Annotated in this window: 46 protein-coding genes and 1 tRNA gene; 10 read left to right on the top strand and 37 right to left on the bottom strand. The window is 42.5% G+C overall.

Going from position 1 to position 52,997, the window contains the following annotated elements:
- Positions 1-592: 592 nt before the first annotated feature.
- Both JJQ88_RS18790 and JJQ88_RS18785 read right to left on the bottom strand, forming a co-directional pair.
- Complete coding sequence (locus JJQ88_RS18790; RefSeq protein WP_210367574.1) at positions 593-1,153, bottom strand: GNAT family N-acetyltransferase; 561 nt, start codon at positions 1,151-1,153, stop codon at positions 593-595.
- 9 nt (positions 1,154-1,162) lie between these two features.
- Positions 1,163-2,071, bottom strand: a complete 909-nt coding sequence (locus tag JJQ88_RS18785) for a DMT family transporter (RefSeq protein ID WP_210367573.1) — start codon at positions 2,069-2,071, stop codon at positions 1,163-1,165.
- A gap of 156 nt (positions 2,072-2,227) precedes the next feature.
- Between JJQ88_RS18785 and JJQ88_RS18780 the strand changes: the two genes are divergently transcribed.
- Both JJQ88_RS18780 and JJQ88_RS18775 read left to right on the top strand, forming a co-directional pair.
- Complete coding sequence (locus JJQ88_RS18780) at positions 2,228-2,923, top strand: MgtC/SapB family protein (RefSeq protein WP_210367572.1); 696 nt, start codon at positions 2,228-2,230, stop codon at positions 2,921-2,923.
- 106 nt (positions 2,924-3,029) lie between these two features.
- A tRNA-Ala gene (locus JJQ88_RS18775) sits at positions 3,030-3,102 on the top strand.
- Between the two features lie 130 nt (positions 3,103-3,232).
- Here the strand turns inward: JJQ88_RS18775 and JJQ88_RS21730 are convergent.
- From JJQ88_RS21730 to JJQ88_RS18750, 5 genes are all read right to left on the bottom strand, one after another.
- Positions 3,233-4,255 carry a tyrosine-type recombinase/integrase gene (locus JJQ88_RS21730; RefSeq protein ID WP_210367571.1) on the bottom strand — a complete coding sequence of 341 codons (1,023 nt, stop codon included), beginning with the start codon at positions 4,253-4,255 and terminating at the stop codon, positions 3,233-3,235.
- A gap of 508 nt (positions 4,256-4,763) precedes the next feature.
- Positions 4,764-5,408: an SMI1/KNR4 family protein gene (locus JJQ88_RS18765; protein WP_210367570.1), complete on the bottom strand. Its 645-nt coding sequence runs from the start codon at positions 5,406-5,408 to the stop codon at positions 4,764-4,766.
- Positions 5,408-6,757, bottom strand: a complete 1,350-nt coding sequence (locus tag JJQ88_RS18760; protein ID WP_210367569.1) for an RHS repeat-associated core domain-containing protein — start codon at positions 6,755-6,757, stop codon at positions 5,408-5,410. The genes JJQ88_RS18765 and JJQ88_RS18760 overlap by 1 nt, the downstream gene beginning before the upstream one ends.
- Before the next feature lie 78 nt (positions 6,758-6,835).
- Entirely contained in the window at positions 6,836-7,138 is a 303-nt protein-coding gene (locus JJQ88_RS18755; protein ID WP_210367568.1) for a hypothetical protein, read from the bottom strand.
- A gap of 46 nt (positions 7,139-7,184) precedes the next feature.
- Positions 7,185-7,712 carry a hypothetical protein gene (locus JJQ88_RS18750; protein ID WP_210367567.1) on the bottom strand — a complete coding sequence of 176 codons (528 nt, stop codon included), beginning with the start codon at positions 7,710-7,712 and terminating at the stop codon, positions 7,185-7,187.
- Positions 7,713-8,147: 435 nt separating this feature from the next.
- Here JJQ88_RS18750 and JJQ88_RS18745 point away from each other — a divergent pair, with 435 nt between their 5' ends.
- Both JJQ88_RS18745 and JJQ88_RS18740 read left to right on the top strand, forming a co-directional pair.
- Complete coding sequence (locus JJQ88_RS18745; protein WP_210367566.1) at positions 8,148-9,182, top strand: ABC transporter permease; 1,035 nt, start codon at positions 8,148-8,150, stop codon at positions 9,180-9,182.
- Between the two features lies 1 nt (position 9,183).
- Positions 9,184-9,867 carry an ABC transporter ATP-binding protein gene (locus JJQ88_RS18740; RefSeq protein ID WP_210367565.1) on the top strand — a complete coding sequence of 228 codons (684 nt, stop codon included), beginning with the start codon at positions 9,184-9,186 and terminating at the stop codon, positions 9,865-9,867.
- Between the two features lie 517 nt (positions 9,868-10,384).
- On the opposite strand, the gene JJQ88_RS18735 is transcribed toward JJQ88_RS18740, so the two are convergent.
- The 22 genes from JJQ88_RS18735 to JJQ88_RS18630 all read right to left on the bottom strand — a co-directional run bounded on the left by JJQ88_RS18735 (position 10,385) and on the right by JJQ88_RS18630 (position 37,817).
- Positions 10,385-11,998: a hypothetical protein gene (locus JJQ88_RS18735; protein WP_210367564.1), complete on the bottom strand. Its 1,614-nt coding sequence runs from the start codon at positions 11,996-11,998 to the stop codon at positions 10,385-10,387.
- Positions 11,999-12,640: 642 nt separating this feature from the next.
- Positions 12,641-12,835 carry a hypothetical protein gene (locus tag JJQ88_RS18730; protein ID WP_210367563.1) on the bottom strand — a complete coding sequence of 65 codons (195 nt, stop codon included), beginning with the start codon at positions 12,833-12,835 and terminating at the stop codon, positions 12,641-12,643.
- Between the two features lie 355 nt (positions 12,836-13,190).
- Positions 13,191-14,156, bottom strand: a complete 966-nt coding sequence (locus JJQ88_RS18725) for an acetylxylan esterase (protein ID WP_210367562.1) — start codon at positions 14,154-14,156, stop codon at positions 13,191-13,193.
- A gap of 17 nt (positions 14,157-14,173) precedes the next feature.
- Complete coding sequence (locus JJQ88_RS18720) at positions 14,174-15,742, bottom strand: FAD-dependent oxidoreductase (RefSeq protein WP_210367561.1); 1,569 nt, start codon at positions 15,740-15,742, stop codon at positions 14,174-14,176.
- Between the two features lie 24 nt (positions 15,743-15,766).
- A complete protein-coding gene (locus tag JJQ88_RS18715; RefSeq protein WP_210367560.1) occupies positions 15,767-17,614 on the bottom strand; it encodes a glycoside hydrolase family protein in 1,848 nt (615 codons plus the stop codon).
- Positions 17,611-18,741: an N-acetylglucosamine-6-phosphate deacetylase gene (gene nagA / locus JJQ88_RS18710; RefSeq protein WP_210367559.1), complete on the bottom strand. Its 1,131-nt coding sequence runs from the start codon at positions 18,739-18,741 to the stop codon at positions 17,611-17,613. Before nagA ends, JJQ88_RS18715 begins: the two co-directional genes overlap by 4 nt.
- 48 nt (positions 18,742-18,789) lie before the next feature.
- Positions 18,790-19,689 (bottom strand): ROK family protein, encoded by a 900-nt coding sequence (locus JJQ88_RS18705; protein WP_210367558.1) that lies wholly within the window; start codon positions 19,687-19,689, stop codon positions 18,790-18,792.
- Positions 19,686-20,390 (bottom strand): N-acetylmannosamine-6-phosphate 2-epimerase, encoded by a 705-nt coding sequence (locus tag JJQ88_RS18700; RefSeq protein ID WP_210367557.1) that lies wholly within the window; start codon positions 20,388-20,390, stop codon positions 19,686-19,688. The genes JJQ88_RS18705 and JJQ88_RS18700 overlap by 4 nt, the downstream gene beginning before the upstream one ends.
- A gap of 52 nt (positions 20,391-20,442) precedes the next feature.
- Positions 20,443-21,786, bottom strand: a complete 1,344-nt coding sequence (locus JJQ88_RS18695) for an FAD-dependent oxidoreductase (protein ID WP_210367556.1) — start codon at positions 21,784-21,786, stop codon at positions 20,443-20,445.
- A gap of 38 nt (positions 21,787-21,824) precedes the next feature.
- Entirely contained in the window at positions 21,825-22,811 is a 987-nt protein-coding gene (locus JJQ88_RS18690) for a Gfo/Idh/MocA family protein (RefSeq protein WP_210367577.1), read from the bottom strand.
- On the bottom strand, positions 22,811-23,575 hold the full coding sequence (locus JJQ88_RS18685; protein WP_210367555.1) for a hypothetical protein: 765 nt from the start codon (positions 23,573-23,575) through the stop codon (positions 22,811-22,813). The genes JJQ88_RS18690 and JJQ88_RS18685 overlap by 1 nt, the downstream gene beginning before the upstream one ends.
- A gap of 50 nt (positions 23,576-23,625) precedes the next feature.
- Positions 23,626-24,690: a Gfo/Idh/MocA family protein gene (locus JJQ88_RS18680; protein WP_210367554.1), complete on the bottom strand. Its 1,065-nt coding sequence runs from the start codon at positions 24,688-24,690 to the stop codon at positions 23,626-23,628.
- 43 nt (positions 24,691-24,733) lie between these two features.
- Positions 24,734-25,744, bottom strand: coding sequence for a zinc-dependent alcohol dehydrogenase (locus JJQ88_RS18675; protein ID WP_349237159.1), 1,011 nt, complete (start codon positions 25,742-25,744; stop codon positions 24,734-24,736).
- A gap of 8 nt (positions 25,745-25,752) precedes the next feature.
- Positions 25,753-27,168 (bottom strand): extracellular solute-binding protein, encoded by a 1,416-nt coding sequence (locus JJQ88_RS18670; protein ID WP_210367552.1) that lies wholly within the window; start codon positions 27,166-27,168, stop codon positions 25,753-25,755.
- 27 nt (positions 27,169-27,195) lie between these two features.
- Positions 27,196-28,011, bottom strand: a complete 816-nt coding sequence (locus tag JJQ88_RS18665; protein ID WP_246861280.1) for a carbohydrate ABC transporter permease — start codon at positions 28,009-28,011, stop codon at positions 27,196-27,198.
- A 17-nt stretch (positions 28,012-28,028) separates the two neighbouring features.
- Positions 28,029-28,934: a carbohydrate ABC transporter permease gene (locus JJQ88_RS18660; RefSeq protein ID WP_481748319.1), complete on the bottom strand. Its 906-nt coding sequence runs from the start codon at positions 28,932-28,934 to the stop codon at positions 28,029-28,031.
- Positions 28,935-29,052: 118 nt separating this feature from the next.
- Positions 29,053-30,330: a sugar ABC transporter substrate-binding protein gene (locus JJQ88_RS18655; protein WP_210367550.1), complete on the bottom strand. Its 1,278-nt coding sequence runs from the start codon at positions 30,328-30,330 to the stop codon at positions 29,053-29,055.
- Between the two features lie 417 nt (positions 30,331-30,747).
- The gene (locus JJQ88_RS18650) at positions 30,748-33,480 is read right to left on the bottom strand and encodes an FIMAH domain-containing protein (protein WP_210367549.1); all 2,733 of its coding nucleotides are present in this window, start codon (positions 33,478-33,480) and stop codon (positions 30,748-30,750) included.
- 21 nt (positions 33,481-33,501) lie between these two features.
- A complete protein-coding gene (locus JJQ88_RS18645; RefSeq protein ID WP_210367548.1) occupies positions 33,502-34,566 on the bottom strand; it encodes a Gfo/Idh/MocA family protein in 1,065 nt (354 codons plus the stop codon).
- A gap of 4 nt (positions 34,567-34,570) precedes the next feature.
- Complete coding sequence (locus JJQ88_RS18640) at positions 34,571-35,434, bottom strand: sugar phosphate isomerase/epimerase family protein (RefSeq protein WP_210367547.1); 864 nt, start codon at positions 35,432-35,434, stop codon at positions 34,571-34,573.
- Positions 35,435-35,456: 22 nt separating this feature from the next.
- Positions 35,457-36,404 carry a GNAT family N-acetyltransferase gene (locus tag JJQ88_RS18635; RefSeq protein ID WP_210367546.1) on the bottom strand — a complete coding sequence of 316 codons (948 nt, stop codon included), beginning with the start codon at positions 36,402-36,404 and terminating at the stop codon, positions 35,457-35,459.
- 447 nt (positions 36,405-36,851) lie between these two features.
- A complete protein-coding gene (locus JJQ88_RS18630; protein ID WP_210367545.1) occupies positions 36,852-37,817 on the bottom strand; it encodes a GntR family transcriptional regulator in 966 nt (321 codons plus the stop codon).
- Positions 37,818-38,030: 213 nt separating this feature from the next.
- Between JJQ88_RS18630 and JJQ88_RS18625 the strand changes: the two genes are divergently transcribed.
- The 3 genes from JJQ88_RS18625 to JJQ88_RS18615 all read left to right on the top strand — a co-directional run bounded on the left by JJQ88_RS18625 (position 38,031) and on the right by JJQ88_RS18615 (position 39,905).
- The gene (locus JJQ88_RS18625) at positions 38,031-38,519 is read left to right on the top strand and encodes an HPP family protein (RefSeq protein ID WP_210367575.1); all 489 of its coding nucleotides are present in this window, start codon (positions 38,031-38,033) and stop codon (positions 38,517-38,519) included.
- Between the two features lie 44 nt (positions 38,520-38,563).
- Positions 38,564-39,466: a pyridoxamine 5'-phosphate oxidase family protein gene (locus JJQ88_RS18620; protein ID WP_210367544.1), complete on the top strand. Its 903-nt coding sequence runs from the start codon at positions 38,564-38,566 to the stop codon at positions 39,464-39,466.
- A 73-nt stretch (positions 39,467-39,539) separates the two neighbouring features.
- Positions 39,540-39,905 (top strand): DsrE family protein, encoded by a 366-nt coding sequence (locus tag JJQ88_RS18615; protein ID WP_210367543.1) that lies wholly within the window; start codon positions 39,540-39,542, stop codon positions 39,903-39,905.
- Positions 39,906-40,296: 391 nt separating this feature from the next.
- Here JJQ88_RS18615 and JJQ88_RS18610 read toward each other — a convergent pair whose 3' ends face one another.
- Positions 40,297-40,746, bottom strand: coding sequence for a GreA/GreB family elongation factor (locus tag JJQ88_RS18610; protein WP_210367542.1), 450 nt, complete (start codon positions 40,744-40,746; stop codon positions 40,297-40,299).
- Between the two features lie 264 nt (positions 40,747-41,010).
- Here JJQ88_RS18610 and JJQ88_RS18605 point away from each other — a divergent pair, with 264 nt between their 5' ends.
- A complete protein-coding gene (locus tag JJQ88_RS18605; protein WP_210367541.1) occupies positions 41,011-41,760 on the top strand; it encodes an SDR family NAD(P)-dependent oxidoreductase in 750 nt (249 codons plus the stop codon).
- 182 nt (positions 41,761-41,942) lie between these two features.
- On the top strand, positions 41,943-42,188 hold the full coding sequence (locus JJQ88_RS18600; RefSeq protein WP_210367540.1) for a DUF2164 domain-containing protein: 246 nt from the start codon (positions 41,943-41,945) through the stop codon (positions 42,186-42,188).
- A 202-nt stretch (positions 42,189-42,390) separates the two neighbouring features.
- Here the strand turns inward: JJQ88_RS18600 and JJQ88_RS18595 are convergent, their stop codons facing one another.
- Both JJQ88_RS18595 and JJQ88_RS18590 read right to left on the bottom strand, forming a co-directional pair.
- A complete protein-coding gene (locus JJQ88_RS18595; protein WP_210367539.1) occupies positions 42,391-42,918 on the bottom strand; it encodes a PadR family transcriptional regulator in 528 nt (175 codons plus the stop codon).
- A 186-nt stretch (positions 42,919-43,104) separates the two neighbouring features.
- Positions 43,105-43,839, bottom strand: coding sequence for an SDR family NAD(P)-dependent oxidoreductase (locus tag JJQ88_RS18590; RefSeq protein ID WP_210367538.1), 735 nt, complete (start codon positions 43,837-43,839; stop codon positions 43,105-43,107).
- Between the two features lie 355 nt (positions 43,840-44,194).
- Here JJQ88_RS18590 and JJQ88_RS18585 point away from each other — a divergent pair, with 355 nt between their 5' ends.
- Positions 44,195-44,332, top strand: a complete 138-nt coding sequence (locus JJQ88_RS18585) for a hypothetical protein (protein ID WP_210367578.1) — start codon at positions 44,195-44,197, stop codon at positions 44,330-44,332.
- A 54-nt stretch (positions 44,333-44,386) separates the two neighbouring features.
- On the opposite strand, the gene JJQ88_RS18580 is transcribed toward JJQ88_RS18585, so the two are convergent.
- The 5 genes from JJQ88_RS18580 to JJQ88_RS18560 form a co-directional block, all read right to left on the bottom strand.
- Positions 44,387-45,283 (bottom strand): nuclease-related domain-containing protein, encoded by an 897-nt coding sequence (locus tag JJQ88_RS18580; protein ID WP_210367537.1) that lies wholly within the window; start codon positions 45,281-45,283, stop codon positions 44,387-44,389.
- 81 nt (positions 45,284-45,364) lie between these two features.
- Positions 45,365-46,804, bottom strand: a complete 1,440-nt coding sequence (locus JJQ88_RS21725; RefSeq protein ID WP_210367536.1) for a DUF1510 family protein — start codon at positions 46,802-46,804, stop codon at positions 45,365-45,367.
- 45 nt (positions 46,805-46,849) lie between these two features.
- Positions 46,850-48,244 (bottom strand): glycosyltransferase family 2 protein, encoded by a 1,395-nt coding sequence (locus tag JJQ88_RS18570; RefSeq protein ID WP_210367535.1) that lies wholly within the window; start codon positions 48,242-48,244, stop codon positions 46,850-46,852.
- A gap of 373 nt (positions 48,245-48,617) precedes the next feature.
- Positions 48,618-50,588 (bottom strand): beta-propeller fold lactonase family protein, encoded by a 1,971-nt coding sequence (locus tag JJQ88_RS18565; protein ID WP_210367534.1) that lies wholly within the window; start codon positions 50,586-50,588, stop codon positions 48,618-48,620.
- A 15-nt stretch (positions 50,589-50,603) separates the two neighbouring features.
- A complete protein-coding gene (locus JJQ88_RS18560; RefSeq protein WP_210367533.1) occupies positions 50,604-52,685 on the bottom strand; it encodes a hypothetical protein in 2,082 nt (693 codons plus the stop codon).
- Positions 52,686-52,997 lie beyond the last annotated feature (312 nt).

Here is a 52,997-nt window from a genome sequence, read left to right as displayed (position 1 = left end):
AGGCACGCCGCCAGCGTTCGTCCTGAGCCAGGATCAAACTCTCCAAGAAAGAGTATGAGTTAGCTCATAATAAAAAACGTTGGCTCATGATCTTCATTAAGAAGCCATGATGATTATTGTTTGTTGACGCTTGTTTGTTTAGTTTTCAAAGAACAATTGTTACTCCGTCGCCCGGAAGCGACTTAATTAATATAGCATGTCGCTTTATTGCTGTCAACATCATTTTGGAATTTATCACTTGCATAATGTTGTCAGGAATTCTGTCCCTAGTTAAGGACGAAATCAAATATATCATGACGGAAATGTGTTTGCAATATAATTTTAATATCTTTTCATCGATTCTCGTTACTAATTTGTCAGTGTCTTCATAAGATGGTTTGACAAATCAAGAAATTCGGGATGGAAAATATTACTTCAAACATCCGAATTGTATCTATCTTTTAGCATAGCTGTTTTCCTGTTCGCGTTTTCATTTATTGAAGGTGTAAAAATCACCAATGCTAACGGAAAGGTACATGTCCTTTTCTCATTTTTACTGCAACCTTCGCCTTATCTTTTTCGTGACTAACCTATCTATTCATATAAAAATCCCCTACTCGAGGGGATTTTTATTTTTCAATTGTGAGTTAATATTTTGCAGGAGTGATTTCAAATCATTCCATACATATGCGAGTTCAAGGTGCTCGTGCCCTCCAATGGTATCAAGTTCTTCCCCCGCCTTTTCGGCACCAAGGCGTTCATAGAATTTACGGTTCCCATTTTCTTCGAGAACCCAAACAAGCATGGATAAAAACCCGATTTCCATCATTTCCTTTATGCCTTCATGAAGGAAGCGAAGGCCAAGCTTATTCCTTTGATACTCCTTGAGAATATAGATGGCATATAATTCTCCTTCCGCCTGGAATTTCCCGGTTCTTTCCTGTCCAAATGAAGCGAAACCAATGATTTTCCCTTTATCGTTGACTGCCACAAAAACAGGCTTCTCTTTATTGGCTGAAGACAGAATCTTTTCCCAAAGCATAAGACGTTTTTCAACCTTTAAGGATTCCAGAAACTTTGGGCTTACAATGCCAGTGTAAGTTTCGATCCAGCTCTTGACATGGACTTCGGCAATTCCCAATGCATCCTCTTTTTTCGCTTTTCTTATTTGCATAAGCATCCCCTATCCAGATACGGATTTAATCTCTGCTCTATTTTTAATTTGCCGTTCATCGACAAGGAACAGGGTAATTCCAGCTATCACGACCAAACCTCCTGCAACCTGTGTCCATATGACAGTTTCTCCAAGGAGGTAAAAAGCAAGAAGAGTCGCCCCAACCGGTTCAAATAAAATGGCCATTGAGATGACGGACGTACTCAGCCATTTTACAGACCAATTAAATAGCGTATGACCCAACAATGTTGGAATTAACGCGAGGAGGACAAAGTAAACCCAGTCGCTTGCAGGAAAAGAAAAAAACGGTCCTCCCGTTGCGAGTACATAGAAAAACAGCGTAATCGAACTAATTCCATATACAATAAATGTATATGTTATTAAAGACATTCTTTTTCTGACCGCTTGCCCAAATAGCAGGTAAACAGTTACCAGTCCACATGCGATTAATGCCAAGATGTCTCCGAATAGTGCACTGCCGCTTATTTTAAAATCCCCCCAACTAATGATGACACTGCCGGCGATGGCAATAATTCCACTGAGCACCGCTTTAAAGGACAATTTTTCTTTAAAGAACAAATAAGTCCCGATAAAAGCAAATAAGGGCTGAAGCGTGACAAGAACAGTCGAACTTGCTACGGAGGTGTAGTTTAAGGATTCGAACCAAAGAATAAAGTGAAAGGCCAGAAAAACACCGGACACCCCGGATAATAGCCAGTCTTGTTTCGTAATAAGGCGTAACTCTGAAACATGTTTTAAAAGAAATATCGGCAGCATAAGTAATACGGAAAAGAACAATCTGTAAAAGGCAATTACTCCCGAAGGGGCGGACGAGACTTTTACCAGGATGGCAGAGGTAGAAACAGCTACCACGCCAATGGCAACCGCCAGATAAGGATTGACTTTCGGTGATTCCATTTCTATTCTCCTTTTAATGAAAGCTGTTTGTTCGTATTTGTATTTTACAACGAAATCCTTATTTTTTCTTCTTTTTTTAAATTTTTCAACATAATGGGTTATTGTAATGTTAATGAGGAAATAAAAAAAATATAACTTAATGGGCAGGGGATTATCATGATTTATTCTTTGGATCTAGAGGTTTTGTTCAAATTGGGCATATCCGCATTCCTGGGCCTGGTCATCGGACTTGAGCGTGAGATTAAAAGGAAGCCTGTCGGGTTGAAAACAAGTCTGGTCATTTCGATTGTCAGCTGTCTTCTGACGGTTGTTTCAAGTGAATCGGCCTACATGTTTCCTGGCGATGAAGACGTGAATATCACTATGGATCCCCTGCGGCTTGCAGCGCAAATCGTTTCTGGAATCGGTTTCCTTGGTGCAGGCGTCATTTTAAGAAGAGGCAATGATACAATTTCAGGGCTTACAACAGCAGCCATGATTTGGGGAGCTGCCGGGATTGGGATTACAGTTGGTGCGGGTTTTTACATGGAAGCAATTGCCGGCGTCACGCTGCTGATTTTCAGCGTTGAATTCATGCCGTTCCTGATGACTTATATTGGGCCCAAACAGCTCAGAGAAAAGGAAATCCGGCTGCAATTCAACGTGAACACAAGGGAAAGCATCGCTGATATTATCGCGAAAATCAAGGCGGAAAGAATCGCTCTGAAAAACGTCCGGATTAAAGACCTTGCCGAGGGTACCCAATTAGTTCAACTGATTGTAACCGTAGACTTCCGCAGGAAAACAACAGATGTATACGAGACTGTTTCAAGGATTGAAGGAATCAACAGAGTGGAAATCGAGGGGTTATAGGACTGGGCCGCACGCATCGCGGCTTTTTGATTGAAGTTAAAAATTTCCCTTGCATCTTATAAAAGTTGGAGATATAATCTTTCTTGTACCTTATCTGATAAAATACGGGGAATTAGCTCAGCTGGGAGAGCGCTACGCTGGCAGCGTTGAGGTCAGGGGTTCGAGCCCCCTATTCTCCATCCTCAGAAACCCTTGCGCTGCAAGGGTTTTTTCTATTTGTATGTCTTTACATTTTTGAGGGATTTTCTTAGGTGTGCACAATGTGTACACCTTTAGTATACTAAAGCGGTTAAACAAAACGATAAACCGTTACCCAGATATCTGATCTCCATTATCAAAAAAATCATTCTCTAATCGTATCGCTGCTTCTACTTGAAGATCCTCATTAACGTGAGAATAAAGATCTAATGTTATCGCTACCCTAGAATGTCCCAACCGCTCCTGAACTACCTTCGGATTAACCCCACTAATCATAAGCTGTGTAGCATGAAGATGTCTCAAATCATGAATTGAGATTTTAGGAAGGTTTGCCTTCTTAATCAAATGGTCAAACTCCCGGAGAAGATTCCTGGGATCTTTAAGCTTTCCATCAGATGTACAGAATACTAACCCACTATCTTGATAAGCAGCTCCGAGAACCTTTTTTTCTTTAGCCTGGTTTCTCTTATGTTCCTGAAGCCTTTTAATTAAATAAGGGGAAATCGAAACTTGCCTTTTGAAACTTTTCGTTTTGACATCCTTTAAGAAGAGACCCTTCTCCTTTATTTTTGCTAAGGATCTTCTAACATGAATTTTGCCTTTTAAAAAATCAACATCATCCCATTTCAGACCTAACGCTTCTCCTCTTCTTAGTCCTGAAAAAATAATCAATTCAAAAATTGGGTTCCCCTTTTCTGTTTCTAACACCTTTAAAAAATCTTTTGCTTGTTCTTTTGTCCAAATTTGTATTTCTTTTAACAATAATTTTGGTGGGGTTGCCTCTAAAGCAGGATTGATTTTTAGCAGCGACCATTTCACAGCTTGTTTAAAAGCACTTCTTAAAAGATTATGGAATTCGCGAACAGTTTTTGGAGATAATCCTTCCTTTAATTTTACATAATAAAAATTATCAAGTTTTTTTGTTGTAATTAGGTTCAGCGGTGTTTGCCCAAAAAAAGGCATAATGTGTTTCTCTATATAACTCCACCTAGTTTCTGCGGTGGTCTCTTCTACGCTTGGCCTATAAGACATATTAAACCAACTCTCAATATAAGAAGAAAATGGTTCTTTATTGGGTTCTATGTATGTTCCTTCATCAAGTTCCGCTAAAACTTTGTTAAGGTACTCTTGCACTTAACGAGTTAGCAAATACGTTTCAGTATAATATCACGAATTATACTTAATTCCTATGCTGAATATGTAGGTGACTAACTTTTGTCTTCTCTTCCAAAAATATCGGTTAAGAATCACAACCGTGATAAATAAAATGCAAATTCATAATTAAAAAGGCAGTTAAGTGTTAACTTAACTGACCATTTTTTGACCACACGCTTTTTTAATAGGCACAAAAAAGTGCACAGACTTATTTTATTTAATTGAACTAGATTAACTTAGATTGATTACCACAGTCCACAAACCCTTATAAATTAAGACTCAATTGAATTTAATTTATATTATTTAACTCAGTTTAACTTATGGATCTCATCTCGCAGTGTTGAGGTCAGGGGTTCGAACCCCCTATTCTCGACTATCAAAAAAGCAGTCAAATATTTGGTTTGACTGCTTTTTTCTTTATCATTACTTTTCTGTAGAATTGACTGATTGTTAGTGATGCCAACCAGTATAACATTTCATTTCAAAATCATTTGTGTTCTGTCGGCCTTAAACTTATCACCGTGCCTATTTCACCTAAATTCTCTACCATTTTTTTTGCTTTTCCGTACGGAAATTTCTCTAACAGAATAAAAGGCGGATTTTTTGAACCCTTTAGCAATTCTGCGGTTGAGATATTAATCCCTAATTCACTCTTTATTCTCACTAAATCTTTTATACCACCAGGAGGATTATTGTCTAATACAACATTACAATAATCAAGTTGATACCGTGCTATGTCTTGCTCTGTTAAACAACCGTTACTAATCCAGCAGCTGAAGTCCGAAGTAATTAAGGATGCATTATGTGGGTTCATATCTCCCGAATCGACAACAAGGACTGCTATTGTATCTACATCTTGCAGCATCAAGAAAACATTCCCACCTCCGTCATCTCCGATGGAAATATACCCAGGTGCATATTCAGCTACTTCCCAGGTTTCATTTCTTTCTACAAGATCCTCGGTACCATAAATTATTAAGCCTCCATCAATTGAAAAACCATCTGATTGTTTTAATAGAACCTTAAAAACATTTGGTAGTTTAACATCCAGTAGATTTTCTACTTCTAAAATTTTACTATCACTTGCTGGTTGATTTTTTATTAAACTAGGAATTTTAGAAAAGTCAAACATTAGTTGAAACCTCCTAAGCTATCAAAATATTTATATGCATCCTTCATTGCCTTTCTAGCAGTCTTTGGGTTTACACCTGCCTCTATCATTTCCCTATAACTCACGTTAAATTCAAAACGGATATCAGTATTAAATCCCTCTGCTTTTCTCCGTTGTCTTTGAAGAGAAGAAATTATTGCATGTGATTGTCCTGAGCTTGACGGTAAAAGGACTGCAGGGGCTTTCTTTTCGTTATAGTTAAACCCTCCCTCTTTAGCCCATCTTTTTGCCCATTCATTTTGAATAGGGTGGTGCGATTGTACCCGATTGTCAGAAGCAATGTTTTTATTACCTGGAGCACGATTAGCCCCTGGACTTAACAATCCATGCTCATCAACGTCTTCTTTTTGATATCCACCTGGTCTTTTTGCAGTTCCAGTTGCTTTAGCTGAATCATCAATGAGTTTCTTTTCTATCCGTGTATCTTTACCCCTGGATGGTTTTGGAGTTACTGTTGCTTTAGGTTTCGGCTTTGGTGTACTTACTGTTACTCTGGCCAATGTTTTACTTTGAACTTTAGGAGAACTTCTAAAGCTTACAGCCGGTACTGTCTTTGGCTTTTTATTTACTTTCGCAACTACTTTTTTGGAACTGCTCCTTACTACTTTTGCAGCTTTTGTAACCGCTCTACTAGCCTTGACAGCTTTTACAGCTTTTGATGTCCCTTTTATTGCCGCTTTTGCTGCTTTGGTTATGACCCCGCCGCCTGGAATGAAGTTGGAAGCGATCATGAAAGCTGCGCCGGCTTTTTGGTACCACTTTGTCTTCTTGCTTGTCAGTGTCCGGATATCATCTCCAATGGCAAAATTATAGGCTGCTTTTGCACCTTTCTTAACTCCTTTGAAGACCTTCTTCAACCATTTTGGAGCATATCCGTCAGGATCGATGTTGTTAACCGGGTCTGCTTCAGCGTACAGGTAGCGATTGAAAGAGATTGGGTTGTTGTCTTCACTCTCATATTCATCGGCAACGATGAACCTACCAATCTTTGAGTCGTAATCACGCCAGCCCATGTAATAGATTTTAGTATCATTATCATACTGAACTCCGAACTTTCCGACATAGCGGAATGGGTTTGCGTTAGCCACTTCTGCACCGAGTGGTGTAGGAGCATCGATGTTTTGGAGATTGCCCCATTCGTCATATGTGTACTTTGCGATGACTGCCTGGAGCTCATCAGTGATTGCGACAATGTCTCCTCTTTGATTATACACATAATCGAATATTGGTCCTTTGTACTCGAAGCTCAACAACTGGCCATTGGCATCACGGTAAATATTCAGCAGGTTTTCGATCGGGTCGATTCCCACCTGTTGTGACACACTGACTAGATCGCCATTTCCATCATAATAGTAATACTCAATTCGTTCACCGTCAGAGTTCGTTACCTATTTAGTCGAACGGTTATCTTCACTGTCGTAGGTAAATTCTATCTTCTCTTTAACAGTGCCGCCTTTTTTAGTGGTAATGCTTAAGAGCATGTTTATTGATGCATACTCATATACCTTTTCAATATCGACTGTTGCAGTCTTTGCGGCTTCATAGATATCAACAGGGATACTTATGGTTTCTCTTTGTAAAGAACCATCTGGCTTGAAAGTATAATTAATCTTCTTATACTTTTGAATTGCAGCATCATATTGAATGGAAGAGGTAATCCTATTTCCTTGTCCATATTGGTTATCGACCAATACTTTTCCTGTTTGATTGACAGCCTTTAGGAGGTTTCCATTTACGTCATAAGAGCGTTTCGGTTCCTTTTTTGACGGTCTTCAGGAATCCTTCAGGAGTGTAAGTATATTCCTTTTTTCCATCCCACTGATTGGTAGCTGACAAGATCTGTTCTTCGGAACTGTAGGTATAGCTTTCTGAATAAATTACGGTTGTCGTGTCCTTCTTTTTCGTCTCGATCACTGTCATTTTCTCATTAGTGCCATAATCCATGTTTACAGTCAGGCGTGGGCCCTTTACCATATCCAGTGATTCAGAAGGAGTATACGTAAAGAAATACTGCTGGCTATTTGGAGTGATAATCTTGGATGCTAAATCATTTTCATTGAAATGAACGGTAGTGACTCCCAATGCCGATTGAATGACTTCAGCGTTCTCATAATCCTTGTACTCTTTTCTGGTGACAATACCATTTTCAACTCTTTCTTCGTAAGTGAAACGGTTATTGTCATCATACTTATAAACCGCTTCAGAACGAACGAATGGATAGCTAACCCCATTTACCAGTGTCGTAGATGATTCATCATAATCCACTTTTGAGTCAGGTTTCCGTTTAGACCGAATAGGAATCGGATGTCTGAGTTCTTAGTAGTGGTTTTTCCATCTTCATAATTTTGGGTATTTTCACGTACTAGTCTTTCGAACTCATCATCGGTTAGAGCTGTTTCTTTAAAAGTTTGTGCTTCTGTCTGTCCTGAAGACTTTGGTCGTTGAAATAAAAAAGACTGTGCTCATTCCATATTTCAGGAAAGGCACAGCTTTCTTTATTCAGCCTGCCAGGAAAACAAGAAGATCGGCTGATTTTTAGTGGCCACGTTAAATACAAGGAGAATTCTTCCCCACTTTTAGACTGCTTTTTCATGACTAGACTACATTTTAAACTGCCCAACAATTTGTAATTTGTTGTTCACCTTCCGTTCATATTTGAATTATAGACTAAGGATGTACAAGAGATTGGGAGGAGTTTATATGAACATCGCGTGGAAAGAAATCAAGAAAAATAAAGTAAGGTTTTTGATATTAGGTTCAATCGTTTTCCTAGTTAGTTTATTAACTTTTATTATATCTGGTTTGGCAAATGGATTATCACAAGATAATGCCGCATTAATTAAAGACTTGCCAAATGGACATTTTTATATGAATAAAGATGCAGAGGAAACCTATAATTTATCAAGAATAGACAGTAGTATTCAGGGTGAAATGTTAAGCAAACAAAAGGATGCTGTAGCACTATCAATACAAATGGGCTTTTTGAATGATGAAACTGGCAAGCAGCGAAGCGTTGCCTTTGTTACATCCACCGAATCAAAGTTATTTGAAAATGTTAAAAGCGGAGAAATCGTACTTGATCGCTCATTGGAGGAAGAAGGCATCAAGATTGGAGACACATTAACTAATAATCAACATAGAGGCGAGTTTGTTGTAAAAGGTTTTGTGGACCAAAAGAAATACAGCCATGCCCCTGTTGCTTACATCAATATGGAAAACTACAGAGAAATGTTCCGAGTCGAAGAAATGCAATTGGTTTTCATACCAGGGGAGGATTCACCTCAAGAATTCACTGGATTACAGTCATTCTCAAAGAAAGATTTTCTCAATACAATTCCGAGTTATAGCGCAGAACAGATGTCTTTAAATATGATTGTTTGGTTTTTAGTTGTAATTAGCGGAATGTTGTTTGCTATTTTTTTCTACATGATGAACGTTCAAAAAATTGGTTTATACGGAATTTTAAAGGCGATCGGTGTAAAAACAAGTACGTTGTTCATAATGATGTGGACACAAATGATCTTTATTACAGTAATTGCACTTTCCCTATCTGTTACGCTCGGTCAACTTTCCAATATTATTGCACCTGAGGGATTGCCTTTTAGTTTAACCCCCGGAACAACAGCTCAATTGTCGGCAGTCTTTTTCATTATCGGATTTATTGGAGCTACACTATCTGGTATCCAAATAAAAAAAGTAGAACCATTACAAGCGATCCAACAAGGAGAGGTTTAATATGGAATTATTTATGATTGAAGAAGTTAGAAAAACATTTACGAATGGAGAAGTAAAGGAAGAAATACTAAAAGGAACTAATCTGTCACTAAGAGAAGGGGAAATCACAGCTTTGGTGGGTGCATCGGGATCTGGTAAAAGCACACTCCTTACAATAGCAGCAGGCCTGCAGCCTGCTTCAGATGGACGAGTAATATTCGAAGGTGAAAATATGGCCACCATGGGTCCAGAGCAAGTGCGAAAAATACGAGCAAGTAAATTCGGTTTCGTCTTTCAATTTGCACATCTGGTTCCTTTCCTCTCAGTAGAAGAACAACTGAAGCTAATGCTGAATGTATCTGAATCGAAATTAAAAAAGTATGATCAAAAAAAAGAAATTGACAAAATTCTAAAACTAGTTGGAATGGAACATCGTAAAAATGCTTATCCGTCTTCATTGTCGGGGGGAGAAAAACAACGTGTAGCAATAGCTCGCGCAATAATCCATAAGCCTAAAGTTCTCTTCGCAGATGAACCCACTGCAAGTTTAGATTCGAAAAGGTCTAAAGATGTTATGTCGTTAATTCGAGATTTAACCAAAACGCTGAACATTACTACCCTAATGGTTACCCATGACGAAGAAATGCTTTCATATGCTGATCATATAATAAAGATGAGCGATGGCCTGGTCTTGCAGCGTGATTGAATACTATGGATTCGGACAAAGCAGTAAACGTTAATGCATCAAAAGCAAAGTGAGATCCAGTGTAAAACAATAAACTTAGACATATAGAACCACTGGATCTCCGAGTTGGCATCAGAAATCGAATAATTCATCAGTTGATTCCTACGAAGAACTGGATAATAAATACCTCAAAAAGAGGCCTTATTAAATTTGTATATTTACTGTAACCAATCCAACAATGCTTAAGCCATACGGTGACCACGCAATTTTGTTGATTGGGTGCTTCCTTGTTCTAAAATACCTTGATGAATTTGTAGTCTCAAAAACAAATGCAAAATAAAGAGAGTAATAAAAAAACACCCATCTTTTCAGAAGCACCCTAATCATAATATCAGGGTTATTGATACAGTGATTGTCCCTTTGTTTTTTAAAAATTCAAATTCTGATAGTATGCATTAACCCAATAACGTCAAACCCTAATGTTCCAACAGCAACTTCCCGGTCTTCAACAGCTCCGCTATATGCAGTTAAATCCCGGCTACCTCCATTTCTTCGCATACTCTTTTAGTTTTTCATCCAGGAAGAGTATATAGAGTATAAGGCTTTCAACTGGCTGCCTGTTTGCTGCGTTGTCATACTGCTTAAGCCAGCTATCAATCGACGGAATTTTCGCTTCTTTTATGATGGAATGGATGGCCTCCTGCATTTCTTCCAAATGAGAAATTGCTGCAAATTTGAACTCGCTGCCAGCGGCTTGTTCCGGATCCATTAGCCGGGCAGGGAATAATGGGATGTTCCATTTCGAAGCTTGGGATAAAGTATTCTCCAGGATTTCCATCCATTGTCTTGAATGATCCCCATATATTTCATAAAACTCGTTTTTAACCATTTCAAAGCTGTCTCCCCAGGATAATCTGCTGAAGAAGAAGCTGTTCATCAGCTGGATCTCCCTCCATGGGTAAAAGTTGTCATATTTGCCTGCGAGGCCTCCTTTTTTCGGCTTGTAAGGAACCACCAGGTTTGTCACTCCGTTAACACCAAGCGCTGCATAGCCCTCAAGGTCCTCCCTGATTCTGTTAAATAATGGCGGGAATAAGTCACTTAGCATGAAGTGGTCACTGTAATACTCAAACACCGTGAGATCCCTGTCTACTTTGCTTGTCTCACTTCTCCAGGACTTCAAGGAAGAGTAGGCTCTTGCATGATCATCAATTGGCTGATTATAATTTCGTCCCCAAAAGGCATACAGTGTGTCGATATGGGGAGAAGTTGATTTCATTTGTCCTAATTCGAGCATCTCCCATGATAAGCCAGCATTATAGGCAATATGCTCAACATCGAGGTTCGGCAGGGCATTCTTGATCCGTTCAGTAAACTTTAGGTAATCTATTAATAGATTATTGTTCTCTGTACCCGTATCCTCAGGCCAGAGGGAAATACGTGTCACTGGTGAACCCTCTGGGCAGAACTCTTTTATTCTTTCTATTACTTGGCTTTGCCAGGTCTCATCTCCAAAGTCCAATTGTTTATGTCCCGGTATACTCTTCTCGCCTATGAGAAAAGCGAGACTGTGGCCACCCAGCGTGACCTTCATTCCCCGTTTCTTCAGTTCCTCTTCAAGTACTTCCTGCAGTTCATCCCACAAATAAAAAGTGAAAAAGACTTCATTTATGTATTGCTTAGCGAACCAATCAACCATTTTTATCATGAATTGAGGTTCATTAATGGTTTCAATCACAAAACCGCGCCGCTTATACTTTGGGGAATGGAAAGTAGCCTGGAGCGTATTACATTTTACCCCGGCATTTCTATCCGCAAGTGTAACCCATCGATAGCCAAGCACATCCTTGCAAAATTGATACACACCGAACAGCACAGACCGTTCATTAACCCCGATAATATAAAGAACATCCGCTTTTGGCAGGATAGCGAAGCCGTCATCTGTCCAGGCCCCGAATTCAGACCGATCGTTCTTACTAAAAATTTCATTACTATCAATATCTCCAACCGTAGCCAGTACAATCTCCGAAGTGTTTTCAAAAGAAGCGTTCTCCAGGACTGCTCCATTACTGCCCATGTATTTTCGAAGCTCTTCCTCTGCGAACTCCATTATTAATCCTTTACTTAGTTTCCTGATTTGCCGTACGGCCATTTGCACTCCCCTCTCCATTACGGGGACACGGGAACGGTCCCAATGTCCAAAAATATTCAGATATTGTTTTGATTGTTACTCTAGGAATGACTCTTGCATCACTCTCAGCAAAGGCATTAAATATGCTTTCGCCAGTGTTGGGAGCATCGGATTCCCTTCCTTTTACTCAAGAGTGGAACGAGAGAGCCGTCCCTGTGTCCCGCAACACCACAATTCAATTCTGTCCCACAATCCTTTTCCACGGTCTCTCGCTTTGATGCCTAACGGCCAATGGCGGCAGATTTCCCTGGAACAACTCAGCCCCTGCATTTTTTAGTTCAATTTCCTTTGAATCTTCATCATTGATACGGTTCAAACCAAGTGTTTTGCCTTCCGTCCATTACTGCATACTCTCTCCCAGTACCTTCCCGCATGTAGTATTCATTAGCCTCGTACTTCCAGCCTCCTTTAAAACTGGTTTAGCTGCTTCTTCGTGTCCCGTTTCGTACAAGGATCAACAAAAGGACATGCCATTCAGTATTAAGCCATGGGTTCATCTCGAAAAAACATTCCAGTTTATATGGACAATACAAGCTAAAAACGGAAGACTATCACTCAACACTGGTCTATAACATAGCCTTAATAGAAAAATACTCAAATATCCTAAGCAAAGAATCTGATATAAATTCCAACGGCAATAAAAGAGAGTAGAATGACCACAATATAAATCGCAGAGAGATTGATTGTGTTCCTTTTTGTCGCTGTACTGTACTGGTCATCACCTTTACCTGCCAATAACAAAGTAAATATGGCCGCAGCAATGACAGTCACAATGACTAAAAAAATCCCTAATTTCATTTCGCACCTCTCGCCTTCAGTAATCATTTATTCCATTATAGCCTATACCAACCAGCAACTTAATTGAAATACCCACGATTACCCATCTCGCTCTTTCTGTTTTAGGCGGCTTCCTTCAAGATAAAATGCATTCTCCCTGTATATTTTGCATACGGCCGTTCTTCATTTTCGGCGGAAGCCTTAACATGGATAAAATCAAGCACCTGACCCAAAACCAGCAGCAATACTAAAATTTTGATGAGAGAATCACGCAAAAGCACTATATATCCCCTTCTTCCTTTTGAAAATGGCCAATGAATTGTGTGAAAGCGAAAAGAGAAAGAACATTAGTAGTGTGATCATTTGAAAATTCAGCTTACCTGGCATATTGGCAGATAAATTCGATCCTTTTTTCTTCATGGTAAGGATTAGGCTCATGGGTGAACTGGGGATAGACCTCCAACACCTTTTCCTTGCTGGCAATATGGTTGAAAGCTGCAAAAGCTGTCGAAGGCGGGGTCACCGAGTCTTCAAGTCCGATTCCCATTAAAACAGGTTTGGTTATATCAGGACAGAAATGCAAAGCATCGATATAGGAGAGTGTTCCGATTACTTGGTCATAAGTTTCATAGTGAGGGTCAATATTCTTGAAGTATTGGACGATTTCCATATAAGGGCCATTTGTCGCAACCTCTAAAGCACGTTCAAAATGGGTCGCAAACGGCCAATCAGCAATAATAAAATCAATGAATGGCTCAAGACCTGCTGCAGAAAGGGCCAGGCCACCTCCTTGCGAAGATCCCATGACCCCGAATTTCGAAATATCAAATGCCATTGAGTCTTTGGCCCAATTTAGCTGCGCAAGAATATCTTTAACTATATTTACATAATAATAGTTTTCTTTTTGGAGGATTCCATTCAGCATCCAGCCAGGCGTCCTTGAACCGTTTGGGTACTTGGCGAAGTCCGGGGAGGTACCTTGGCCCCGAATGTCAAATGAGATAACCGCAATACCCATTAGCGCCCATTTCAAAAAATCAGCTGGAAGTCCTCTGTCTCCTGTGTAGCCATGGAAAGAATGCATCACAGGGATATTGGATTGGAAGGCAGGCTTTACCAGGATTCCTTTCAAAGGTGTGCTGTCCCAGCTGGTGAAAAGAAGCTCGAACACTTCCACCTCTTTGACTGGATAGATTCGTTTCTTCCATTCACATGTTGTCTCTGCCCTTTTTACTGATTTTTTTTGTTCCTCCCAGAAATCCATGAAATCCTTCGGCCTGTTCAATTTTGGCTTATATGCTTTTAATTCCTGCAATGTGAAATCCGCAACATTCCTTCCCATTTCTCTCCTCCCTGTTATCAGGTTTCCTTTTTCCGTTCCTGGTAAAATTCTTGCGGCCATTCAAGCTCAAGACCTTCTTTTTGTAAAAGTGCCTGGAATTCATCAAGAAGGCGATCATCCTTCCTGACATCAGCAGGTTTGACACTTTTATCAAGGCAAAAAGCCACCAGTGCCCCGCATGCCTCCCCAATATTCCACTCAACGGGGTGGAGCCTGTAACATCCGTTCGTAATGTGGGTTGTACCGATATTTTTACATCCTGCCAATAGATTCTCCGTGTTTTCTGTAATAAGAGCTCCTAAAGGGATATGGAATGGCAATGCAGGGATATCAATATAATTTTCTCCTGATTGACTTGGATGCAAATCGATGCTATAGGATCCGATCCCTACTGAATCCCTGTATTTTCTGCCTGTCTTCGTTGTATTGAAGGCAGGTGAAACATCTTGTTCTGTAATCGTATAAAGAGCCTTGATTCTTCGCGACTCCCTGATATAAGGAGCCTTGGCGAGTCCATCCTTCGTTCCCATCACATCACCCCTGAGCTTTAACCCAGGATAGCCGATCCCGCCATCAGGCCTTGGCGCCTCAGTTTGAAGCCAATAAAAAAGGGAAAGGCTCAGCTGTTTAGCCTGGTAAAGATGCAGTTCTTTTTCATTCTCCGGAACATCATATACATTCCCTAGGAAATAATCATTTTGCGGCCAGTTTAACAGGGTTATATCACCTGTGCCCTTGAGCCTGAATTGATCTGAGGCATAAATCCTTCTATACTCCCAAAGGGGGAACTTATCATGATGGGGAAACAAAACATATTCGCGTTTTTCCAGGGTGATCGGATGGGGTGCGAAGAAACTCAGCATCCTATCCGGCCAGATTCCAGGCTGGAATTCCCTCCAGAATGAATACATTTCCGGCTCCTCAATCAGATGGTTTTCGCCTTCTCGATATTCCATGGCCAATACATGGGTAAACGCCTGGATATTATCAGGTTCAGGTTTTTCTTTTGCATGAGGTTCTTTTGTTTCCGTCTTTGATTCAGCTCCTGTGACATAGTCAACCCCTGAGATTGGCAGCAAATCCCCTGCTTCTGTTGCGTCAATGAGATAGTCGAATTTGACCGTATCCTCTTCTTCATCTTCAAGGGAATAAATACTTGCTTCATAAATCATTCTTCCTTTGCGCTTCACATCTTTGACTACAGTTTCTGTCAACAGGGTCAATGTGCCGCTTAAAAGATACGGACTCAACATTTCGGTCAAAACAGCAAGAGTGACCCTCGGATCATGGCAAATATTACTGACAAGGCCTTTTCCAGGATTGAATGGAGAATCTGGTTCCCCTTTAACGTGAAAGCTCCTGTAGTAATACTCTCTTACTCGGTTCCGGTAGTCACGATAACGGCTGGTGCATCCGAAGCTTTCAATCCACCTGTGTTCGTCCGGTGGTACTCCTTGTGAAGTAACCTGGCCGCCAATCCAATCCGTTTCTTCAGTCATCAATACTTTAAGTCCTTTTGAACATGCTGCTAAAGCCGCTGCACAGGCTCCAAGACCTCCTCCTGCTATCAAAAGATCGTATTTCAATATTCACGCACTCCTCTCAAAAGGTTACTCCAGGAGGGACGAATCAGTAAGGCGCAACAGGAGTCCAGCAGTAGTGACAGCATTGGTCCACCCGCTTTCCATACAATATGGCCCCCATCCTGTATCGCCGTTGTTTCCAAAATATTCATTGCTATCTAAATGGAAGGATCGCATCCATCCGCCGTCGACCAGTTTTTCAGAAGAATGGATTTGTATTTTGTTTAAAAATTCTGTAATTTTGGTATGGAAGTCAAAGACTTTTTTATCACCGGTTGCCTGCCATGCTTCCCATGCATTCATGGCCAAAAAGTTATTTGTATAGAGTTGGTCGGCAATCCCCTCTCCGTTATCTATAAATACCCCGGTATCCTCAGTGCCGTATCTTGCTGGCGAGGGGTTGTCGGCCTCTTCTACCCCTCCAGAACCATGCATACATTCTTCTAAATAATTCAATACTTCAAACAAACCCTTCTTGATCCTTTTATCTCCCGATAGTGCGTAAACTTGGGATAGACCTAACAAAAACCTGCTATAGCCGGCAGTTTTGCTATACATGAATTCCATTTTTCCAGGGTGGTCCAATAAGTAACGGGTCCCTTTAAGGGCTGTGTCCAAATACTTTCCCTCTTCAGTTACCAGATAGGCTTGGAGGAATGCGGCATGGACGATACTTTGAAAATGTGGATTCATATTTCCTTCCTCTGATCGGGCATAATAGGAGGCTCCCTTTTCCAATACCTCTTTTTCCAACAGCACCTCAACCCTCAAGCCATTGCGGTTTTGGGTATCCAACAGGGCATCAACTGTGGCCAATCCTCTCTTTTTATACTCTTCATTGCCTGTTTGTCTATATAAATATAGGAGGACAAGCGCAACCCAGGCATTATCATCAGAGAACATCTGATCCGGTTTTTTTCCGGGAAACTGGAACCATTTCCATAACCCGAATGTTTGCGAATCTTTTTCAAGGTCCTGGAATCCGGAATGAAATAGGAAGGTTAATATGTTTTCACAGATCTCTCCCCACTTCCTTTCCCCTGTATACCTCCCATATAAATGAAACATCAAGGCTGTCTGTACACTACAATCGGGCCGAATATCTTTGCTGACCTCCCGTCTGAAGGAGTGGATGTTTTCATATACTCCCTTCTTTCCAGCCGGATCGGCCATTATTCCTGACGATTGAAACCACCCAATGCTATTCGCTACGGACTCTTCGATTCTTTGATTCCTGAAATGGATTGGATTTGACATGGGCAGGACAGGTAAGAGACTATCTTCCTGTAAAGCATGTATGACCTTATTCCACAGCCAAGTTGGCCTGAGTGACCAAAACTCGGAATTTGAGAATAATGAAAATGCTGAGTAAACAACTGTTCCCTTTCCGTGTTTTTTCACCACTAGCCCCGGGTACCTGCCAGACTTTTCAGTAAAATGGGTTTCTTGAAAAATATCAATCTCCAGGATGACGGTATCTGCGATTGGAAACCCTGTCTGGAAGGGCCCGTTCCATTCCAGGAGATTGCTTTTTGATTCCATGCAGAGGAAATCCGTATTCCATTTCAGTTTTTCCAATCTCCGGAATGTAACCGGGAAATCTTGGCGGAATCCAAACAAACGAGAAGCAGGGAAATCATGGCAAGCGATTAGTTCGCCATATATTTTGCCTCCAGCTAAAGCAAAGTCCCAAAGTTTCTCAATTAAACCGTAGGGCAGTTCCACCAATTCACGGCCTGCCAAACCATTAATTGCTATTGTAGCGAACTCAGTAAAATCTGCTCCCATAAAAGAATCCATGTCAGTAAAAAGAACCGGATTCCTGAAAAAGTCGCTGAATTTACTCCTTGATCTGTCAAAGACTGCAGTTTTCAATTATTCCCCTCCGCCTTTTTTTCATAAACTGTGTTTCCATTGACAATTGTCTTTGTAACCTCGAAATTCCGGTTTAAAATCACTAAATCCGCTTCATATCCGCTTTCGATCTTCCCTTTCAGCCTGTTGAAGGAAAAAGACTTTGCAGGATTGCACGTCGCCATTTTAACCGCTTCATGAATAGGGATGCCGCATTCCTTTATAACATACCTTACAGCCTCATCAAGGGTAATCGCACTTCCGGCAAGCGTACCATTTGCCAGAGATATTTCCTTTCCCTTTTTATGAATTACCTTATTGCCTATAAAATGGGTTCCATCTTCCAGGCGATTAGCTCCAGTACAATCAGATACCAGGATGATTCTCTCAGCAGTTTTGACTTTATATAAAAATTTCACGACATCTTTCTGCACATGCAGTCCATCCGCGATCAGCTCGCAGGTAAGCCGGTCGTCATGCAGGGCGGAAAACGCTGCACCAGGAGTGCGATGATGGAATGGGCTCATCGCATTGAAACAATGGGTAATATTTTTTATGCCAGCACCTATGGCCCTGTTCATCTCTTCAAGGTTTGCGTTTGTGTGGCCTGCAGAAATTGCAGTTCCTTCAGCTATCAACAGACGGGATACCTCGATGCTCCCAGGCAATTCAGGCGCAAGTGTCACGATTTTTATTAAGCCGGGATACAAGTCGAGCCATTTCTTTGCCATTTCCTGGTCAGGATGGCTGACATATTCAGATTTTTGTGCACCGCTGAATAATGGATTGATCCAAGGACCTTCCAAATGGACTCCCAAAAGCTTGGAGGCGTCTGTGATGGATTTGCATTCATTTGAAAAGGAAAGGAATTGGGAGATTTTTTCATAGGATGCCGTTCTTGAAGTAGCCAAAAAGCTCGTAATTCCATATTGAGGAAGTGACTGCTGGATATTTTTGAAGCTTGATAGGGACCCATCCATAAAGTCATATCCATCAATGGCATGCAAGTGGATATCGATAAACCCCGCACATATGTAATGATTTCTTAAGTCAATATAATCCCGATGGAACTGATCAGCTGGACCGGCATAGGTGATTATGCCATTTGAAACCTTCACTATACCGGGGTCTTCCATATGATTTTCCAATATGACTTTCCCGTAAAGAACATAACTTTTTCTTTCCATGCAAACAGTTCAACTGACTGGAGCATAGCCGAGCGCAAGTGCGGCTGCCCCAATCATCCCCGCATCATTTTGGAAGTGGGCTCTGTTTAGTTTGAATGTGATTTCTGGGATGCTTCCGAGCCTTTCCATAAATGGATCCCACCAGTAGTCACTGGATTCCACAACTCCTCCTCCAAGCACAATCATTTCCGGATCGAGGACTGCGTGCACATTCAAGATTCCCTGTACTAAATCATCGCAAAATCTTCCGGTAATCTTTTTAGCGGCAGGATGTCCGTCCTGGGCCAGCCTAAAAAGCCTTCTTGGGCTAAAACTAGCGGAAGCAGCTGCGATTTCAGTAGTAATAGCCCGCTGGATGGCAGTGCCTGATACATACTGCTCCAAACATCCTTTCTTCCCGCAGTTGCAAAGGTGTCCACCAGGGTATAAGATCATATGGCCGATTTCTCCCCCTCCACCTGCATGCCCCCTTAACAATTGCCCGTTCACCACAGCGCCTGCCCCTACCCCTGTTCCCAGGGTGATACAAACAAAATCGCGTATCCCTCTGGCGGCACCGAAGGCACCTTCCGCTATCGCTGCAGCATTTGCATCATTATCTACAGCTACGGGGACTCCGAATTTTTTTTCCAGTGTATCCTTTACATTTGTGCCTGCCCAAAATGGAAGATTGGAAGTCGCCCCGTTGATTTTACCCGAATGGGCATCAACCCTTCCTGCTGTTCCGACCCCGATAGCGGAAATGGGTTCCTTTGATTTATTCGTCAAAGCTCCAATTACCTGGATTATTTGACCCATCACATCTACTTTTCCCGTAGGTTCTGTGACAGATTCCAAAACCACTCCTTCTGCTGTTATAAATCCTGCCTTTATTTTGGTGCCTCCTACATCGACTCCAATTATCGTCATTCTTCTTTTGCTCCCCTTCCTTTTGACATTTCAATAGAAAATCGTCTGGCGATAACCTGGGGCCGGGTAATGGCTGAGCCTACCACGACTGAGAATGCACCTAGTTCTAAGCAGAGAGCAGCTTGTTGGGGCGTTTCTATCCTTCCCTCTGCTACAATCGGACTATCAACCTTTTCTATAATTTCCGACAGGATTGAGGGTTGAAAGGAATGGATGTGGCTTGTATAGGATGTGTAGCCTACAAGAGTAGTAGAGATGAGATCCGCTCCCCCGATCGACACATTAACGGCCTCCTTTGCAGTAGATATATCGGCCATGATCGGGATTTTGGGGAACTTCCTCTTGATTTCAGCCAAAAGCTGATTGGCTGTTCTTCCATCGGGTCTCTCCCTTTCTGTCAAATCCACGGCGATAATATCCGCTCCGGCCTCTGCAATTGCTTCAACCTCCCTTATTGTTGGCGTGATATATATATCGCTATTTTCATAATCTCGCTTATATAAACCGATCACAGGAACCCGGACAGATTTTTTGATTGCCTGGATGTCCTGTGGTGTATTGGCCCTGATACCTGCTGCTCCGCCTTCAACAGCGGCGACTGCCATTTTCGCCATTATTTCAGCCCCATAAAGTGGTTCATTTTCGAGTGCTTGACAGGATACGATCAGTTTTCCTTGCAATTGGTCAAGAATTTGTGCCATTAATTTGCCTCCCCGGTTTAAGGACAGGAATCCGATCTTCCTGCTGGGAATTTTATGTACCTAAAAAAACGTCATCCTTTAGTAATTGTTCCTGAAGGTCCTTTATGCTGAGCTCTTTTGGCAGAACTCCCTTTAACAATGAAAGTGCAGCTGCCGTCCCGGCCGCCTGGCCAGTCGCCATTGCACTAGGCGTCAGCCTCGTGGTCGCGAATGCTTCATGGGTAGTCGAAATACACCGTCCAGCTGCCAGCAAGTTATCCACCTTCTTGGCAAGAAGACAACGATACGGAATATCAAATACACCGTCTCCCCCGATGAAAGCTACTGAAATACTTTTCGTTGCTGGGTCATGTATATCAATTGGATAGGCACTTTTTGCTATACAATCTAGAAATTTCGAACCGGCTACAACATCTTCTTTCGTAAGAATATATTCTCCTTCAATTCTTCTGGTTTCCCTTACGCCAATTTGTGTAGCGGTTGATGATAGCACTGCATTTTCAAAACCTGGGACGCTTTCTTTGAAAAATTTCACAAGCATGGCAATTTGCCTTCTGCCTTCCTTCTCGGCTTCTGTCAGCTCCCAAGAATCTGTTCCTTTATATCCTTGAACCCTTGAACAATTAATCAATACTTCGTCTGGCCCTGGTCCAGTAAAAAACAAAACATGGTCCCGGTTAATCGGCAACCCAGCTTTCTCCCAAATATCATAAAAACCCTGGACAGCCGTTAAAGGGAGCCCTTCTTCAAGCTCGTTGAACAAAGTTTTATGGTAAAACTGGTCTTTATGTTCCAGGAGATAGTCCCTGACTGTCTCTAAATCTACTCCACTCAGCCTGAACTTCATGGTCATTGGCTGGGTGAGACGGTCGCCTTCCCGTCCATATTGCATCGGGACGCCTGCAGCATAGGCTAAATCGCCGTCCCCGGTGCAGTCTATAAAAACAGAAGCGCTTAACTGCTCACGGCCAGACTTGCCTACTATGGTGAGGGATGTAATTTTGTTATCCTCCACTGTCACTTCCTCTGTCAAAGAGTGAAGAAGCAAATCACAACCTGCCTCTTCAAGCATCTCGAGCACGACCATCTTAAATTCTTCTGTTTTATAAGGAGTCACCGAATATACAAATCCGATTGTATCCCTTACATGTCCTGGAGAAGCACCAATGTTCACCAAACGGGTTACGATTTCTTCTGCGATCCCTCTGATAACCTGTTTTCCTTGGTGATTATGAAATGTCATCCAGGGGTAAACCAAAGCTGCTGTTGACATGCCCCCAAGAAATCCATATCTTTCAATCAGGAGCGTACGATAACCCATCCTGCTTGCTGCTATCGCTGCATTGATACCGGACGGACCCCCGCCAGCGACAATCACATCGTACTCTTTCTTCATTGGTCCACCCTTTCCTTCGTTTCGAAATAGATTATCCTTCATTGATGATTCAAAATCACAGATTTGCCGGTTTCCGCGGATTTATATGCTGCCAGAGCTGCTTCCATCGCCTTAAGGCCATCAAGGCCGCTGATCGAAGGTCTGCCGCCTGTCTTAACAGTAAAAACAAAGTCTTCAATCAATCCGAAATCAATATCATTTCCCGCATATACAAAGGACATTGTCTGGTCGCTTTGCTGTTTGTAGAGCCTTAACTGGTCGCCAAACGCGTCAACACTGACCGTTTTTTTCGTGCCTATCACTTCAATTGTCGCATCGCCCCATGCAGGATACTTAGAAAACCGGGACCAGCTTGTGTCATGGGAAGCAATCGTTCCATCTTCAAATTCCAGCGTCAGCAATCCAGCATCATCTATATCCATATCTGAAAAGTAATGCCCGATCGTCGCATAGACTTCCTTGATTTCCTTACCTAAATACCACCTCATAATATCCACCATATGGACAGTATGGTCCAGGACTGCTCCTCCACCGGAATAGCCCTTATCAACAAACCAGCCTCCCGGGTTTTGGCCGCGATTGGTTGTTCTCATAGCCAGGATCTTTCCCAGTTCTCCGTGATCGATCATCTTCTTTAACTTTCGGATTCCTTTGCTGAACCTGACTGGAAAAGCAGTCTGAAGGATCACGTTATTCTCTTTACAAGCTGCAATCATGGCTTCTGCATCCTCAACTGTTGTCGCAAGAGGCTTTTCACATAAAATATGTTTTTTTGCCGCTGCAGCTTTCAAAACCATTTTTTTATGAAAAATATTTTCACTGCAAATGATCACAGCATCGAGATCATCATTTAAAAAAGCATCCATGTCACTTAAGTGTGGAACACCGAATTGTTCTCCAGCTCGTTTGCCCCTTGCCTCATCATCGTCAAAAACAGCCGATAACTCTGCGCCATCCAGATTCTTAAGGCAATTCGCATAACTATATGCATGCATATGGGCAAAACTCATGATTCCGACTTTTATCATCGTCCATCCTCCTTTGCAATCTGAGGAAGTTGTTCCAGAAGGATTTTCAACTCTTCTTCCAAGGATCGTGAAACTTTTTTAGAATTTGATAAGATGGACTCCGCATCCAGCAATAGCCTTTGCGAATCCCCTGTCAAAACGCTTAGCGCCTGCTGGTCCGATGAATAGGCAAGAACGGTATTCAAACTGGACCATTCCATTTCCAGCTTTTCCTTATTTGAATGGAAGATAGAGTATTCAAGATGAGCCATAACATCTTGTCCAAATCGTATACTTATAATGAAATGGCCAGTTCCTGAATGTTCATCAAAAACCGTTTTCGCAAAAAAACTCTCTCCTTTACCAAACTGTTGGCTTAGTACATAGAGATCAGCCAGGGATTTTTTGATGATCCCCTTGTCTCCTGACATCCTCCTTATACGAAGAACGCCATTTTGATTGGCATTCATCTCATCAAGTTCTTTTAACATTTGTTTGGAAGAAGGATAATGCTCCAAGTCAAAATATAGGTAGATGGATTTTGAGCTAAGGCTGTTCAATTTCTCCAGATGGCCAAGAAAAAAATCCGGGGGCATAAATAGCTCATCACCCTTTTCCAAAAATGATTCAACATTAGGGAACAAGCTGTCCAGGATATATAATTCCTGGTCCTTATCTTCCTGCGTAAGTTTGGTTAAAGTTTCGCCAGTATCAACGAAAGAAAAATTCAGCTTCACACCATCCAAATCCACATTGTTTTGGTCACAAATAATTATTTTCATCTTTAAGCCACCCTCGTTATAAAATGAATACTTGGGTATACCGTCAGTCGTCAGTATTTTTCGCTGAACACAATCTCTGTTTTCTTTTCAGCAGATTCATAAACAGCTTCCAGGATTTTCATGATTTCCACGCCATCACCTACGGGGGCGATTTCCTCTTCCGTTCCGAGACAACAATTAATAAAATGATTTACTTCCCGATCGAATGCCTGCTCGAAATTGAAAGTCTTATTATCTACCTGGGGATCGATATTAAGGATGGTATTGTGTTTTTCGGTTACAAACAGGAGTTCAGGTTCGATTTCTGCTCCGCCTTTATCTCCGTAAACTTTCACTGACACCTCATTCTCTTTGGCATGCAAGGTAAAACTTACATCCACAAACAAGGACGCCCCATTCTCAAACCGGATCAGCGCATTGGTCAGGTCTTCGACATTATTTTTGCCAGGATCATAGTCTGCAGCTTTATAGAAATCCAAGTTTTCAATATTCTTCCTGTTCCCTAGCAGGTAATATGTATTTCCTGTAACAGAGACAGGCGCCGGCTTCCCCATCAGATACCAGCAAAGGTCAATTACATGGACACCTAAATCAATCAGTGGCCCACCTCCTGACCTCTCTTTGTCGGCAAACCACCCTCCCGGATTTCCAAGCCTCCTCAATATGGATGCTTTAGCATAATAGATATCCCCTAAGTCACCAGAATCAATGAATTTTTTTAGGATATTGGTGTTGTCTCCAAACCGTCTGACAAAACCGACCTGGGCAATCCTATTTGCTTCCTCTGCAGCCTTTTGAACCGAAACCGCCTGTTCGACTGTAAGGCTGAGGGGTTTTTCAATCAGTACGTGTTTGCCTGCCTCAAGTGCTGCTACTGCAATTTCTGCATGAGTATCATTCCACGTGCAAATGCTCACTGCATCGATTTCTTCATTTTCCAGTAGTTTCCTATAGTCTGAATAAAGTTGAGAAATCTGATATTGCTCACCCTTTTGCAAAAGTCGTTCCTTGTTGATGTCACATAATGCCACTAATTCAGCATCAGGATTTTTTCGATAGGGATTAATATGGTATTCCGAGATAGACCCAACTCCTATTACTCCTACTTTAAGCATTTTAAGGACTCCCCTCGTAAAAAATGTAGTTTCGGACCAACTATCATGAATAACGAATGACCTTTGTCAAAACTGAAGAACTTTTGTCCGCAAGACTCTGGAATGCCGTTTTGATCTCCTCCATTTTCACTTCCTCGCCAACATACGGGCGAACATTGATTTTCTTTTCACTTAGAAGGCGAATATATTCTCCCAGGTTTCTTCCTTCAGTCCAGCGGACGAATCCATAAGGATAATCCACCGCATCCCTTTCATAACTAAGGTCATATCTTCCTGGTCCCCCTGCGCGGGAAATAAGGATTTCTGCTTCCTTTGCGAACATATCGCTCCTTGGGAAATCGGGTTCAATATCCCCAACAATGACGACTTTTCCTTTATCGCGCACCCACTTCAGGCTTTGTTGTGTCAATATTGAATGTTTCCCGCCGGCACAAAGCAAAACAGCATCCGCACCCCCATAGTCGCCGGCTGCGGTCAAGCTTCTGCTTAAATCCTCCATGTTGGTATATAGTCGAATGGAAGGAATGCTGTTCAAAAGAGAAGTTCTTTCGGGCGATAAATCATAAGCGTAGACATCGTATGCTGCCGCATGAGCAATTTGGGCAACCAGCTGTCCAATGATTCCAAGACCCGCAACGACAATCCTTTCGCCGAATTGCAGCCTAGCGATCCGCAGAGCGTGGATGGCAATTGCCCCAATTCCTCCTAGGGCAGCTTCCTTTGGATCGACATTCCCTGGTACCTTACAACATAAGGTTTTGGGAACAAGCAGATATTCAGAATGTTTTACGTAAGGGGCACCGTAGCATGCTACCAGGTCCCCGACATTGTAGCCGTCCACTTCTTCTCCGCATTCTTCCACTACTCCCACGCCACTGTATCCCAGGTCTATTTGCCGATTTTCACTCACATTGATCAACGTCAGCTCGGTACCGGGACTGATTGCCGTATACAGCGTTTTTATCAGTAGATAAGATGGCTTCACATTCGGTTTTACTTCGGAGATCACTTCGATATCCTGATTTTTAGCAACGATTTTTTTCAAAGCAATCACCTCACCTTCTATATTTTTTCTAATATATTTGTTTGTGAAAGTTTTGATTTCAAGCGCTGATGGAAAATCTTATCGTCCATTAAGTCAGAAAGATAGATTCTCAATTCGTTCCGTACTTCGCCCAATTCCTTTGAGTTAAGGCCTAAATCAGTAAACATCCTGTAGGTCGGGATTATTTCCCTGAACAGATGGAATCTTGAAGGCTTATAGACATTTTCATTTCCTTGTCGCTCGGCTACTCTCTTCATGGCCGGGATGCTTAATGTATTGGTGCGGATCACCTCTTGGGCCGTTTCGCTACCAATGAAACCAACAAACTTCAAGGCAGCGTTTTTCTTTGAAGAGTATTTATTTATCGCGAGTCCAATGATCAGCAATAACGTGCCAGGATCTTTCATATATGGCAGAGGAGCGATGTCATATTGTATCGAATGCTTCCTAATTTCGTTCAATGAGAAATAGGATGCCATGATCATGGACGCTTTTTGTTCAAGGAAGATTTTCTCGGCATCCCTGTCACTATCCGATAAAAATGTATTCATTGTGCCTTGTTCATCAAATGTTCTCCTGATGAAATTCACACTCTGCATTAATTCGTCCACTGGGAAAGATATATCCCCCTGCTCATTTCTGTCGAATTCAACCCGGTTTTGCAGCATGAAAATCGGCCAGCGATTCATTGAAAGAGGATGGAAGTAAAGTCCGCATGCTTTATCATCTTCATGGTCGGCCATCAGCCTGCTGGCAATCTCAAGCGCTTCCGTCCATTTCCAGCCGCTATCCGGATACGGCAGGTTACTCGCATCAAAATGATCCTTATTGTAACAAAGGACGATGGGCGAGAAGACAAATGGCCTGACATATACTTGATTTGATTTTTCATGTTTTTTAAAGGGATGCTGAAGGAATGAATAAGAATCCTCATCCCAATCCATTTCTTCAAAAACTGAATCGTGAAGCTGATCAAAGTCTTTGAAATCCTTGAAGTTGATGGTGACAACATCAATCATGTCATTATGGAAAAAATCAAAAACTGTTTGCTGATAGTGGTCGTATGGAAGTGCGATTGTCTGGACTTTGATGTTTGGGTTCTCGACTTCGAATTTCCTTATCAATTCCTGGAATTGTGCATCCTTGATCAATGTAGGATAATAGCCCACACGTAAAATGATCTGGTCGAAAGGTTGAGTGGAAACCACCATATTCCCAATCCTTGATTTCTTTACGATCAACCCTTCAGCCACCAATTCCTCCAACCCCTTGCGGACTGAGTTCTTGCTTAATCCGAACTGTTCAGCAAGAAGGAGCTCAGAAGGCAAATACTCCCCGATTTTGATATCTCCCTTTAGGATTTGCTGCCTGATTGTTGAAACCATTTTATTTAATTGAACCTTAAAAACCTCACGACTTTTTTTACCGCTCATTTGATGACGAATCCTTTCTGAAAAAAATTATTTCATTCCTGATAAAGCAATCCCTTTAACAAAGTACTTCTGGAAGAAAAGGAAGATTAAAAAAGTAGGGATAAATGAAAGTACAGACCCAGCCATTTCAACCCCGAAGTGCCCCTCTTTAGTCAGCAGGGATGCCAGCCCTACCGTGACCGGGAACATTTCCTCACTGGTAGTAAAAATAAGAGGCGTCAATAGATCGTTCCAATTGCTGATGAATGCAAATGTTCCCACAGTCGCAATGACTGGTTTTGCCAATGGAAGATAGATCCGGAAGAAAACTGTGAAATCATTGGCGCCATCTATATGTGCTGCCTCTTCCAAATCTTTTGGCAGCGTCATCATGAACTGCCTGACGAAGAAAACACCCATAATCCCCCAAATTTCCGGGACGATTAAAGGAAGATAAGTGTTAATCCACCCAAGTTCACTGAACATGATGTAGCGGGGGATAATTAAAAGCTGCCCTGGGATCATGACAACTCCCATCATCATCCAAAAGATGAACTCCCTGAATGGAAATTGTTTTCTTGCAAATATATAACCAAGGACTGCCGAGAAAAACATTGTACTGAAGACAGGTATGATGGTGATGATCAGTGAGTTCATGATCCATTGAGCATACTTTGCGTTTGTAAAGATATACGTGAAATTCCCAAGGGATAACTTTTCTTTCAGCACCCATGCAAACGGATTTCCCATGGGTGTCCTTAATTCCAAAAGTGATCCCACAGCCATTATAAAGAACGGTGTAAAGAATAGCAGGCCTATCCCGAATAACGGAATATAAATCCAGTTTCTCTGTAATGCTTTCAATTTGCTTCCCCTCCCGATTATTTGTAGCTGACTTCCTTACCCATATACTTCTTTTGAATGAGGGAAATGAAGAAAATGATAAAGAACAGTACATATGCCAGAACACTTGCATACCCCAAACGCAATGAGGTGAAGCCTTCCTGATAGAGGTAATAGACAATTGTCGTCGTTGAATGACTTGGCCCGCCGGAGGTTAAGAGGAATGCCGAGTCAAAGATCTGGAATGAACCGATTGTTGTTATGATCGCTACGTAGAAGTGAATCGGCAAAAGCAGGGGAAAAGTGATTTTCCAAAATGTTTTCCATGATGATGCCCCATCTATTCTTGCAGCTTCATATAATTCTTCAGGAACCGATTGCAATCCCGCATAATAGTATATCATCGTGCTACCGCACACTTTGAAAATGGACAGACCCGCCAACACAATTAACGCCTGGCTGGAATCGGATAAAAACAGTTGGGGTCCAATCCCTAGATAATTCAAAAGAGTGTTGATGAATCCATCACTGGTCCCTTTGAACAGCCAGGACCAAATACCCGAGATTACTACGAATGAGGTTACGACAGGCAGGAAAAACAAGCCTTTGAAAAAGCCTGTACCAAGTTTTCCGCTATTGATCAAAAGAGCCAGGATCAAGCCCAAGGCCATCGTAGGGATTATGTAATAGAAGGAAAACATGATTGTATTCCATAGCGCTTTCCAGGCAAGCGGGTCATTGAAAAGACCAAGCCAGTTTTTTAACCCGACAAATTTCGGCTCCCCAATTACCGGCCAGTTAGTAAAAGTGAGCACAAAGCTGAATAGTATAGGGAACAACTGAAAAATCGCAAAATGGATAAGAATCGGAATAAGGAAAATATAGACCAAACCATATTTATCCCAGTTTTTCTTAAGTCTTTCTCTTCGTGAAAGAGTATGTATCCTCTGATGATCAGGAGGGTAACTCAAATCAACTTTGTTCTCCAAAAGGTCCTCCTCCTTCGGTACTGTTTTTTGGCAAAGAGAGAGGAGAAATTTACATTTCTCCTCTCGAAAAGGCTTACTGCTTGTCAATTTCTGCTTGAATCGCCTCAGCCGCCGCATCTGCTGCTTCTTTAGGGGATTTGGCTCCCTCTAGCATCGCCTGCAATTCAGCTTGAACCTTTGGCAATATATCGCGGGCAACCGGATGGATGACTCCCGGCTTTGTATATTTGACCCATTCGGTCATTTGCTTCATTTCTGGGTCATTATCATAAAGCGTAGCCGCAGATTTCCTTGGAGGGATATATTTTGTCAGTTCATTAAACGCCTTTGAGTTCTCACTGTTCGTCATATGCTTGATCAATTGAGCCGCCGCTTCCTTGTTATCGCTATTGGAAGGGACTACAAACATCCCCGTGGTTCCGAAGGTCAGCTGCTCTTCACCTTTTAAAGGAGGACCCAGTATATAATCTTTGAAGTCTCTTTCTTTCAAAGTACTTAATGTTAAACCAGTTGCTCCCGAGGAAAAAGATTTGCCTTCTAGGAATTGGTCAAAATGATCAAGTGTATTGATTGAATCCTTGGGAATCCACCCTTTTGTATACCAGTCATTGATTCTTTCGAATGCTTTTACACCTTCAGGACTGTTGATGACCACTTTGCCCTTTTCATCAATGATGTCTCCGCCAGCCTGCCATAAGATAGGATAAAGCGTTGCATTCAGCGTATTTCCGCCTTCAAAGCCTCGGGCATAATATCCTTTTTCGACTGCCTTTTTGGCCAGGGCATCAAATTCTTCCCAAGTTGTTGGTACCGCATCTTTGCTGCCGCCTATTTCCTCAAGGATTTTCGTATTATACACATTTGCCCTGACTTCATGGAGAATTGGCAGGCCGAATAAATCTTCTTTATATGTAACAGCCTCCAATGAGCTTTCCGGAAAATCTTCTTTGTCCAAATCATCACCAAGCAACTCAGTGATTGGAGTCAAGACTCCCTTTTCCGCAAATTGTCCCATCATATCGGGGATGAGGTAAAATACATCCGGCCCTTGTCCAGCAGCCAAAGCTGTCAGGATTTTTTGTTCTCTATTTGCCCATGGAATCTCTTCAAACTTCACTTTAACATCAGGATATTCCTTGTTGAAAGAATCTGCCATTTGTTTAAACACGGCAGTTTGCTTATCCTTCAGATCCTTGCCTACGTATGGATGCACCCAGACTGTAAGTTCACCTGACTTTTTCCCAGCTTTGCTGTCTTTGCTGCCAGTAGTGGCACTGTCTTTGGAACAGGCCGATACCACCAGCATGACAACCATCGCAATAATTAAAGCAAAAAACTTTTTCCCCCTCATACTCTTCCTCCTTATTGGTTCATATCTGGTTCTTATAATTTATAATACGAAAGCGGTTTCAAGTTGTCAATACACTTTATTAAATATTTAGAAAATTCATTCGTGTTTTTTTATTTCTTTATAATACTGGGCTTTGTATCTAAAAAAATGAGAGAATGAATATATTAACTAGTTATGACCCAGGGTTTCCATCTGGAAAACTTTACGTGTTTTTCCGCTTACCGAAAGACTTTTCCGTTGAGGACAGGGCGGTTTTTGTTCAAGCATTTTCTCATGTTCAAGTTCTATCAGCTGGCTTCTCCTTAAAAATGCTGTGAGCCCCCGCTCCCATGGGTTAACAACAGTTAAAAATTCCGATTGCCATTAAATTGACGATGCCTGGCCGGGGATGCCGGAACTTCCCCGGCCAGGCGATCATTAATAGCTGACTAGTTTCAAGCTGGCCAGCAAAACAGTTTTTGCGTCTTCGGATAACAGCTTTTCTGAACTGTCTTTCCTCACTTCCCCTATCGCCTTTTCAATGAATTGCGCTGCCTTTTCCTTCGATCCAGCGTTTACAAAATAGGCTGCTTGTGTAAAATCATTGGATAATTGTCTGTAGAGGGCTTCCTGAATATCACCTTCCTGGCGATAATGATCAATCAATTCCTGAAGTCTCTCAATATTTATCCTCGACCTGGAGATTGCCAATTTGAACAGGTGGGAGCCAGATGCGTAATATACATATCCGTCATCTCCTATGTCCATTAAATGTACATTATCCATTACTTTTACATGAGCCATCGAATCAGGATCCAAAACGGTTAATTTCCTGCCCAGTGTAGTATATAAAAGACCGTCAGTACCCCACCTTAAGAAAATGGGCCTCCATTTACTGGCTGCATAAGTGCTCGGATAGATCAGTTTGCTTTTAACTACTTGGTAGGTCGCCGGATCCATCGCAAAAATCGTTCCGTCCACAGCTCCCCACAGGAGACCATCAGGTCCGAATGATAACTCGCCGATCATTTTGGGCGGGGTATCTATACCGGGGGTGTCTGGTGTGAATTCGGCTACTTTTTCTCCTTTCACCGCATCCCAAACAAAGACTTTCGCCTCCTGGCTTTCAGGATCACTGCCTCCTCCTCCCCATACAGATGTGCCTCCAAACAGGAGCCCATCTTTAAAAGCAAGTCCAACTATGCTTTGATTTTTTACCAAGTTTCGAGTGACGCTCCATTCTCCTGATCCTTCATCGTAAACTGTCAATGCACCGCCTAACTCCCCATAACCAGGAATGGTGCCGATAAAGAGTTTGTTGTCACCCGATGCAAAAGTAAACGGACGGTCCTGGAATTCCTCAATATCGTAAGCCAATCCTGGATTATGGCTTGGACTTTCTCCAAAGTCCAGGGGCTTTTCAGGATCATATTGATAAATCTTTGCACCACCATAAGTTCCGAAATATACTTTTCCATTCAGGAATCCCATTCCTTCAGGCTGCGGCATCCAGCTCAGGTTGTGGGTGATTTCCTCCTTATCCATATCAAAAATGCTCATGCCACGATGATAGCCGCCCAGGTACAACCTTCCGTCAAACCCCTTTTCAAGTGACTGTACGGGGACCCCTTGCGGCTCAATTTCAGGGAAAATGGCAGTAACTTCATTTTTATCAGGATTGTATTGTAAGTACTCTGAAAAACCAGTTACAATCCCAAGGACATACCCGCTGCCTGCCTTTATCCAGTCCAACTTTCTAGTGGTATAGTCCAGATCGGGTAATCCTTCTATTTTCACACTTCTGTTTTCTGTTAGACTATAGCGATATAGATCTGAACCAAAAATGTAATACATATCATCGCCATTCTTCGGAGATGGCGGGGATATTTCTCCTTTGTATTTAATCGTATTGATGTGCTCAAGGGTCCCTTCATCCAGTACATAGAGGGTAGACCCTCCTGCACGGATAAACAATTTGCCGCCATATGCCTCTATATTGGCAATCGAATTATTTTGACCTGAAATCGGGATCTTCACCTCTTCCTTCTCTCCCGTTTTCAGGTTCATGCGGGTTACATATGCGGTAGTCCCTATCCCGACGTAAAGATAGTCTCCAGAAAGGCCAAGCCCCCGGGCATATTTCTGGCCTTCTTTAAAAGTCCCGAGATCCGCGAATGTCCCTGTATTGATATCAAATTCAAATACCTTTGCGTTAGGATATGTCGCTCCATATACCTTTCCATCTTCGCTCATTTCAAGATCCCAAACCCAATTGTCGGAAGGGTTTTTCCCAAGGTTCTCAATTCTTTTCTCATGAGGCAAATATCGATACAGAATCCCGTCTTCCGTGCCGGCGAAATAGACATTCCCATCGCTTCCGACAGTCGTTGCCCAAATAGTATCTGTACGAGGAATCGCCTGCGAGAAAATCTTTTCTCCAGTTTCTCCATCAATTGCATAGAAGGTGGCAGGAACACCATTAACTGCAAAATAAATTTCACTCCTGCCGTTCTCACTTGATGAAAATGCCGCAGAAGAATTCAGGGAAGCTTTGACTGCTTCTCCCAGATCTACAGATTCCCCAACTTTGAGATCCAGCTGCGGTTCCCAGGAGAAATGCACATTATCAACATTGGCTGTCGTTACAGATGAAACTCCTGAGTAAATCAGCAATTCAGCGCTTACTGCGCCGTGTGGCGCCTTCCCGCTGACACTTCCTTTCATCCACTCCCCTGTCGGCATATTACTAGCTTTCACAGTTTCTGTGAACCTACCGATTTCTTTTCCCTGATGATCAAGATACAGCAAGTAAAGACTGAGTGTCCCTTTTTCCAGACTTAAATCAGCGTCGAATCGGTAATATTGTCCAGGTGTAACAGAAGCTTGGCTGCTGCTTAATCCAGCTGATTGTCCATCCAGGCGGTCCTCCACCTTAAGACTCTGTTTCCCTTCCGAAGATTTGGCTGGATCAACGGCAAACGCCCCCTTACCAAATGTCTCTTTCCATCCAGCTAAAGACTCGCTATCTTCGAATCCAGCATTTTCAATATAGTAACTGGAATAACCTTCCTTTTTTTGGCTGTCTGCAAAGCCATGCTGGCTGGCAGCAGGGAGAGCCAATGAGAAAACAATGGCTGAAACACCTATTTTAAAAAGAACAGATCTGAACAATACTTTTCCCCCTTTCTATCATTAAAGAACTATTTCTTTGCCTGTGCGGCCAGATTCATAAATTGCTGAAAGGACCCTCATTATTTCCACTCCATCTTCGACCGGAGCTTCGGTTGTTTTATCATGCAAGCAATATTCGATAAAATGATTTACCTGATTCTCAAAAGCTTGTTTAATATTTAACCTTAGGTAATCTGTCTGGGGCTGTACATTTAAAATCGTGCCATGTTTTTCGCTGACCATCCAAAATTCCGGTTCGATTTCAGCTCCTCCGTGTTCACCATAAAGTTTCATTGATACAACATTTTCCCTGGCATGGAGGGTATAGCTTGTATCAATGAAAAGTGATGCCCCATTTTCAAAGCGGATCAGGGCATTTGCCATATCCTCCACATCATTTGTTGCTGGGTCATAATCAGCGGCTTTGTAAAAAGAGAGATTTTCTACATTAGCCCGGCTTCCAAGGGAATAATATGTATTGCCACTAACAGAAACAGCCTTTGGCCTCCCCATTAAGTACCAGCACGTATCAATGACATGGATCCCTGTATCAATCAATGGCCCTCCCCCTGAAATTTCTTTCTTCGCGAACCATCCTCCTGGATTGCCAAGTCTTCGTAATGCAGAGGCCTTTGCATAATAAATCTCCCCGAGGTCACCCGCCGCAATGAACTTCCTTAACACCTGGACGTTGGGATCGAACCTTCGCACAAATCCAACCTGAAGTTTTTTCCCGGTACTTTTGACTGCATTCTGAATACGGAGCGCATCTTCAAGATTTGTGCTGAGCGGCTTTTCGACAAACACATGCTTTCCTGCCTCGAGAGCCGAAATAGCAATGTCAGCATGGGTATGGTTCCAGGTGCAAATGACAACCGCATCTATTTCTGGCTGTGCAAGCAGGTGATGATGATCACTGCAAAAAAAGGGAGCCTGATACGATTCTGCTTTGGCCCTGGCCCGCTCCAGGTTTCTGTCACAGATTCCGATTATGGAAGAGTTTGAATGAGCAGAATATGCCTCCAAATGAAGATCCGAAATGGAGCCTCCTCCGACCATTCCTATTTTTAATTTGCTGGATGCCATCTTCCTATACCTCTTGCCATATCCGTCTTAAATTCTCAAATCCAACTCTCGTACCAAACCTGCATTCTTCCAGACCTTCAAACTCCAACGATAAATAGCCATCATACCCTGATTTTTTAATGATTTTTAAGATTTGGCGCAAATCCAGATCGCCTTGCCCGGTTATCGCACCTCTCAGGAAATTTCCAGCTGTGGTCCTGAACCAGCCTTCACCCGGATCCCGATCGTCAGGACGATGGTAAAAATCCTTAACATGAACCATAGAAGCAAGGGAGATATTATTTTTAACTGCTGATACCGGATCTTCATCTGCACATAAGAAATTCCCGACATCAAGGGTGGTACGGAAATTAGGACGCCCAACCTTATGTACCAAAAGTTGGACTCGATCACTTGACTGCACATAGAAACCATGGTTTTCAACACTTGTCACAATGCCGTATGATCGTGCATGGTCTGCGATCTCCCTGCACGCTTCCGCAAGGACTGGCAAATCGTCAATGAAGTTTACAATTGTGGCTTCTGCAGGCGGCCTGGATGCCACATCATGGCGCATGAATTTGACTCCCAGTTCATGTGCGATATCCACATGTTTTTTTACTCTTTCGATCTCCAGTTGGACTTCATCTGGATCATCCTTTAGGAAATCGGCACCAATGGCATAGTTGGATAACTCAATCCCTTCGTCTTCTGCTTTTTTCCGGATTTCTTTGACAAGTGAAGCGTTTTCAAGTAAGTCAAAGCCAAGAGGAACCACCTCAAAGTGTTCTCCTCCAATTCCTTTAACCCAATCAATCGCTTCGAGAAAGGACATTTGCCCCTGTTGCATTGCCTGGTATAAGCTGTATGAACTAACCCCGAATTTCATTTGGTCACCTCTTCTTTCCGTTTTATTCCAACACCTTTTTGAATGGGTTGTAACTCTTCCAAATCTCCGCACCGGTCTTTCTGTAGAAATCGATTTTTTCTGTCCAGTCGATCACCGCTTTACTCGCCCCCCTCTCCTTTAAAATCCGAAGTCCGCCTAACACAAGTTCCAATCCGTAACCATTTCCTCGTTCGCTCTCCGCGATGGCAAGGGGGCCAATACCGCCATTTTTTCCATCAAGCAATGCGCTCCAGGCCACATTCGGTCCAATGATGGAAGAATTGGTATCGTTAATTCGGATGAACCCAATAATATTTCCATGCAGTTTCATAATGGCATACTCCCGCCCAGTCCCTCCTTTATTAAAATATTCAATTGCCTCATATTCCCATCTTCCTGGAAAACGAAGGTGCAAAAAAGCCACGAATTCTTCTTTTTCGTTAGGCGAGAGAACCTTAATGGATGGCTCACCCTCAGGGTTCGTGGACTTTATTTTTGTCAGATCACATAAAAGATCACTTACGGAATCGATTTCCTCGTAGCCTTTGGCTCTGAACCACTCCTTGACACCAATATATGTCTTTGGAATGCCAGGAAAATAGTGCCAAGGATCTCCTCCAAGATGAACTGTTTCCGTCCCGGCATTCTTTAAAGCGCTTTCAGCAGCATCGAGCAAAGCAGTGCCAACCCCTTGATCCCTCCAGCGTGAATCGACCAATAATACCTGTATCCACCCTGAGCCCCCCGGGACTAAGGCGCTTCCTTCCTTGACTTTTTTAGAAACCACGAATCCAAGGATGTTTCCTTGTTGATCAGTCGCAATTTTAGAACCTTCAGCTAAAACATTTTCGTCATTAAAGCTATTTTGCTTCAGAAGCTCCTCCTTCATTGGAAAGTCCCTGCCAATTTCACGATTCCAAAGTTCAGTCAAACTCTTTAGATGAATTAAATCCAGGTCAATTAATTTCATGGGACACCTCACATACTCAAATGGATTTTTTCTTGCCAAAATAAATGTTTTATCAAGGTGAGAACGCCAAACACACACGAGGAAAAAGGAAGTTGAAAACTACGAACTCCTAGTTCATATCTGGTTCATATAAATCTTATCCTTTTTCGGATTCCATTTCAATATTATTCTGAAAAATCAAAAAGCAGCACCCTTGTCAAACAGGATGCTGCTGAATGATGATTTATTTAGGTGATCCTTGTACTGAAAAAGATGGCAGGTTAATTTGACTGCTGCTTGTAAACCGAGCTGTTCTAAAAACAACGCTTTCCGCAGGATGCTCCGGGAAGCGGACCCGGATAGATGCGAGACTGCGCCCGATGCGGTGCAGGACACTTGAGAGTAGCACTCATCCGTTCATCCCAAGAGAAGCCATATAACTGTAGTATCAGGAACAAACGCACTGCTTTACTCTTTGGAACCTAGGTTATCCAAAATCTCTTCACTTGTTCTTTCCAGCTTCAGGGGAAGCAGACTTGTTTTATCAGGTGCAAGGCTGATCAGTTCTTTATAAGCTGCCTCAGAGGCATAAATATAGTCAACTGAATGGATGATTTCTTTCATATTCTCCGATTCTTTCATTCCAGCAGCAATGCTGTCGATATGATCGATACCCGCTTCTTTGACTCTTTTTTGCATCCATTGCCCGCCCCGGTCACCAAGGCAAATAAAGGCAACCTTTGTCCCTTCCTTTAATTTCGCGATATTGATCAAATCTATTGGAGAAAGAGTGGCACCAATCGTATAGATCGGTTTTTTACTTTTCACGAAGAAATCCTTCACTTCATCTGCATGATTTAGGGTTGTTATGATCCCATTTACCTCTTCCAAATCAGGAAGTTCATCAGGTCCATCATTTTTAAGATCCTCGATGAAGAATTCCAATACTTTAGCTCCTGTATGCTTTTTTATCTCTTCTAAGTAAAAATTGTGGTCATGCTCCCTGCATTCGATGAACAGGAATTTGCTTACTGGTTTATCTTCAATAAAGAAATGATGATGCATGAAAATAGCGGCTACGAATTCATCAAACGTGTACCCTTCGGCTATCGCCTTTTCAATTGCCTTTCTTATGATGTTATCCAGCTCTTTTTTCTTCACCAACGATCTGACACTTTCCGAGTCCTTTATTTGTGTCCTCCGTCCCTTTTGCATGAGCAGCAAATCTTCCTCTTTCAGCTGTGTGTAGACCCAGTTGACGGTATTTCGATTTATTGCAAGCTGGTCCGCAAGCTGGGCTACTGTAGGAAGGTAATCTCCAGGCAATAAAAATTCCATTTTTATCAAGAATTTAATTTGCTCTTTCAGTTGGATATTGATGGGGATGTGCAGCTGTGGATCGACCACAAGGCTTAGCGTTTCATAGGTACTCATCACGTATACCTCCTTATTTTAATAATAAACTATGTATTTCTGATTCTCAACAAAGCTTCAAAATGTTTTTATTGACAACAGAATCGTCCAGGTGATATAAATTAACATAATAAACTATGTAAATAGGTTAATTTGGGTGGTGATATTTTGAGCCGTACCTTATCTAAAGTGAAGGTCCCTGAAAAGTCAGTCTTCCTTGATTATTTTTCGAAAATGAAAACAACAGAAAGAACACCGCAAAAGGTATTGCCTGCCAATGCAATCATGGGCTTTGCCGGAGGATTCCTGACCATATTCGTCCTAATGGCCATTACAGAGTTTTCCGGTCAATTATGGATCATGGCTCCATTTGGCGCTAGTTGCGTGCTGGCCTATAGTGCCTGGGATGTTCCTTTTTCTCAACCAAGGAACATTATCGGAGGACACTTCATTTCAACACTCGTTGGATTGACAGTTCTCCATACAATCGGGATATCCTTGTGGTCAGTCTCTTTTGCGGTTGGATTGGCGATCGCCCTGATGGTCGTAACAAAGACCACTCATCCCCCTGCAGGTGCAGACCCCCTGGTTGTCATGCTGTCAAAAAGCGCGTGGACATTCCTTCTTTTTCCCGCTTTATTTGGTGCCTTAGCAACCGTCTTCATCGCATTGCTCATTAACAACCTGCACAGCAACAGGAAATATCCAATGTTTTGGTATTAATGTCGCATTTACCCATTTTTTTATGAAAGGAGGTGAATGAATGGATGGAGATGGGATTCCATATTGGAGAAATAAAAGCCCAGGGACTCGCCGGTGTAAGGCTGCCAGATGATTTTGCCGCAAAAATGTACCGGAATTTCATTCCTGAAGCCGCGCGGGGTTTTTTGCAAAAGCAAGTCTTTGTTTTTTTGGCCACTATTGACAGAACCGGAAGCGTTTGGGCGTCAGTGGTGCATGGCGAACCCGGGTTTATCCGCTTGGAAGAAGCAAGGAAGATTTTGATAACCGGTACTTTTAATCAGGGAGATCCGTTCGTTGGAAATATTCAGGAGAATGGCCAAATCGGAACATTATTCATGGACCTTTTAAATAGACGGCGCCTAAGGGTCAACGGTAAGGCAGCCTTTGATGAAGGTCATTTAGTTATCCACCCCGAACAGGTTTATGGGAACTGCCCAAAGTATATAACCACGCGGCGGGTTAAAACGGATAAAAATAATGAGCAGCTAATGAAATCCGTGATAAAAGGAACCAGATTAGCTGTTAGCCAGACAAAATGGATTGAAGGAGCAGATACCTTTTTTATTGCGAGTACCAATGGAAGCGGGGAAATGGATGCATCTCATCGCGGCGGCAGCCCCGGCTTTATAAAGGTCATGGATGATAAAAATATAATCTTTCCTGATTACTTCGGGAATAACATGTTCAACACATTGGGGAACCTGGAGTCTGACCCGAATGCAGGCCTCCTTTTCATTGACTTCATTGATTGTAACACCTTGCAAGTCACAGGGAAAGCAAGGGTTCTATGGAATGAAGGAGCAGCAAAAGAATTCCCAGGAGCAGAAAGGCTGATTCACTTTGAAATCGATAGGTTGATAGAAACCCGGAGTCCATTTAGATTCTCATCAGAGCTGCTGGAACGGTCACCGTTCCATCCAGTTTAGAAGACGCCTGGCAAGAAAGAATCGTTTAGCTAGTTCTTGATTAATTTTAAACTTATATTGGAGGTTATCGAAAATGGAAAAGAAATTTGTTGTCATTATTCAGGCTGGTGCGCATGACGGAGGCAAAGCATTACACGGCTTATTATACGGACAGGAATTGCATGAGGCCGGTTATGAAGTGGAAATCCTTTTTGATGGCGCGGGAACAACTTGGGTAAGTGAGCTGGAAAAGCCGGATCACATTTTTAATCCGGTATACAAGCAAGTCATGAAGCTTGGCATCATTAAAGGCGGCTGCCAATCATGTTCCGGTTTTTTTGATGTGGCAGAAGATGTGGAAAAAAATGTTGGATTTGCTGCCACAGACGAATCAACTGGGGGCAAACATATAGATTTTGCTGGTTACATCAAGAACGGATACCAGCCGATCATCCTGTAATTGCCTGTAGATGGAAGGATTGATCTATCCATATCCAGGCAGGTTATTTCTTGATTTGCAAAAGATATAAATCAGCAAAGAACGGGGAAACCCCTGTTACTTAAGGGTTTCCTCCATCTATGCAACCACGAAGCCTAGTTATGCACTATTGTCATGGCGTATTCTGGACTTGCCGGCATAACTTAATGGATTTGTGCTTCCTCGGTACTGTGTGGAATCTTGGATTATATTGACCGGGCAGGTGGGATATCTTCCATATGACTGGATTTGAAGCAATACCTGAAGAAGCTTAATAGGAGAAAGCAAATTGAAGAACATCTTCAGAATCGAAGGTTCGATATTTTTCCTTCAAAAAACCAGAAGCGCTCAAAAGGACTTCTGGTTTCATTGCTTATAATGAATACTGATCAGAAAACGTTATTTTTTCTATCGTCACATTTAAATGGCCATTTGGAACAGATAACGAAATTTGGTCCCCTGTGTTTTTCAATAAAAGCTGCCTTCCGACTGGAGATATAAATGAAATAACACCATTATCGGGATTTGAATGATCAGGTAAACAAATGTGATAATCTTCCCTATCTTCATCGCCATCGAATGACACTGTTACCTTTGTTCCGATGAATACCTTCAACGGTGGCTTATCCGAACCCATCCGGCCAAGCAATGCTGTGTATTTCTCCACCTCTCTTACATAGATAGCAAGGAAATCTTTTACCTGTTCATTAAGCGGTGTTGAAGATACATACAGGTTATTTAACTCTTTATAATTTTCTTCGATGAAAGCAAGCTGGTCCTGGAAATACTCCTCTTCTGTCAGCAAATCAGGACTAAGGCTCATAGTAAGTAACCTCCTTACTAGGATCGAACACCCTGTAATACTTCAATTTTCCTGTCATCCTCTCTCCACTTCCTTTAAAAAATTATAAAAAAAGGGTAGACATTTCTTTTTGCAAAAGAGATGCCTACTATTTACAAAAATAGCATATATACACCAAGAATGCTAGTTGTCCTACATTTCAGTATCATCATTACCTATCAAAGCTTATTACTTTGCACAAAGTAATAAATGTGGTTATAATGGTTTCGAACAGGAGGGTTTTAAATGAGATTAGATGGTAAAGTTGCAATTATTACCGGCGGTGCAGGCGGTATCGGGAAAGGAATTGCCACAGCTATGCTGAAGCATGGGGCAAAGGTTGTCATTGTCGATATTAACAAGGAAGCTGGTCTAGGTGCTGAACAGCAGCTTAGTCCCCTGGGATCAGTCCATTTTATTGAAAAAGATATCAGTTCAAGAGAAAACGCCATCGGGATTGTCAAAGAAGCTGTCAACACGTTCGGGAAACTCGACATTCTTGTCAATAATGCGCATGCTTCCCGGCAGGCGGCCTTCAATCAAACTACTTTGGATGATTTTTATTTATCCTTCAATACGGGTTTCTATCCTACAGTGAATTTAATGCAAGCCGCATATGAGCAGTTGAAGGAAAATAAAGGGTTTGTGATAAATTTTGCTTCTGGAGCAGGAATTTCCGGACAAATTAACCAATCATCTTATGCTGCGGCAAAAGAAGCCATCCGGGGACTCACGCGGACTGTGGCAAATGAATGGGCCAGTGACCAGATCAATGTGAATTTGATTTCGCCAATCGCTCTCACCGAAGGGGTCAAGCAGTGGAGCGAGAACTTCCCGGATCAGTACGACAAAATGCTTAATGGCATTCCTCTCGGACGGTTAGGGGACCCTGAGAAAGATATTGGGGAAGTTGCAGTTTTCCTGAGCAGCGAAAGCAGTTCTTATATAACAGGACAGACTATAATGGTGGACGGCGGAACCCTTAAATTAACATAAATAAGAGGACTCCTATCCTGAACAAACTGAAATTCATATCTAAATGTGATTTCCTAGGCAGAAATTGTCATCCAACCATGCCGGGAATGTACCCATATACAAAGTGCATGCTGAGAAGGATTTGCCATAAGTATCGGGAAAGCGGGCATGTTCGCTTTGACATTTTAAAGGAGGGCGCCTGATTGTTCATCAGACTTACACAAGAACAACAACAAATAATGATTGCTGATATCCAATATTTTTTCATGGAAGAAAGAGGGGAGGACATTTCCGAATTCGCGGCAGAAAGAGTTTTAGATTTCGTAAAGGAATCGTTGGCTCCGCACATCTACAACACTGCCGTCAAGGATGCGAAACATGTGGCTGAGCAGCAATGGGCTTCCCTTGAAGAAGAAATCCTCACTCTTGAACAACCCATAAGAAGATGATAGAGGCATTAAAGCGGGGGCCATACAAAGTGAATTCGTTCATTGGCCGCCTTTATGCCGGAAGCCCAGACGTCCCGGGCTTCCGATTTGGTTCCGAGGGGCTCGACCGCCTTCCAGCATACCATAGACGGACTGCTGTGCAGAATGAAAGAAAGAAGCATTTCCATGATCGGAGAAGCTTCTTTCTCTGCTTTTTCCCTGCTTATCCATACGATTCATCGTGCCTTGAAGACTTAATTACTTGAAGGACTTCTCTTAACCATCCCAAATAGAAATCATTCATTCGCATATAATGTTCCTGTATAAGCGCGGGAATAGCATTCCCATACTCAGTCTTTGCTTTACTTTCCTCTTTCAATTCCTGAATCCATTCTTCAATCAGGCTTGCTGCTTTCTCGATATTGGTTGAATGAATGAATAAAAGAGCCGGATATAGCGCTCTTGGCTCCTTATTCCGCTGCTTAAAAACCTCCAATATATCATTTGATAGCTGCATTTTTCCTTGAGCGGTGATGCTGTATACCGTTCGGCTCGGCCGATTGTTCACTTGCTCATGCTTTTCCTCGATGATGCACTTGTCTTTTTTTAATTTCCGGATCGCATGATAAAGATTCCCGTCCGTTATTGGAAATAATCGGTCCCACTTATTTTCTAGGATGACTTTCTTTAATTCATATGGGTGATCAGAATTTTCCGCCAATAACCCGAGAATGACTATTTGAATAGACAAAGTCTTTTCTCCTTTCCTGAACAAAAAACGTTCCAAAAAAATACTTTGAATTTATACATTCATAGTGGATTTTACCCTACATTCATTTTATTGCAAGAGAGGAAAGTTTTCATTTTGGAACGATCATCAGGACAGAAAAAGAAGAAAAAACTGTCCAGAACTTCGCCTGGACAGTTTTTGGTAATCCTACTGGGCAGAGAAACCACCATCGATGACTAGTTCTGCTCCCGTAATATAGGCCGCATCATCAGAAGCGAGGAAAAGGACTGCACGGGCTACATCCTCGGCTGTACCAAGCCTTTGCAAAGGAGTAGCCTGAATGAGCCTTTTTAGGATCTCACTGCTTTCCTGTAATTTTTCTGTCATTGGCGTTTGGATCACACCAGGAAAAACAGCGTTTATCCTTACCCCATCCTTCCCATATTGCGTGCTTGCTGCCTTGGAGATGGCTCTTACAGCTCCTTTGGATGCACTGTAGGCATTCGTGCCCATTCCAATTATTGCAGTATAGCTGGAAATATTGACGATGGATCCTTTTTTCTGTTTAACCATGTGGGGCAGGACGTGCTTCATTCCGGCAAAAGGTCCGAAGCTGTTGATCCTCATCATCTTGTCCCAGTCTTCAATCGTGATATCCTGCATCATTTTCTCACTGGAAATTCCTGCGTTATTGATGAGGATATCGATCCTACCATGCTCTGAAATGACTTCAGAGACTGCTTTCTTCCAATCCGCGTCAGAAGAAACATCCAGATATTTTCCTTCTACTGAATCAAGCTTGCTGACATCCTTTAGCTGTTCCATGTTTATATCAGCAGCAATAACATATGCTCCCTCCTTCTGGAAGAGCTCGGTCATTTTCTTTCCCATTCCAGAGGCCCCTCCGGTGATGAATGCAATTTTCCCCTGTAATTTCCCCATATTCTTAACCCCCTTTTAGTTTTCAACATTATTATATTACATATAATACTTTGCACAAAGTATGAAGCATCAGGTAAAGTTTGGATAACCTTATTGTTTAGCCCAATCTATTTCTGAGGCCTTCATCCCAAGTCCTATCCTTTCGTGTCTTCAAAAATAAAGGTTATTCAGCGCATGATAAACAATCTCTTCCGCAGGACTTCCATTTTCATTCCTCACTCTATTAGTATGGTTGATCAATCCTGGTGATATGCAGGATTGATCTGTACTGAACTAGCTGGGCTGAACTAAAAACAGAATAATTTCATTTGATTTGGACAATGCTAATATCATGAAAAAATCAGGAGGTTATTGAGTGGAACTGAAACCTTATACGGCAGCAGATCTGTCCGACCATTTAGTTGATGAACTCAAGTCTTTTGAAGAAAAGCTGCGGGAGCAATCAAGTAAGGATGTCATTGTCATTGCCTATGAGAAAGGAAAAGGGAATTAAATTGAAAAAGCCAGAAGAGGAAAACTGCCTCTTTTGGCTTTTTTGCGCGTGGCTTTAATTCAAATTGGCTTGTTCGATGATTTTTTTTATTCTTTCCAATTCAATTTCCGTGTGGAGGCTGCCTCCCCTTTCAAGCTGGCTGGCAAAGAATCCTTCGAATGTTTTTTTATCATTGAAGACATACGGAATGCTCTGTTCAGAGAAGTTCCGCAACTGGGCTGCTTCCGGATCGAAGTAAAGAATCGGCGTCAGAGAAAAATAATCAACCTGTGTATCCAGCGCTTGCTTGACTAGATCCACATCCTGCATTACTTTTACAGCTGGATTATCAATAGGCTTCATTTTTATTTCCCCAATATGATCGGCTTCAACTACGATTGTCCTTTCACCACTTTTTTCTCCGCCACGAAAGAGATGGTCAAGCACAAACGAAAATTCTTTTGCTTTTTCCATCGTCATCCCATAGAGAATTTCCCCATCGATTTCTACCGTGTCAATGATATAAATACCCGTTTTCATTAGAACGATATGGTCAATTTTTGCAGGCTGGATGGCCTGATTGGCAGCCAGGACAGGCAGGAATACATTAGACACAACTTTCATTTCTGACGGTGTGATCAAGCCCTTGGAAACCATTCTCTCTTTCATTTCCATAAGGTTTGTATGCGTCTTGATTTCGCTGGCAGTTCTTGAAATCTTTTCGACGCCATTAACATATTCTTTAAAACCCTCGATCTTAGCCTGGTAATCTTCCCGGGCTTTATCGAGCCAATGTTCTTTCTGCTTTTCAAGGTCCTTTTCCACCTTTTCCAAGCTAGCGACTGCCTCGATCTCAAATTGCTCGATTGCTTCTCGATGTTTTTTTGTCTTCCGCATCAAAAATGCCAGAAGTGCAAAAACCGTGAAAATCAAAATCACAATCACCGCTAAAAACAATGTCATGATATCCATAGAATGCCTCTCCTTCAGTTACAACGATTGATATAGCTGACTTTAGCGAAACAAGGGAGACAAATCCTCCCTATTTGCTGATCACTGTTTCTTGTCATTCTCGCGAAGTACTTCCACTTTTGTCGGTTTATAGCCGACACCCTCAATCCATGAGACGTACACGCGATAATTTTCAGCCTGTGCTTTATTCGTAACGGTAGCAATCACACTATTCGTGCTATCTCCAGCGACCCACCACAGGATCATATCATTTTCCGATAAACCCGCTCCTTTTGCAATTGCCTCAGTCATCTCTTTCCAGTCAAGCGATCCTTTATCGAAGGTCACTTGTTTATGATTTTCCTGCCTGGTAGGGACAGGAGGCCAGTTTTTTGTAATGACTTTTTCCACATTCGGCTTTTCGCTTTCAGGACCTTGATCCGTATGGACGATCTTTTCCTTGGATGTATCGGGTGCTTCCGGCTTGTCATCTACTCGCTTAGGAACCTGTTCCTTCCCTGTAGCTTCAGGCTTTTTCTCAGGGGGATTTTCAGGGATATTTCCTGCAGGGGATCGATCCTTCCTATCATCTGGCTTCTCTTGTTCATGTCGCTTTTCCGGGGGCAACTGTCTTGGTTCCTTATGCTTAAGGCCAAGATGCATTTTCAGTTCATTCGAGATTTCCTCCAGCTTTTGTCGATCAGCCTGAAAATAATAGATTCCATTTATTGTTTTGTCAAATCCTGCTATTTTATGTTCGTGTATATTTTCACGTGCCCCTTTATAGTACGATTGAATCTCCCACATCTCAATCAGAGTCATGTTGGTTTTGACATGGTCCTTCACAACATTGGCGATATCGCTTAATTTTGTGATAGAAGCGACGCTCTCCCCTTTTTTCATAATAGCTTCAATGACCTGGCGCTGGCGTTTCTGGCGGCCGAAATCCCCTCTTGGATCCTTTTTTCTCATCCGGGCGTATATTAGTGCTTCTTTGCCATCCAAATGGATCCTTCCTTTAGTGAAATGGACATGTTTATCAGTGAATTCCAAATCATTGTTCACTTCAACCCCGTCATAGGCATCGACGATTCCTTCAAAGCCATTCATATTCAAAGTGACAAAATAATCCACCGGGACATCAAGGAGATTTTCAACAGATTGTACAGCCTTCTCTGCCCCTCCAACCTGGTAGGAAGTGTTGATTTTGTTCAATCCTCCCGCTATGTTCATATAGGTATCACGAGGGATACTGACCATGTGCATAGAGTTGGAATCAGGGTTGACGGTCACCAAGACCATCGTATCAGCTCGTCCGCTTACTTCACCTGGGGGAGAATCGATTCCCATCAACAGGATGGAGATCGGATCGCCAGCCTTTAAATCTATGTTTTCCTTGCGGCTCTCAAACTTTTCACTTTCATCGATTTCTTCATATACACTTGCCCGTGTAGAGGTAATAAATTGGAATGCAAAACTGACTGTCCCTAAAATGAACACAGTAACTGCAGTTAAAACGAACAATACAATTTTTTTGCCCATATCCTCCCCCCACAATCGAATGTGATTCCTGCCATCACCACAATTTTACGCTGCTGGTGTAGAACGCTGCTGGTGATAATTTCGGCCCGTCCGTGATACTTTGTTCCATTTTCTGTTGAAAAAATAAGCAATGCTGCCATACATGACAAAGTACATCGTCACAAACCGAAAAATGAAAATATCAAAAAGGATGGCCGTGAAGACGCGGTAAGTATCCTTCTTTGAAAAAGTGAACCCGTAACGCTTCCCTTGCCGGATCGCGACCAGGTCATAGAGCAGCCCTAACATAAATGCCCAGAACATGTAAAAAAACAAGTAGTTCAAATAGGTATTTTGAGGGTCATCCAAAATATTCACGACAACAAGCCCTGTCATGATATAAGCGGCAAGCGTCCCAACGAAAAAGGATTCGAAAATATAAAAAAAAGAAACAGGCTTTGTAAATAACGTTCTTGCAAAGAACGAACGGAAATGGATAAAGCAATCAATATATGCTTTTTGCCAGCGAAGCCGCTGTTTCGTTAAGTCCTTCAGTGTTTCCGGCAATTCTGTATAGCCGACCGCGTCGGAAATGAAAACAATCTTCAAATTCTTCTGTTTCTCTATCAGTCTGTGGATTCTTAATGTTATGTCTATATCCTCGCCAATTGATTTCCGATACCCGCCAGCATCAAGCAGCGCCTGCTTCCGGAAGATACCGAACGCGCCTGATATGACAGCTAAAGCCCTGAACCGGACAAGGGACAATTTCGAGATATAGAATGCTTTCAGGAAATCAAGGACCTGGACACGGATCAGCATGTTCGCAAAGCGAAAGGATAACCGTTTCCTGGAATCAGCCGACCTGGCCTGAAGAACATGAACCATCCCTCCCGCAGCTATCACATTTTCATCCTTAAAGGTATCATTGACGGCTGATAATGCTCTGTCTGCCAGGATGGTGTCAGCATCCAGCGTAACGACCAGTTCCTTGCTGGAAAAATCAATTCCCGCGTTCAAGGCATCCGCTTTTCCGCCATTCAATTTATTAATGACGTAGAAATTCGGACGTAGTTCAGATTCGAACAATCCAGTGATTCTTTCGTATGGCAGTTTCCCTTCCATTTTCCTTGAACATGGTTTCAACTGTAATGCTTTTTTCAAATAATCCATTGACCCATCTGTTGAACCATCATTTATATAAACAACTTCCAGATCAGAATATGGCAATGCTTTCATGTTCATAATCGAGGTTTCCAGTATGCCTGTTTCATTATAGCTAGGAATCAAAATGCTGATTCCGTCCTCAGTCTCATGTCCATGCTCAGCCATCCACTTCTTCAGCGTAGGATTCCGTTTAGGCTTTTCCCTTGGGTCACGGAACCAGGGTAAACAGTGGTACAAATGCAGTATTGGGAATATGATGCTCAAGAAAAACAAAACTGTAATGAATATGCCCAAAAAAACACTCCTCTACAAAATCTGTATAATGAAATGATTTGATCATTAACTCTTCCAAAAAGAAAAAGCCCCTTGAACAGCGGCTTAAAATATATCCTTTAAAAGGTTAACATAATTCGTTCAGGGAATAACACCACCTTTCTCTCTAAATATAACTGCTCACTTATAGTGAAAACTGTTTACAACACAGCATTCTTTTCCTATTCTGTCCGTTTGGATAGGACATTCACATCACATTTTTGGCAAAATCCAAGACTTCTATCGAAAACTTGTAAAGTAGGAAAATTTTTCTTCCCTTTCTTTTAGATTTGGCCATGAAAACCATTGACGTCCACCACGGGAAAAATGCCTGCAAATATTATGCAGGCATTTCCTATTCAATCGACCGGACGTATTCAGAGATTTTCACGATTTCTCCCCTAGTTAAGGAAGCCACTTCATCTGTTTTATGTCGCTGGATCGAGTTTTCAAGAGTTTTTGAGCTTCCATCATGCAAGTAAGGAGCTGTTGCCCAAACGCCTTTCAATGTGGGGGTATCAAAGTGCCTGTTGTCCCTTGGGTTTTTCATTGCGGCTCTGGCATCACCTTTTGAAGGGCGGTCAAATTTCCCCGAAGTTCCGATATCGTGAAGAAATTCCTGATTCTCCACGGTCAGCTTGCTATTAGGGCCGACTGCTTTAGCGCTGTCGGTAAAGTTATTTCCGCCATGGCAGGAGAGGCATCCTCCCCTTCCCTCGAACAGCGCTTTTCCTTCCTCCGCAGCTTCGGACAGACTGCCGTTTTTCAACCGATAGGGACTTTTAGGAGGGGGGAAAGAATCAGGATTGTCAAGGTAAGCAAACATGGCATCAAACATATGGGCCGCATCTGCAGGGAGCTCTTCTCCGGGCTTAAAAGCCATCATACCTCCCATCTCTCCCTGGACAGTCAATAAATAATCGGTAAAATCATCCCGGCTTCCATCCCACATGAACAGGCCCGTTTCTGTAGACAATACATTGCTCGGAATATTTCTCGGCCCTTTCGCCGTCATGATCGACAAACCATTCATGTCGCCATCGGCATGGCAGGACGCGCAGCTCATCCAATTGTTCCCTGTGATGTCTGCGGCAGATTCATCACTGTTGGCACTATAGAACAGAGTCTTTCCTTCCCTTTCAAGCGGATCCATTGTATCTTTCTTTACAATAGGCAGATTTTTGCCATCGGCTTTTGCGCGCGAAAAGGCGCTTCCTCCACCTGTTTTTATAGCGGAAAGATCGTGGCTCATCGCATTATGGACGAAGACATTCTCTCCATCAGGGGAAATGACTGCTCCTCTTGGATTATTCCCTTCAATCCTTCTGTAGACCTGTGTTGCGTTCCCTCCCCGTTTCAGGTCAAATACGACCATATCCTCGCTGCCCGACATGATGGCGAACGCTTTGCTGCCATCGGGCTGAAACACAACGTCATACGGATTCGAGACAATGATGGTTTTGTTTTGGCTGTCCGAAACATTCATTTTCCCGAAAAGCTCTTTCCGTTCTTTTATGATTTCTTCATCCTTTTCAAGGTCAATGACAGAAATGGCAGGAAAAATGGTTTCCTCAAAATGGACTGGTGTATCGATATTTGTAAGCAGATGCGGCACCCAGGCTGTTTTTCCATCGGGACTAATGACGAATTGTTCAACGGTGTTTGGGATGCCTTGGCTCTTTTTCACATCTTTTTTATCCGGCGAGTCTGCGAGCTGGATTTCCTTCTTCACCTTATTCGTTTTTGTGTCAATTACGGAAATCGAAGCATTCAAATACTTCGGTACATATAGCTTCTTGCCATCCGCTGTCATGGCTAGCGTCCTTGGACGATCGCCAACTTCAATTTCTTTGATTAACTTTTTCTTTTCCAAGTCAAAAACCGATACCGTTCCTGATCGGAAATGGGCCGCATATAGCGATTTGCCATCTTTACTTGTCAGTACACCAAACGGTTCGATCCCCGTCTGAATCGAATCGATCACTTTTCTTTCCTCAAGTGATACGATATCGATTCTATTATCACGCATACTGGAAACATAAAGATATTTTTCATCTGGACTGATAGTCAGCTGTCTTGGTTCTTTCCCTACAGGTATTTCATCAAGTACCTTTCTGTCCTTTGCATCGATTATCGAGACACTGTTTATATCGATATTTGCCGTATAGATTGCTGTCCCTTTTTTGTTCATCACGATATTATTGCTGTTGGCTGCATGCTCTCGCAGTACATTGCCGAATTCAATAGAACTAGCTTTTTTATCCTTGCAGCCAGCAGCAACGGCCATCAATGCAACGGCCAGGATGAACAGAATCAGCTTTTTCATTTAGTTCCCTCATCCCTATTTTTCTTTTTGGATTTCCACTGGCAGAAGAACAGGTGCGATCCCATATTTTCCATGTCCCTCCTGGATTTGTGGGACGTTATCCTGATCCGTGTTTCCGAGCTCCCCTTTTTTCAGGTAAAAGTCGCCTGTATCCCAAAATTCGCTGGCCTGCATTCCTTCTTCAAGGGATGGGCCGTCAATGATAGAGTCAAAGAATTCCGTGTATTTTTCTGTAAGTATGCCAACTTCCAGAGCTGCCGGCTGTTCCTTGTCACTTTGATTATTGCTCAGATTGTTGATGGCTACCCGGAAGATTGCTGCGACCCCGCCTGCCGTATAAGCGTCATAAACCATTTCTTCTTTTCCGGTTTTATAACCCCCGATTTCTTCGTCCCAAAGCTTCTTGTCCATCGCGTTAAAAACATTCCGCGCCGCGTCGCGATACTTGTCATCCTGTGTTGCCAGATAAGCTGCAGTCAAACCGCGGATGGCTCCTATTTGAGCCTGTAGGGTTACTTCCTGATCCGCTCCTTTGCCGATTGTATAGCCTTTTGCCGCCATCCCGTTATCCATGATCAGTTCATCGTTGATGAAATCTGCTTGTGCTTTAATGAGACTAAGCGCCCGCTTTCCTTCCTCGGTACCCAGTCCTTTTGCCGCTTCTCCGCTGGCATATCCGACAGGCAAACCGTCAATGGCCCTCTGGAAAATCCTAAGTGATTCGATCGTATAGCCTGCCTGGAATGTATCGGTGTAGTTCCCCTGATTCTTCCCATCATGCTCAGTTATAAACGTACCCATTTCTTTATTAAAATGCATGGCTTCGATATTTTTGAAGATATGCAGGATGATATCTTTGTTGACTGTAAAAGGGTCTGTTGATTCAATATCATTTCCCACGCTTTTATCGACGTTTTCCTTTGGAGCTGGCGGGTAAGGGTTGCCGTCAAACAGGGCCCTGAAAGAAGGTGCGACGCTCTTGTTATCATCCCGCTGATCGGTCATGCCATAAAACTCGGCTGCCGGCCATAGCATCAGCCATTGGTCATTCAGCAGGCTCCTTTTATCTGATATGTCCAGGGACTTGGCATTCGGCATCCTTTCATTGCCATCTTCTTCAACGTCGATTTTGTGGGGAAGATAGACAAAACCTCTGGAAGGATCATAACTGCCGCCATTCCCTGCTGATGTCAGCTCTTTACCGTTGTAAAACAACCTGTTCTTGATGTAGCTAAGCTTATTCCATATCCCTTCGACAAGGAACATGCCTTGCATTCCATCTGGCGCGCTGACGCCAAGGGCAATGTTTTGATCCTTGTCATCTTCAGGCGTTTCTCCTGCAAGTTCTTCATCTTTATCCTTTGTATGGAATCCGCCAAGGAAATCCCCGGCCCATAACGCCTGCTTCAGGAACGTACCGCCATAGGCAGCTGGATTCAGTGCCTTTTCCATTTTTGCGCGGTCCCAGCGCAGCGATTTAAAGTTCATTTGATATTCCGGGACGTATGTATCCCCAGCACCTGGAGCGTATTCCGATGTATCTACTTCCTGAATATAATGCGGGTCTCCTTTTGAGTATTCAATCAACGTCGGGAACATATTCGTAAAAATTTCTTCATGAGGATAACCTGCTGCATCTGCGAGTTCGTTATACCGTTCCGCGAGCATTTCAGGGGATTCAATGTCCTTTTCCTTTGCCATCTCGTTCACAACCGGCCCATTGATCAAATGCAGGCCAAGGCCGGATTTCTCCACTACTTCATACATCGCTTCCTCGGAATACTCGTAGGCTTCGATCCCGGCTGTATAATCGAATTTTGCCGGCTGGTCGACCTCCTTCGGATCGAGAAGGTCCAGATCAAGCCCCAACCCTTCCACCAGCGGTTCCCCTGCCAACTCAAATTCAGCATAAGCGAACATATTCCCAGCCGTGTCGAATTGATGATCAGTCACCGAAACAGAATAGGATTCTGTTGGATCCCCCGCCTTTTCCGGTGCGCCCCTATCTTTCCCGGTTTCCTTCATACATCCAGTGGCGATGAGAAGGGCTCCTGTTATTGAGACTGATACCATGGTCTTGATTGTTCTCGTTTTCATCTACTCTTCCCTCTCCTTAATTGATAATGATTTTCATTATTGTTGATAACGATTATCATTATACATGAGGTTTCCAGCCTATACAACTTCCTTTTTGGGATTGATGCACTCATTATAAAATACGAAAAAGAGGCTGACTCAAAAGGTTGAATAAATTCGACCTGAGAGTCGCCTCTTTTACTTTTTATCCAGTTTGTTTGGGTTTGATGAATTTATAAGAGAAAGAGGGATATTCCCCCCCCTAGTTACCCTAATTTTTGTTCGCTTTCCTTGTTGGCTGCCCACTTCAAAAGATTGTGTGCAGTACAAATA

Origin of the sequence: Bacillus sp. REN3 (genome assembly GCF_017912555.1) — a bacterium.
Taxonomy (GTDB): Bacteria; Bacillota; Bacilli; order Bacillales; family Cytobacillaceae; genus Mesobacillus.
The sequence above is the reverse complement of the archived record's forward strand: the minus strand, read 5'-3'. Positions and strand labels throughout refer to the sequence as shown.

Bases quoted from the DNA above. Each gene is read 5' to 3' on its own strand.
- JJQ88_RS21725 (WP_210367536.1), bottom strand. From the start codon at position 46,804: ATGGGCAAAAAAATTGTATTGTTCGTTTTAACTGCAGTTACTGTGTTC.
- JJQ88_RS18765 (WP_210367570.1), bottom strand. From the start codon at position 5,408: ATGTTTGACTTTTCTAAAATTCCTAGTTTAATAAAAAATCAACCAGCA.
- JJQ88_RS18640 (WP_210367547.1), bottom strand. From the start codon at position 35,434: ATGAAATTCGGGGTTAGTTCATACAGCTTATACCAGGCAATGCAACAG.
- JJQ88_RS18725 (WP_210367562.1), bottom strand. From the start codon at position 14,156: ATGGGAAGGAATGTTGCGGATTTCACATTGCAGGAATTAAAAGCATAT.
- JJQ88_RS18615 (WP_210367543.1), top strand. From the start codon at position 39,540: ATGGAAAAGAAATTTGTTGTCATTATTCAGGCTGGTGCGCATGACGGA.
- JJQ88_RS18705 (WP_210367558.1), bottom strand. From the start codon at position 19,689: ATGACGATAATTGGAGTCGATGTAGGAGGCACCAAAATAAAGGCAGGA.
- JJQ88_RS18745 (WP_210367566.1), top strand. From the start codon at position 8,148: ATGAACATCGCGTGGAAAGAAATCAAGAAAAATAAAGTAAGGTTTTTG.
- JJQ88_RS18620 (WP_210367544.1), top strand. From the start codon at position 38,564: ATGGAGATGGGATTCCATATTGGAGAAATAAAAGCCCAGGGACTCGCC.
- JJQ88_RS18590 (WP_210367538.1), bottom strand. From the start codon at position 43,839: ATGGGGAAATTACAGGGGAAAATTGCATTCATCACCGGAGGGGCCTCT.
- JJQ88_RS18610 (WP_210367542.1), bottom strand. From the start codon at position 40,746: ATGAGCCTTAGTCCTGATTTGCTGACAGAAGAGGAGTATTTCCAGGAC.
- JJQ88_RS18790 (WP_210367574.1), bottom strand. From the start codon at position 1,153: ATGCAAATAAGAAAAGCGAAAAAAGAGGATGCATTGGGAATTGCCGAA.
- JJQ88_RS18670 (WP_210367552.1), bottom strand. From the start codon at position 27,168: ATGAGCGGTAAAAAAAGTCGTGAGGTTTTTAAGGTTCAATTAAATAAA.
- JJQ88_RS18780 (WP_210367572.1), top strand. From the start codon at position 2,228: ATGATTTATTCTTTGGATCTAGAGGTTTTGTTCAAATTGGGCATATCC.
- JJQ88_RS18635 (WP_210367546.1), bottom strand. From the start codon at position 36,404: ATGAAATTAATTGACCTGGATTTAATTCATCTAAAGAGTTTGACTGAA.
- JJQ88_RS18730 (WP_210367563.1), bottom strand. From the start codon at position 12,835: ATGAAATTAGGGATTTTTTTAGTCATTGTGACTGTCATTGCTGCGGCC.
- JJQ88_RS18580 (WP_210367537.1), bottom strand. From the start codon at position 45,283: ATGGATATCATGACATTGTTTTTAGCGGTGATTGTGATTTTGATTTTC.
- JJQ88_RS18735 (WP_210367564.1), bottom strand. From the start codon at position 11,998: ATGGCCGTACGGCAAATCAGGAAACTAAGTAAAGGATTAATAATGGAG.
- JJQ88_RS18695 (WP_210367556.1), bottom strand. From the start codon at position 21,786: ATGAAGAAAGAGTACGATGTGATTGTCGCTGGCGGGGGTCCGTCCGGT.
- JJQ88_RS18740 (WP_210367565.1), top strand. From the start codon at position 9,184: ATGGAATTATTTATGATTGAAGAAGTTAGAAAAACATTTACGAATGGA.
- JJQ88_RS18630 (WP_210367545.1), bottom strand. From the start codon at position 37,817: ATGAGTACCTATGAAACGCTAAGCCTTGTGGTCGATCCACAGCTGCAC.
- JJQ88_RS18785 (WP_210367573.1), bottom strand. From the start codon at position 2,071: ATGGAATCACCGAAAGTCAATCCTTATCTGGCGGTTGCCATTGGCGTG.
- JJQ88_RS18700 (WP_210367557.1), bottom strand. From the start codon at position 20,390: ATGGCACAAATTCTTGACCAATTGCAAGGAAAACTGATCGTATCCTGT.
- JJQ88_RS18680 (WP_210367554.1), bottom strand. From the start codon at position 24,690: ATGCTTAAAGTAGGAGTAATAGGAGTTGGGTCTATCTCGGAATACCAT.
- JJQ88_RS18605 (WP_210367541.1), top strand. From the start codon at position 41,011: ATGAGATTAGATGGTAAAGTTGCAATTATTACCGGCGGTGCAGGCGGT.
- JJQ88_RS18685 (WP_210367555.1), bottom strand. From the start codon at position 23,575: ATGAAAATAATTATTTGTGACCAAAACAATGTGGATTTGGATGGTGTG.
- JJQ88_RS18655 (WP_210367550.1), bottom strand. From the start codon at position 30,330: ATGAGGGGGAAAAAGTTTTTTGCTTTAATTATTGCGATGGTTGTCATG.
- JJQ88_RS18625 (WP_210367575.1), top strand. From the start codon at position 38,031: ATGAAAACAACAGAAAGAACACCGCAAAAGGTATTGCCTGCCAATGCA.
- JJQ88_RS18645 (WP_210367548.1), bottom strand. From the start codon at position 34,566: ATGGCATCCAGCAAATTAAAAATAGGAATGGTCGGAGGAGGCTCCATT.
- JJQ88_RS18560 (WP_210367533.1), bottom strand. From the start codon at position 52,685: ATGAAAACGAGAACAATCAAGACCATGGTATCAGTCTCAATAACAGGA.
- JJQ88_RS18565 (WP_210367534.1), bottom strand. From the start codon at position 50,588: ATGAAAAAGCTGATTCTGTTCATCCTGGCCGTTGCATTGATGGCCGTT.